This is a genomic window from Pseudonocardia lacus (genome assembly GCF_018531445.1).
GTDB classification, from domain to species: domain Bacteria; phylum Actinomycetota; class Actinomycetes; order Mycobacteriales; family Pseudonocardiaceae; genus Pseudonocardia; species Pseudonocardia lacus.
In genome coordinates, this window is the sequence record NZ_JAHDTH010000011.1 from 1 (window position 1) to 56,615 (window position 56,615).

The window sequence follows — 56,615 nt, forward strand, 5'->3', positions numbered from 1 at the left end:
TGGCGACGGGGGAGCTGCCGGCCCTCGCGCAGGTGGCGGTGGACGGTGCCGCGCTGGCAGCGGGGCGCGGGCAGCTGCGCGCGTCGGCGGTGCTGCTCGGAGCTGCGGCTCGGCTGCGCGGCGCGGACGACCGCACCGACCCGCTGGTCCGCGGGCTCACCGACCGGGCGCGGGCGGCGCTGGGGGAGGAGCGGTTCGCCGCGGCGTTCGGGCGGGGCCGGGACCCTCTGGAATAGGAGTCAATATTCGGATAGCGTCCACTATGTGAGTTCGGAGTCCGCGGAGCGGCCCCGGCGCCTGACCCGCGCCGAGGCCAAGGCACGCACCCGGGCGCTCGTGCTCGACGCCGCGGCGCGCACGTTCGCCCGCAAGGGCTTCGCCGGGGCGTCGGTCGAGGAGATCGCCGAGGCGGCCGGGTTCTCCATCGGCGCCGTGTACTCGAACTTCGGCAGCAAGGAGCGGCTGTTCGTCGAGCTGCTCTCCGACCGGGCCAGCGGGCAGGTGGCCGAGGCCGAGCGGATCCTGGCCGAGCAGGTCGAGGCCGGGCAGAGCCCGCTGCTCGCGCTCGGCCGGATGCTGACCGAGGTCGCCGACAAGGACACCGACCTCGGGCTGCTGCAGGCCGAGTTCTGGCTCTACGCCGTGCGCAACCCCGCCGCGCTGGACACCCTGGCGGCCCGGATGCGCGAGCCCCGCGACGCGCTGGCCGAGATCGTGAGCGGGGCGCTCGACCCGCGGAGCCCGGGCGCCGGGACGTCGCCCACCGCCGTCGCCACCGTCGTGATGGCCCTGTTCCACGGGCTGGTCCGGCAGCGCCGGATCGACCCGGCCAGCGTGCCCGACGACCTGTTCGGCCAGGCGCTCGGATGGCTGTTCACCGGCATCGAGGCCGACCCACCACCGAGGCCGTCACCCGGCCCGTAGCCGAGGAGCGCTCCATGACCGACACCGCAGTGCCCGACGGGACCGTGTCGTCCGGGACCGGGCCGACGATGGCCGAGCTGTTCGACCCGGCCCACCGTGCCGACCCCTACCCGGCCTACCGGCGGTGGCGCGAGCACGACCCGGTGGCCGCCGTCGACGCCGGCTTCTTCGTGCTGACCGGCCACCGCGAGTGCTCGGAGGTGCTGCGCGACCCCCGGTTCGGGCACCTCGACGCCGAGCAGCTGACCGGCCCGGCCAACCCCGTCGCGGGCGAACCCCCTGCCGAGCCGCGCAAGCCCTCGTTCCTCATGCTGAACCCGCCCGACCACACCCGGCTGCGCAGGCTGGTGTCCCGCGCGTTCACCCCGCGCATGATCGACCGGCTGGCCCCGCGCATCGAGGAGATCACCGCCGGGCTGGTCGGCGCGGCGGTCGCCGCCGGCACGACCGACCTGTTGGCCGCCCTCGCGGCGCCGCTGCCGGTCATCGTGATCAGCGAGCTGCTCGGGGTGCCGGCCGACGACCATGAGCGCTTCGTCGGCTGGTCGCACGCCATGGCCCGCGGCCTCGACCCGGACTTCCTGCTGCCCCCGCAGGTGCGCGACGAGCAGGCGCGGGCGCGCGTCGAGTTCGCGGACTACTTCCGCGAGCTCGCCGCCCGCCGCCGCGTCGAGCCCGGCGACGACCTGCTCTCGGCGCTCGTCGCGGTGACCGACGCGGGGGAGACCCTCACCGAGGACGAGTTGCTGGCCACGTGCACGCTGCTGCTGATCGCCGGCCACGAGACCACCACCAACCTCGTCGGCAACGGCGTGCTCGCGCTGTTGCGCCACCCCGAGCAGCGCGACGCGCTGGTCGCCGACCCCTCGTTGGTCGACGGCGCGGTCGAGGAGATGCTGCGCTACGACTCACCGGTCCAGCTGACCGCACGTGCCGCGTTGGAGGACGCCACGGTCGGCGACGTCGCCGCCCCGGCCGGGACGTTCGTGCTGGCCATGATCGGCGCCGCGAACCGCGACCCGGCCGCCCACGAGGCGGCGGAGAGCTTCGACATCACCCGCCCGCCGACCCGCCACCTGGCGTTCGGCCAGGGCATCCACTTCTGCCTCGGCTCCCCGCTGGCCCGGCTGGAGGGCCGGATCGCGCTGCGCGAGCTGATCACGCGGGCCCCGCGGATGCGGCTGGCCGGGGAGCCGGTCTGGAAGGAGAACGTGACGCTGCGCGGACTGGCGAGCCTGCCGGTGGCGCTGGCCTGACAACCGGGCCGGCGAGCCTGCGCGGCGGTCAGCGTTCGCGGCGGGGGCGCGGGACCGCCATCCTGGGCCGGTGGTAGCACGCACGGATACCTACAGCATCCGGTTCCCCGCGGATCCGGTGCAGGTGGCCCTGTTCCGGCACGGCCTGGACCGCTGGCTGCAGGGGTTGGAGTGGCCGGCGGAGGAGCGGGTCGACGCGCTGCTGGCGATCAGCGAGGCGTGCACCAACGTCGTCCGGCACGCCTACCCGTTCGGCGTCCCCGGCGAGGTGGAGGTCACCGGCAGGCTGGTGCTCGAACCGGAGCGGCGCCGGCTGGCGGTCACGGTGCGGGACCGGGGGGCGTGGCGGCCGGAGTCCGGCGGGGGCGGCTACGGGCTGCGGACGATGCGGGCGTGCATGGAGCGGGTGGTGATCCGCCACGACCAGGACGGCACGGTGGTGACCCTGATCAGCAACGCGGTCCCCCCGATCGAGGCGGCGGAAGCGACGGAGAGCACCCGGAGTGTGACGAGCCGACCGCCGGGGTAGAAACGGACGTGACCAGAGACCTGAAGTCGCCGGGGACCGACCGGGCCACCGAGGAGAACACCGTCGCCGAGCAGGACGGCGCCGCCGACACGAGCGGTGAGGCGCCCGGTGGCGTGGGCGGCTGGGTACTGCGCTCGGGTGTCGAGCGCGCGTTGCGCATGCAGCACCCGCTGGTCAGCGCCCACGTCGCGGCCGCCCGCCGCAAGCACCCCGACCTGGGCCCGGCCGAGATCATCGAGCGGTTGGGCCGCCAGTACCAGGTGGCGGTCGCGGTGACCGGCGGCGCAGGCGGCGCGATCGCGATCGTCCCGGCGATCGGCACGGCCGTCTCGCTGGCGACGGCGGGCGCGGAGGCGTTCGCCGCGCTGAACGCCGCCGTCCTCTACACGCTCGCGGTGGCGGAGGTGCACGCCCTGCCGACCGACGACCCGGAGCGCCGCCGCGCCCTGGTCCTCGGGGTCGTGGTGGGTGCCGGCGGGCAGGCCGTGCTGCGCAAGGTCACCGGCCGGTCCCACGACTGGGCGGGCGACGTCACCAACCACCTGCCACTGGCCCGGCTGGGCCTGCTGGACAACGGCCTGACCCGGTGGTTCGTGAAGCGATTCGTCGTGCGCCAGGGGATGCTGGCGCTGGGCCGGGCGCTGCCGCTGGGCATCGGGGTCGTCGTCGGCGCCGTCGGCAACCTGGCGACCGCCCGCGCGGTCGTGAGGTCGGCGCAGGCCGCCTTCGGCACGCCGCCCGCCACCTGGCCCGCCGGCGCGCCCGCACCCTCAGGCGGGCGCTGACCGCGGCTCCAGGACCACCACCGCGGTCTCCGACGGCCGCCGCGCCGCGTAGGCGTCGAGGTGCTTGTCGATCTCGCGCCAGCGGTCCCACAGCCGCGCGCGCTCGTCGCCGGTCGCGGCGCGAGCGCGCACCGGCCGCTGCTCGCCGCCCAGGTCGACCGTCGCGTCGGGGTCGGCGAGCAGGTTGAGCCACCAGGCCGGTTCGGCCTCGTCCCAGCCGTTCATCGCCAGCGTGACCAGCCGGGGCCCGTCCGCGAAGTAGGCGACGATGACGCTGCGCGGCTGACCGCTGCGGCGCCCGGTGGTGGTGAGCCGCAGCTTGCCCGACCTGGTGTCGCGAGGCCGCGGCAACCCGGCCCGCCCCTTGAACACCCGGTAGATGCCCCGGTCCAGCGACCACACCGCGCGTATGACCCAGCGTGGCGGCAGGTACGGGTTCTTCGCTGGTTGCTCGACCGACATCGCGACCTCCCGTGGGCCCCCCGGCTGCGGTGACGGGAGGACCCTAGCGACGACCGCTCGACGGCCGACAGGTCCGATCGGCCGCTGCTCAGCGTGCGGCCACCTCGCGGAGCGACGCGACTCCCGATCCCTCCAGACGCAGGCGAAAGCCGCTCTCGCGCCGGTCAGCCCCGGATCGCCTCCACCGCGCTGACCACCGCCATGACCACCAGCAGCCCGGCCGCCACCCGCAGGACCCAGCGCTGCGGCACCACCCGCCGCAGCCGGTTCCCCCCGAACACCGCCAGCGCCGACACCGCCCACAGCGCCAGCAGCGCTGCGACCCCGACGGCGGCGGGATCCTCGTACCGGGCCGCGAGCGTCGCCACGATGATCTGCGTCGGGTCCCCCAGCTCGGAGAGCAGGGTGACCCCGAAGCACAACGCCACCACCCGCCAGGGCGAGGTCGCGGGGGCCGTCGCCGCGACGTCGTCATCGTCGTCGTCCTCCCGCAGCAGCAGCACGGCGCTGACGAGGAAGACGACCGCGAGCACCGCGGCCACCGGCCGTTCGGGGAGCAGCGCGACGAGGCTCCCGGCCGCCACCGCGGCGACCACCTGCACGAGGAACGCCGCGAAGACGCCGACCAGCACCAGCCGGGCCGGGTACCGGCTGGCGAGGACGAGGGTCACCAGCCCGCTGGTGTCGGCGAGTTCGGCGAGGGCGACGATGCCGAAGGTGAGGGCGATGGTGACCACGGAGTCGACCACCGGTTCGACCACGGCGCGCCGTCCCCGCGGCTAGTCGTCATCGTCCGGCGCGCCGGGCACCGCGGGGGCCTCGACACCCGGCTGCTGTGCGCCCTCGTCCGCGCCGGGGGCGTCGTCGACGGGAACGAGGCCGAACACCGAGAAGCTGATCACCCAGTAGGCGACGTACCCGGCCAGCAGGACCGCCCCGTGCCAGCGCCGCAGGTGCCCGGTGAACAGCGCGTACGCGGCGAACCCGTTGATCACGACGAGGGCCGGCAGGTGCCAGCTGAAGATGTCCGGGGTGATCAGCAGCGCGCCGCCGACCAGGGCGATGATGCCGACCTTCGCGGTCACCGAGAACACGACGCTGCCGATGATGTTGCCGACGCCGATCGCGGGCGCTCCCCGCCGGGACGGCTCGACGGTCAGGAAGAGGTCCTCCAGCGACAGCACCACGGTCGCGATCGTCGCGCCGAAGACCGTGCCGCTGATCGCGAACTCCTCCAGGATGCCCTCGGTGCCCTCCGACATGGCCCAGGCGCCCACGACGAGCCCGACCAGCGCGAGCAGCGCCAGCAGGAGCAGTGCCCACCCGGGGCGGTCGGTGCCCTTCGCCCGGCCCAGGTCGCCGGTCTCGTAGAGCACCGCGCCGCCGGTGCGCCCGCCGCCGCCCGGGCCGGTGCCCGCCCCGACGAGCTCGGGGCTCTCGACCGACTCGCGCACCTCCGCGCCGCCGAACGTGGGCACCGCCCGCCGCGACTCCCGGTAGGCGACGTAGGCGATGAACAGCACGAACAGCCCGATGAGCACGATCCCGGAGACGACCCCCAGCCCGCCGAGCAGCGCCGGCCCGACCAGCACCAGGGGGGCCACGGCGAAGATCGCGATGTAGTCGTTGGGGATCTCCACCCGGCTGGGGGCGATGAGGGCGCTGAGCGCGAGGACGAGGCCGGTCAGCGAGATGACGGTGCCGAAGACGACGCCGAGGGCGACGTCCTCGAGGCCCTCCAGGTTGAGCACCACGCCGAACGCGAGGTCGTCGAACTCGATGCCGGTGAACAGGATGGCCAGCAGGAACAGCGAGACGGCCAGGCCGCGGGCCGCGCCGACCAGGTAGGCGATCAGCTTCTCCGCGCTGTAGACGAGCAGCGCCGTGCCGAGGGCGAAGACGATGATGGACGTCATCCGGGTTGCTCCCCCTTGAGCGGACGGGCGGACGGTCAGTCGGGCACCCGGACCCGGTGGGGACGGGGGACCAGCGGCGGTTCGTCGACGCGCGCGTCCGCGTTGGCGGCGTCGACCGCCCTGGCGACCAGGGCGTGGTCGGGCGAGAGGTGGCACACCGGGTCGGTGCGGGCGGCGTCGCCGGTCAGCTGGAACGCCTGGCAGCGGCAGCCGCCGAAGTCCACCTCGCGGCGGTCGCAGGTGCGGCACGGGTCGGGCATCCAGCCGGTGCCGCGGAAGGCGGTCATCACCGGGGCCCCGGTCCAGATCCGCTCCAGCGGGTCGACGCGCACGCTGGCCCGGGGCAGCGGCAGCGACTGGGCCGCCGGGCAGGGCAGCACGTCGCCGTTGGGCGCCACGGTGAGCTGGCGGGCGGCCCAGCCGCCCATGCAGGGCTTCGGGTAGCGGCTGTAGTAGTCGGGGACGACGTAGATGACGTCCATGCGGTCGCGCAGCCGCTCGCGGGCGGCCCGCACGACGGCCTCGGCCGCGACGAGCTGGGCCCGGCTGGGCAGCAGCGCGTCGCGGTTGCGCCAGGCCCAGCCGTAGTACTGGGTGTTGGCCAGCTCGACGCGGTCGGCGCCCAGGTCGTCGGCCAGCGCGAGCACGTCGGCGACGCGGTCGATGTTCTGCCGGTGCAGCACCACGTTGAGGGTGAGCGGCCAGCCCAGCTCCTTGACCACGCCGGCGGCCTCGATCTTGCGCCGGAACGACGGGGTGCCGGCGATCCGGTCGGACGCCACGGGCTCGTCGGCCTGGATGCTGACCTGCACGTGGTCCAGGCCGGCCGCGCGCAGCCGCTCGGCCCTGCTCCGGGACAGCCCGAGCGCGCTGGTCACGAGGTTGGTGTAGAGGCCGAGGTCGTGGGCGGTGGCCACGATGTCGACCAGGTCGCGGCGCAGCAGCGGCTCCCCGCCGGACAGGTGGCACTGCAGGACGCCCAGGTCGCGGGCCTCGGTCAGCACCCGCTGCCACTCGTGGGTGGCCAGCTCGTCGGTGTACTCGCCCATGGCGACCGGGTTGGAGCAGTAGGCGCAGGCCAGCGGGCAGCGGTAGGTCAGCTCGGCGAGCAGCCCGAAGGGGCTGTCCACGTTGTCCACGTTGTCCATGCTGTCCACGGGGTCAGCCATCGGCGAACTCCACGCAGCGGCGGGCGGCGAGCCGCGTCAGGAACCGCTGCACCTCGCCCTCGGGGACGCTGTCGTACCGCGCGGTCAGCGCGGTCACGATCTCGGCGACGGTGCGCCGCCCGTCGCAGAGCCCGAGGATGTCGGCGCCGGTTCCGTTGAGCACGACCACCGTCTCCGGGTGCAGCAGGACGTGGCGCTGCCGGGTGCGGTCGAAGCTGATCCGCACGTGGCGGGCCAGCCGGGGGCGCGCCGCGGCCAGGTCGACGGCCGTCACCCGGGGTACGCCCGGTCGATGGCGTCCATCAGGCTCCACAGCACGTCGCACTTGAACGAGAGCGCGTCGATGGCGCGCGCCTGCGACTCGGCGGTCAGGCAGTGCTCGGTGACGACCTCCAGGGCGTGCTCGCAGTCGCGGGGCGCCTGGTCGAGGCGGGCCCGGAAGTAGGCGAGGCCCCCGGCGTCGATCCAGGGGTACCAGCGCTCGAACGCGGCCAGCCGCTCGGCCATGAGGTCGGGGGCGAACAGCTCGGTCAGCGAGGACGCCACCGCCTCCACCCACGGCCTGGTCCGGGTGAAGGTGACGTAGGCGTCGACGGCGAACCGCACCCCGGGCACCAGGTGCCGGTGGTCGCGGACCTCCTCGCGGGTCAGCCCGGCGGCCTCGGCGAGGCGCAGCCACGCCTCGATGCCACCCTCGCCGGGCTGCTGGCCGTCGTGGTCGACGATGCGGCGGATCCAGCGGCGGCGGACGTCCGGGTCGGGGCAGTTGGACAGGATCGCCGCGTCCTTGCGGGGGATGTTCTCCTGGTAGTAGAAGCGGTTGGCGATCCAGCCCCGCAGCTGGTGCGGGCCGAGCCGGCCGGCGTTCATCCGCACGTGGAACGGGTGCTGGTCGTGGTAGCGCCGCGAATGGGCGCGCAGCGCCTCGACGAAGCCGTCGTCGGTGCGTGCGGTGGTGCTCGTTCCCGCTGTCATGCCAGCCCCTCGGTCCGTGGTGGTGGCGAAGGGGTGGGGGCGAAGGGGGGGGGCGCCGGGCCCGGGCCCGGCGCCCCCACGTCGGGCTAGTCGTCCATCTGGGCGACGTACATCGTCACCTCGGGTGCGACTGCGATCTCGTCGAACTCGGGTGTCTCCCACACCTCCAGCGGGGACTCCATCGATCCACCTCCTCTCGTCTGCGGCAGGGCTCTACGCCTCGGGCAGGGCGCTACGCCTCGGGCAGGGCGCTACGCCTCGGGAAGGGCGAAGACGATCAGGGCGCTGCCGTGGCCCGCGCCGAGCATCCCGGGCAGGAAGCCCTCGGCCCAGCCGCCCCAGCCGACCGGGACGGCGACGAACTGCCGGCCGTCGACGCTGTAGGTCGTCGGGCTGCTGTGGTGGCCGCTGCCGCACTGGAACTGCCAGAGCAGCTCGCCGGTGCGCGCGTCGAGCGCGTTGAACTCACCGGACGGTTCGCCGGCGAACACGAGGTCGCCGCCGGTGGCGAGCACCGACGCGCACATCGGCAGCTCGTTGCGCCAGCGCCACTTCTCCTCGCCCTCGGCGTCGAACGCGCTGATCGAGCCGACCATGTCCTCGATGTCGACCTGGACGCCCGCGCCCCAGTAGGGGATGGACTCCTTGAACTCGCGGCGCCGGCGCGTGGCCGTGGCCCCGACGTCCTGGACCGGCACGTAGAACAGCTCGGTCTTCGGGCTGTAGGCCGCGTGCGTCCACTCCTTGGCGCCGGCCGGGCCCGGGTAGAAGTGGACGGGCACGCCCTCCTCGTCGGGGTAGACCTTGGCCGTGACCTTGCCGTCGCGGGTGATCGCGCCCCAGGTGATCCGGTCGACGAAGGGCGTGATCCGCACCAGCGAGCCGTCGGTGCGGTCCAGGACGAAGAAGTAGCCGTTCTTGTCGAAGTGCCCCAGCAGCTTGCGCCCGTCCTTCTCGAACAGGATGCACTCGGCGATGGAGTCGTAGTCCCACACGTCGTGCGGGGTGCACTGGTAGTGCCAGCGGATCTGCCCGGAGTCGACGTCGACGGCGATGATGCTGTCGGTGTAGAGGTTGTCGCCCTCGCGCACGCCGCCGTCGAAGTCGGGCGCCGGGTTGCCGGTTCCGACGTAGAGCAGGTTGGTCTCCGCGTCGAACGTGCCGGTGAGCCAGCAGTTCGCGCCGCCGCGGGCCCAGGCCTCACCGTCGGAGGGCCAGGTCTCCGAGCCGGGTTCGCCGGGCTTGGGGACCGTGTAGCAGCGCCACTGGTGCTCGCCGCTGTCGATGTCGAACGCGTCGAGGTGCCCGCGCACCCCGAACTCCCCGCCGGAGCTGCCCACGATCACCAGGTTCTTGACCACGAGCGGCGCTACCGTGGCGCTTTCCCCGGCCCGGACGTCGCCGTAGGTCTTGTCCCAGACCCGCTTGCCGGTGGTCGCGTCGAGCGCGAGCACGTGGGCGTTGGCGGTGACGAAGAAGACGTTGTTCTGGGCCACGGCGACGCCGCGGTTGACGTTGCCGCAGCACAGCGACACGTCGAAGGGCACGGCGTGCTTGTAGCGCCAGATCTCGGTGCCGGTCTTCGCGTCCAGGGCCCACACCCAGCCGTCCCAGCCGGCGACGAACATGACGCCGTCGACGACGATGGGCGCGGCCTCGAAGGAGTAGGTCGAGGCGCCGGCGATGATGCCGCTGGAGCCTGCCTGGAAGACCCAGGCGGGCAGCAGGCGCTTGACGTTCTCGGTGTTGATCTGGTCCAGCGGGCTGTAGCGCTGCCCGTCGTAGGTGCCGTAGTAGGTGAGCCAGTTCTCCGGCTCGGACCGGGCGTTGAGGATGCGCTCGTAGTTGACGCTCTCGACCACCGGCGGGGCGAGTTCGTTGCCCGGGAGCTTGCCGCTGAGCTGTCCCTGGTCGATGGCCTCGCCTGCGTCGACGTACTCGACGGTCATCGTCTGCTCCTCCTAGGGCCGGGGCTGGTCGGGGCGGTCGAGGCGGGCCTCGGGCGGGACGTCGCCCAGCACGACGATGGCCCCGGTCAGGCCCCGGCCCTCGTCGTTGCCGGTCGGCGAGCTGAACCAGTAGTAGCCCGGGCCGTCGAGGTTGAGCGTCGCCCGCCCGCGCGAGTGGTTGACCAGCCAGATGAACTTCCGGTCGCCGTTGCTCGGCAGCAGCGCGCAGTGGGTGTTGAGGTCGTCGTTGATGAGTTCGAGGTCGACGTCGCCGCCGTGCGGCAGGACCAGGATCGCGGGATCCCAGCTCAGCTCGTCGGGCCGGATCCGGATGGTCGCCGCCATCCGGCCGTCCTCCTTCTCGGTCGCCTGGCCGATGTTGCCGGTACCCAGCATCCGGCCGATCGTGGCCTTGTTCTGCCCGTTCAAGCCGAGCTTGTCCACCAGGTCCGCCCGTTCCTGCGCGGTCGTCACAGGGCTCCACCTCCTCGTCGAGATTTCCCGGATAGTCCCTCGTCCAACTTCCGCGTCCGGTGCGATCTGGGGAACTGTGCAATCGCCATGAATGGCACGACTGATCGATCGGTCCGATCCGCCCTGATGGCGTCGTCCGATTCGTGGAAGCAGATTGTGATGCGGGACTCTACGACGGTCGATTTGGGTCGACAAGGTGCGCGTCGGGGGTGCGCCGCTCACCCGGCGGCAGCTACCGCTCGCACCCGCTACGGCACCGCTACCGGGCGCGGGGCAGGTCGTAGCGGTCGAGCTCCATCACCCTCGCCCACGCCCGCACGAAGTCGTGCACGAACTTCTCGCCCGCGTCGTCGCTCGCGTAGACCTCGGCCACGGCCCGCAGCTCGGCGTGCGAACCGAAGACGAGGTCGACGCGGCTGCCCGTCCAGCGCAGCGCCCCGGTGTCGCGGTCGCGGCCCTCGAACGTCGTCGCCTCCTTCGAGGTCGGCGTCCAGACCGTGGCCATGTCGAGCAGGTTGACGAAGAAGTCGGTGGTCAGCGTGCCGGGCGTGTCGGTGAACACGCCCAGGGGCGAACCCCCGGTGTTCGCGCCCAGCACCCGCATGCCGCCCACCAGCACGGTCATCTCGGGCACGCCCAGGCCCAGCAGGTCGGCCCGGTCGACCAGCAGCCGCTCGGACCGCTCCCCGGCGCCGTTGGCACGGTGGTTGTCGGCACAGTAGTTGCGGAACCCGTCGGCGACCGGCTCCAGCTCGGCGAAGAAGGCCGCGTCGGTCTGCTCGGCCGTGGCGTCGGTGCGCCCGGGTGTGAAGGGCACCCGGACGTGGTGACCGGCGTCGGCGGCCGCCCGTTCGACGGCGGCGCACCCGCCGAGCACGATCAGGTCGGCCAGCGAGACCCGCACGTCGTCGTCGCGGGAGCCGTTGAAGGACCGCTGGACGCCCTCCAGCGCGCCCAGCACCCTGGCCAGCGCGTCGGGGTCGTTGACCGCCCAGCCGCGCTGGGGCTCCAGGCGCACGCGGGCGCCGTTCGCCCCGCCGCGCCGGTCGCTGGTGCGGAACGTCGACGCCGACGCCCACGCGGCGCGGACGAGGTCGGGCACCGGCAGCCCGCAGTCCAGGACCCGCGCCTTCAGCTCGTCGACGTCGGCATCCCCGACGAGGTCGTGGTCCACGGCGGGGACCGGGTCCTGCCAGATCAGTGCCTCGCCGGGCACGAGCGGGCCCAGGTAGCGCGGGAGCGGGCCCATGTCGATGTGGGTGAGCTTGAACCAGGCGCGGGCGAACGCGTCGGCGAGCTGGTCGGGGTGCTCCAGGAACCGCCGGGAGACCACCTCGTAGTCGGGGTCGAACCGCAGCGCGAGGTCGGTGGTCAGGATGGTCGGGGCGTGCGTCCTGGACGGGTCGTGGGCGTCGGGCACGGTGCCGGCGCCGCCGCCGTCGGCCGGGATCCACTGCCACAGCCCGGCCGGGCTCAGCTCCAGGTCCCACTCGAAGCCGAACAGGTTCTCCAGGAAGCTGTTGTCCCAGGTCGTCGGGGTGGGCGTCCAGGTGCCCTCCAGCCCGCTGGCGATGGTGTCGCCGGCCTTGCCGGTGCCGTGGCCGCCCCGCCAGCCCAGGCCCTGCTCCTCCAGCGGGGCGCCCTCGGGCTCGGGGCCCAGGAAGCGCTCCGGGTCGGCGACGCCGTGGGTCTTGCCGAAGCTGTGCCCGCCGGCGATGAGCGCGACGGTCTCGGTGTCGTCGAACCCCATCCGCCGGAACGTCTGGCGGATGTCGCGGGCCGAGGTGAGGGGGTCGGGGACGGTGTTGGGGCCCTCCGGGTTGACGTAGATCAGGCCCATCTGGTCGGCGGCGAGCGGGCGGTGCAGCTCGCGCACGCCGCTGTGGCGCTCATCGCCGAGCCAGGCGCGCTCGGGGCCCCAGTAGAGGTCGTCGCCGCGGTAGACGTCGGCCCGGCCGCCGCCGAAGCCGAAGGTCCGCAGGCCCATGGACTCCAGGGCGCGGTTGCCGGCGAACACCATCAGGTCGGCCCAGGAGACCGTGCGGCCGTACTTGCGCTTGACCGGCCAGAGCAGCCTGCGCGCCTTGTCCAGGTTGCGGTTGTCGGGCCAGCTGTTCAGGGGGGCGAAGCGCAGCATGCCCGCGGCCGGGCCGCCGCGGCCGTCGGCGACGCGGTAGGTCCCCGCGCAATGCCACACCATCCGCACGATCAGCGGCCCGTAGTGCCCGAAGTCGGCCGGCCACCACGGCTGGGAGGTCGTCAGGACCTCGTCGACGTCGCGGGCCAGCGCGTCGAGGTCGACGGTCAGGAACTCCGCGGCGTAGTCGAAGTCCGGGCCCATCGGGTCGGCCGCGCCCGGGTCGGCGCGCAGGGCGCCCAGGTCGAGCCGGTCGGGCCACCAGTCGTGCTCGGCCGAGGCGCGGGCGGGGCGGGTGCGGGGCTGGGCCGGGGCGGGCAGGCCCAGGCCGCCCCCGCTGGCCTTGTCCGTCGCGTCAGGCACGGGACTCCTCTCTCAGATGCCCAGGGCGCGGCGCACGGCGGGCGCATTGCGCCGCGACACCGGCACCATCCCGCCCGCCGGCTCGTCCATGACCAGCGACAGCTCGCCCTTCACCCCGCGCTCGACCTCCCGGACCCGGGCCAGGTTGACCACGTACTGGCGGTGCACCCGCAGGAAGCCGGCGCCGGCCAGCTCGCCGTCGAGCTTGTCCAGGCTCGCCGACGCCGACCGCAACCGCCCCTGGTCGGTGAACAGCCACACGTCGTTGCCCTCCGCCTCGGCGTAGCAGACCTCCGGCAGGTGCAGCAGCACCATCCGGTTGTCGCGCACCGCGACCACCCGGTGCTGCGGCGACCTGGGGCTCGCCGGCGCGTCGGGCTGGGACAGCTGCGCCCCGTCGGTCGTGCCGAACCACACCAGGTTGCCGATCAGGTGCCCGGAGGAGAAGACGGGCCGGATGCTGATCGAGGTCGGTTCGGCGGCGAGGTGGGTGAAGACCTGCGTCGAGCCGACCCAGTCGGGGTCGCGGGCCGCCTGCCGGGTGGCGTAGCGGGCGGCCCCGATCAGCTCCGGCAGCCCCGCGTTCCACCGCACCGTCGGGTCGACCGCGGGGGTGGACGCCGGCACGCCCATGAGCACGCTCGCCGTGTCGTCGGCGATCACCACCTTGCCGGCGGTGTCCAGCGCGGCGACCGGGCAGCTGGAGCGCGCCCTGGCCTGGGTGAAGGACGCGACCAGCTCCGCGCCGCTGTTGCGGGCGCGCGTGCGCAGCAGGCACTGGGTCTTGGTGGCCGCGTTGGCCAGCCAGCCGACCGCGGCCGCCGGGAGCTGGCTGCGCCAGCAGGAGATGTTCAGGACCGCGATCGGCTCCTTGGTGACCACGTCGCGCACCGCGATGCCCGCGCAGGCCCAGCTGTGGAACGCCCGGCACCAGTGCTCCGCGCCCCGGATCAGCACCGGGCCGTGCGCCTCCAGCGCCGTGCCCATGCCGTTCGTCCCGGCCGCGCTCTCCGACCAGCAGAACCAGGGCGCCAGGTTCGCGCCCGACGCCTTGGCCAGGGTGGCGTCGTCGCCCCACTCGGCCAGGATGCGGCCGGTGGAGTCGGTGACGGTGACGACGCCGGCGAGGGCGCGCACCTCCTGCGCCACGGCGGCGGCGCGGTAGCCCAGCTCGGCGAAGACGACGTCGTGCTCGGGGGTGTGGTCGATCTCCGCGACGGCGATCGGGGCCCCGCTCAGGTGCGGGTCGACCCGGTAGCGCTCCCGACAGCGGTGCCAGGAGATCGCCACCACCGGCCGCACCCCCGGGACCTGGTCGTCGCCCTGCACGAACCGCTCCCACGCCGCCAGCACGGAGCTCCTGCCCCGGCCGTGGACCGCCGCCGTGGGTTCACGCCGTTGTACACCCGTCATGGTGGAGAACCGCCTCTGGCCCATCCCGAACGCCGGTCGGCGTGCGCGCGATCCGCGTCGGACGCCGCTGGTCACAGCCCGCCGGTGGGCGGGCTGGCACCGGGTCGCGTGTGTTCTGCTGCATCACCCGTACCGGGCTGTGTCTCAGTCCGGTTCCGCCACCCTAGGAAAGATCCGGCGCGCTGTGCACCCCTATCCCGGGAGGAGTGGAGTGAAGATCGAGGGGCGAACGGCGCAGTACATGCGGCGGTTTGCCGCTGAACGGGGGATCGTTCCTGCTTGTGACATGATCGGCTATTCCGGTCTCGCTGCACGGATCATGGGGAATTGATCAGTACATTGTCGATCAATTGGGTTGATGATCGGGATGGTCGTCGTTTATTACGCTTGGTCGGAGTGGTGATGTCGTCGCGTCCCGGGGATCGGGCTCTCCGGTGGTGCCTCGCGTGGGTGCCCCCGGCGGCGCAGCGCGGGCTGCGACGGCGGGGCGCGCTGCGAGGTGCGGTGGACGGGCGTGCGGGGGCGACGGAGCATGGCGGGGTGTCCGCTGCGCGCGAGTTGCCCGACCGGACCGAGGTCGTCGTGATCGGGGGTGGGGCGATCGGCACGAGCATCGCCTTCCACCTGGCCGAGGCGGGGGTGCGCGATGTCGTGCTGCTCGAACGCGACGAGCTCGGGCACGGGTCGACGTGCAAGGCGGCGGGGGGAGTGCGGGCGCAGTTCTCCGACCGGATCAACATCGAGTTGGGTGCGCGCAGCCTGGAGGCGTTCGGCCGGTTCGGTGAGCGGCCGGGCCAGGAGATCGACCTGCACCGGGTCGGGTACCTGTTCCTGCTGTCCTCGGCGCGGGACGTGGCCGCGTTCGAGGCCGACGTCGCGCTGCAGAACGACCTCGGCGTCGCCAGCCGCATGATCGACGTGGCCGAGGCGGCGGCGCTGTCGCCGCTGATCGCGACCGACGGGTTGCTGGCCGCGGCGTTCTCGCCCGACGACGGTCACTGCACGCCGGAGTCGGTGGTGCTCGGGTACGCGAGCGCCGCCCGCCGGCACGGGGCGACGCTGCTCACCGGCGTGACGGTGACCGGGATCGACGTCGAGGGCGGTGAGGCGCGGACCGTGCGCACCAACCGCGGGCCGATCACCGCGGGGACGGTGGTCTGCGCGGCCGGGGCGTGGTCGCGGGTGGTCGGCGAGATGGTCGGCACCGACCTGCCCGTGACGCCGCTGCGGCGGCAGATCCTGTTCACCGAGCCGATCCCGGACCTGCCGCCGGTGGTGCCGTTCACGATCGACTTCGCCACCACCTACTACTTCCACCGGGAGGGCCGGGGGCTGCTGCTGGGCATGTCCGACCCGGACCAGGAGCCGGGCTTCGAGCTGGCCTACTGCCCGCGGTGGCTGCCGCGCCTGGGCGCGGCGATGGGCGCGCGCACGCCCGGCCTGCTGGACGTGGGGCTCGGCAACGGCTGGGCCGGGCTCTACGAGGTCACGCCCGACCACAACGCCCTGATCGGCCGGTCGTCGACCACCCAGAACGTCCTGTACGCCACCGGCTTCTCCGGGCACGGCTTCCTGCAGGCCCCCGCGGTCGGCGAGGTGGTGCGCGACCTGCACCTCGACCGGCCGCCGTTCGTCGACGTCACCCCGCTGTCCGCGGACCGCTTCCAGGGCGCGGCCGGCGGGCGCCCCGAGGCGCGCATCGTGTGACGTGCGTGACCCGCCCGGGTGGTCAGGGCAGCGGCAGGTGGTCGCGGTAGCCGAGCAGCACGGCGGCGAGGTCGGCTGCGGCCTGGGCGTCCTGGACGGTGTCGCCCTCCACGGCGGTGCGCCGCAGCAGGTGGGCGGCGTCGAGCAGGGGGCCGACGAGCAGGGGGGCGCCGGCCCGGTCGGCGACGTGGGCGGCGCGCTGGAGGCGGTCGGCGACCAGCACCATGTCGCTGGGGGAGGCGATGACGTGGGTGGTCAGGTCGATGGCCCGCAGGTGCGCCTCGGTGGAGTCGTCCGGGCGGGTGGCGAGGCGGGCCAGTTCGTGCTCGGCGTCGGCGAGGTGCTGGCTCAGCTGCAGGTGCTCGAGGTCGAGGCGGGAGCGCGACTCCGGGTCGAGCTGGTGCAGGTCGGCGGCGTCGACGAGGAGCTGGTGGGCGTCGACGGCGAGGCGCTGGGCCTCGACCAGGCCGGCGAGGGCGGCGCGGACCGTGTCGGGGTGGCCGTCCCGCTGGGCGTTCATGACGTCGAGGAGGTGGTCCTGCGCGGCCCGGTAGGCGGCGGTGAAGCGGTCGCGGGCAGCGTCGAGTTCCACGCCCCGAGCGTACGTCGGGCCTCCACGGGGTTCCGCGCCCGCTCGGCGGTCAGGGCACCGAATTCGCTCCGCCGCCGGTCAGCGCAGGCGGCGAACTCGTCGCAGCCCGACCGCAGTCGCGTTCTCGCTGCTGGCCGTCGCCTTCGGGAACCCGGCGGCCGCCGGGAGGTCAGAGCCGGGCGGCGGGCAGCCCGTCCGGTCCGGCGGCGGGGTCGGAGTCGATCCGCAGCGCGGTCATCATCCGGGCCAGGCCGAGGTAGTGCCCGGCGGTCAGGGCGATCTCGACGACCTCGCGCTCGGAGAACTCCGCGGCCAGCGCGGCGTACTCCTCGTCGGTGACCTCGCCGTCGCGCACGAACGCCCGCGTGAACACGAGCGCGGCGCGCTGCCCCGCGTCGAACGGGTCGAGGTCGCCGCGGTCCAGTGCCTCGATCTGCCCGTCGGTGGCGCCGGCCGCCTTCGCGATGGGGACGTGCTGCTCCCACTCGTACCGGGCCGCGAGCCGCCCGACCTGCAGGATGACCAGCTCGCGCAGCAGCGGGTCGATCGCGAGGTCGGACAGGATGGCCCCGCCGAGCTTCAGCCAGGGCCGGTAGGCGGTCTCGGCGTGCACGAGCAGCTGGAACACGTGCAGCGCCGGCATCTTGGCGTGGGTCGAGGCGACGGCGGGCGGGGCGGTCTCGGCGGTGAGGTAGCTGACGCGGGCCATGCCCGTGACCCTACGGTCCGGGCGCCCCGTGACCGCGGACGAAAGCGGCTCTCGTCCAACCAGATCGCACGAGAGCCGCTCTCGTCCGCCCCGGGCGCGTTCCGGCGGGCCCGTGCACGTCACACCCGAACGCTTCCGCGGGGTGACAAGGTCGATTGACGACGGCGGGTCCGCCTCGTAGAGAGATCGGGTGGACGAGTCGCAGCACGTGGAGAACCCGGAGAGCTACTTCCGCGGCGGGAGGGACCTGTTCACCGACGGCGGCCAGCGGGACCGGCCGCGGTCGCCCGCTCCCGCCGCGCCGTCGGTCCCCACGATCGTCGAGCCCGCCCGGGAGACGCCGGTCCACGAGGAGACCGACGTGCTCGTGGTCGGCGGCGGCCCGGCGGGGACGGCGGCGGCGCTCGCGGCGCGGCGGCTCGGGCAGCGGGTGACGCTGGTCGAGCGCTACGGCGACCTGGGCGGGCTCTCGGCGGGCGGGCTGGTCATCTGGATCGACCGGATGACCGACTGGGAGGGCACGCCGGTCATCGCCGGCATCGGGGCCGAGCTGCTGGAGCGGCTGCCCGAGGGCGCGCTGGCCGGGCCGGGCCCGGAGCTGTGGGGCTCCACCGACCCCGAGCAGGTCGCGCACTGGCGCGAGCGGCTGTCGGCGTTCCGGGACACCGTGTGCCGTTCGCCGATGATCGACCCGGAATGGCTCAAGATCGTCTCCCACGAGGCGCTCGTCGGCGAGGGCGTGCGGGTGCTGCTGCACTCCTGGGTCGTCGCCGCCATCACCGACGGCGAGGGCGGCGAGGGCGGTGGAGGCACGGTGCGGGGCGCGATCTTCGAGAGCAAGCAGGGGCGGCGGGCGATCCTGGCCAAGGTGGTCGTGGACGCCACCGGCGACCTCGACGTCGTCGCCCAGGCCGGGGGCGCGTTCGTCACCGACGCGCTGAAGGACGGCACCGGCGGCAACGTGCAGCACACCATCAACACCGCCTTCACCTGGACCGGCGTGGACATGAACCGGTGGCTGGAGTTCAAGCGCGCCGACCCGGCCGGGCACCAGGCCCTGATGAACCGCGGCCGCGAGCTGCTCGGCTACCTCGACACCCCGCACGTCGGCTGGCGCGACGACGTCGTGGTGTTCATGGGGCCGCGCATGTCCGGCTACAGCGGCATCGACGTCGAGGACCTCAGCACCGTCGAGCTGGAGTCGCGCCGGCGCATGGTCGCCCACCTGGACTTCTTCCGCCGCGAGGCGCCCGGGTTCGAGGGTGCGTGGATCATGCTGGCGGCCCCGCAGATCGGGGTGCGGATGACCCGGCGCCTCGCCGGGCTGCACCCGATCACGACCGACGAGTGGCGGGCCGGGGTCCGCCACCCCGACGAGATCGGGGTGTCGCCATCGCCGTCGCAGAAGTTCGCGACGATCTCGGTGCCCTACCGGGCGCTGGTGCCGCGCCGGCTCGACGGCGTGGTCGTCGGCGGTCGGCACGTCGCCAGCGACGCCCCGACGCAGGCCTTCATGCGCGAGATCCCGCAGTGCTGGATGACCGGCCAGGCGGCCGGGACCGCCGCGGCCCTCGCGGCCGGCACCGGCACCGCGCTCCGCGCGCTCGACGTCGAGGAGGTCCGCCGGGAGCTGCGCGGCCAGGGCGCGTTCCTGCACGGGCAGCCGACGGCCGCCGCGGTGCGCTGACCGTCAGGTCTGCCCGGTCAGGCCGGCGAGCGCGAGCGCGCGGGCGACCGGTCCGGTGGTGTCGTGGTCGAGGGTCAGGGCGCGCCCGCTCTCGCGGGCGCGGGCCAGCAACTCCAGGACCAGCCCGATGCCGGCGCTGGGCAGGTAGGTGGTGGCGCGCAGGTCGAGCACGAGCGGGGTGCCCGGGTCGGCGGTGTCGACCTCGTGCAGCAGTTGCTCGCGCAGCGCGCCGATGGTGGCGAGGTCGATGCCGTCGTGCAGGGCGAGCCGCAGCCCACCGGGTTCGCGGTGCACGCGCAGGGTCGCCGCGCTGGGCTCGGCCCGCGGTGCGGGCGGGGGCACCGCGGGCCCGGCCCGGTCTAGCGGCGGCGGGCCGAGGGTGAACGCCACGGTGGTGCCGGCGTCCGGGCCGCTGTGGTCGATCGAGACGTCGCGCCCGAGCGACCGGATGACGTCGAGGCCGCGGCCCCGGTAGCCGCGGTCCGCCGGCGGGGGCCGCCAGCGGCCGTGGTCGGTGACGGTGGCCCGGACGGCGCCGTCGGCGCGGAACCGCAGCGAGAAGTCGAGGTCGCCGGGCCCGCCGTCGCGGTAGGCGTGCTCCACGGCGTTGGCGAGGGCCTCGCCCAGGGCCAGCTGCAGGTCCTCGACGTGGTCGGGGTGCAGCCCGGTGGCGCCCGCCCACTCCTCGACGGTGCGCCGGATGCCGGTGAGCAGGTCGGGCTGCGCCGGGTGGTGGGCGTGCAGGGCGGGTGGGAGGTGGCGGGCGGCGACGACGGCGATGTCGTCGTGGCCGAGCCCCTGCGGGACGAGCTGGTCGAGCACCGACGTGGCCAGCTGGTCGGGGCTGACGCCGTGCAGCGGGCGGGCGGTGCCGGCGAGGCGGGCGATGCCGTCGTCGATGACCTCGCCGCGGCGCTCGACGAGCCCGTCGGTGTAGAGCAGGACGGTGTCGCCGGGGGCGAACTCGCGCGTCGCCGACCGGTACAGCTGCGGGGTCCGCTCGGCCGTACCGCCGGGGCCCGCCGTGTAGGCGCCCAGCAGCGGGCCGGTGGTGCCCAGGACGGTGACCGCGCCGTCGTGGCCGAGCAGCAGCGGCGGCGGGTGCCCGGCGCCCGCCCACCGGATCCGCCCGGCGTCGGTGTCGATGACCAGGCAGACCGCGGTCGACCCGCGCGCCCCGGGCACCCGCGCGGTGTAGTCGTTGAGCCTGGTCAGGGCCTGGGCGGGGTCGGCGTCGGGGCCGAGCATGGTCAGGATGGCGGCCAGGCCGGAGCGCAGCTGCCCCATCACCGCCGCGGCGGGCGCGCCCTGCCCGACGACGTCGCCGACGACCACGGCCACCCGGTGCGGGGCCAGCACCAGCACGTCGTACCAGTCGCCGCCGGCCTGCACCCCGGCCACGCCGGGCAGGTAGCGGGTGGCCAGCGCGAGGTGCTCCAGCGGGGGCGGGGCGGTGGGCAGCAGGCTGCGCTGCAGGGTGTCGGCGAGCCGGGCGCGGGCGTCGGCGAGCGCGGCCCGCTCGAACGCCTGCGCGGCCTGGGCGGCCAGGGTGGCCGCGAAGCTGCGTTCGTCGTCGGGGAACTCGCGCGGGGTGGTGAACGCGAGTGCGAGCACGCCGACCGTGCGGTCGGCGTGGCGCAGCGGCACCGCGGCGCCGGCCCGGACCGGGTCGTCGCCGACGGCGACGCCGTCGGGGTGGTGGCGCAGCACCTGCGCGGGCTCGCCCCGCCACACCGGCCGCCCGGTGCGGGCCGCCTCGGCGGCGATGGTGGCGGAGTCGGTGTCCAGGACGGCGTAGCGGCCGGCGGGGAAGCCGGTGAGGCCGTCGTGGTGGACGAGCTCGAGCCGCGAGGGCTGGTCGGCGCGCGGCACGTAGATCCCGATCCCGGCCGCCTGCATGCCGTCGCGGACGGCGGCGGCCAGCGCGGCGGCGGCCTGGGGCACCGTGGCCGCGGCGGCGAGCGCCGTGGCGGCGGTGTTGAGCTGGTGCTCGCGCTGGGCGACCCGCTCGGACTCCAGCGCGACCGCGATCCGGCGGCCCAGCTCGTCGACCAGTTCGACGTCGAGCCGGTCGAACCGCCCTGTCGGCCCGTCGGCGTCCACCGCCGTGCGCGGGTGGGCGACCACGAGCGCGCCCACCAGGCGGCCCAGCACGGTCAGCGGGGCCAGCAGGGCGGCGCCCAGGTCCGGGTGCGCCCGGTCCGCCCGGTCGGCGCGGTCGTCGTCGAGCGCCGCGGGCAGCACCACGGTCGGCGCGGGATCGAGTACGAGGGCCCCGCCCCGCAGGTGGGCGTCGCGCAGGCCCGCCGGGACGAGGAACGGCGCCGGCGCCAGCATCGCCGTGGCGAGCTCCGGGCGATCGGGGTGCGCGGCGGCGAGCGGGTGCAGGTGGCCGTCCGGGCCGACGCGGGCGACCACGACGACGTCGCCGAACACCGGAGCGGCCAGGTCGACGATCTTCTGCAGCCGCGCCCGCAGCCGGGCAGCCGAGCCGTCCGGGGCGCTGAGCAGCCGGCCGGCCTCGGCCAGCAGTCGGTCGTGGCTGGCCGTGCGGTGGGCGGTGGTGACGTCGCGGGCGACGCCGATCACCATGGGCGCCGCATCGGGCCGGTCGGGGTCGGGCAGCGTGGCCGCGGAGGTCTCCACCCACAGCTGGCGGCCGTCGCGGTGGCGCATGGGGAGCACGTGCCGGCCCCGGCCGCCGGCCTGCACCTCGGCCAGCGCCGCGGCGACCCGGGCGTGGCCGTCGGGGTCGGTGGTCCGGTCCGGCCACCAGGGGTGCGGCGGCGGGTAGGGCAGGCCGTCGTGGCCGTAGCCGAGCAGGTCGTGGAATCCGTCGTTGACCTGGACGACCCGCCCGGCGCCGTCGACGACGAACAGGCCGTCCTGCAGCGCGCTCAGCAGCGTCCCGCGCCAGGCCGCCTCCCGCTGGCGCAGCCGGGACAGCGCCAGCGTCGAGCGGACCCTGGCCAGCAGCTCGGCGGCGCTGAACGGCTTGACCAGGTAGTCGTCCGCGCCCGCGGCCAGCCCCTCGACGACGGCGTCCTGCCCGGCGCGGGCGGAGAGCACGATCACCGGGACCCCGGCGGTGGCCGGCGCCGCGCGCAGCGCGGCCACCAGGGCGAACCCGTCGAGGTCCGGCATCATCACGTCCGTGATGACCAGGTCGGGCGGGTCCTCGCGGGCCGCGGCGAGCGCCGCGGCACCGTCGTTCACGACCCGCAGCGCGTAGCTGCCGGACAGCAGCCGCGCCAGGTACTCGCGCATGTCGGCGTTGTCGTCGGCGATCAGCAACCGAGGCGGGGGACCGGTCGCCCCGGCGGCCGGCTCGACCGGCAGGGCCGGGTCGGTGGGCGCGTCCATCCAGCGCAGCGCCTCGGCGACGAACGACTCGGTGACCGACGACCCGCCCGCGTCCCCGGCCCTGGCCGGCTCGGTGTTGCCGAGCTGGTCGGTGGGCAGGTGGGCGGAGCCCAGCGGGAGCCGGACGGTGAAGGTGCTGCCCACGTCGACCGCCGAGGCCGCGGTGACCGTGCCGCCGTGCAGCCCGACCAGGTCGCGCACCAGCGCCAGGCCGATGCCGGAGCCCTCGGCCGACCGGCCCCGGGCCCCGCGGACCTGGTGGAACCGGTCGAACAGCAGTTCCAGCTCGGCGGCGGGCACCCCGATGCCGGTGTCGCTGACCTGCAGCTGCACCTCCGCGCCGGTGCGGTGCAGCCGCACCCCGATCGTGCCGGTGAAGGTGAACTTGACCGCGTTCGACAGCAGGTTGGAGACGATCTTCTCCCAGGAGTCGCGGTCGACCCAGACCGGCTCGCCGGGCTCGTCGATCCGCACCTCCAGCCGCAGGCCGGCGCGCTCGATCGCGGCGCGGAACATCCCGGTCAGCTCCGCGGTGAACGCGGCGAGGTCGGTCGGGACGAACCGGGCCCGCGTCCGCCCGGCCTGCAGCCGGGAGAAGTCCAGCAGGGTGTTGACCAGCCGCCCCAGCCGCAGCCCGTTGCGGTGCGCGACGTCGATCTCGGCCCGCCAGCGCTCCGGCTCCATCCGCTCGGCGGCGCGCAGCTGCTCCAGCGGCCCCATGATCAGGGTGAGCGGGGTGCGGAACTCGTGGCTCACGCCGGTGAAGAACTCCGTCTTGGCCCGGTCCAGCTCGGCGAGGGCCTCCGCCCGGCGCCGCTCCGCCTCGTAGGCGCTCGCGGTGACCAGCGCCGAGCTGATCTGCCCGGCCAGCAGCTCGACGAACCCGCGGTAGCGCTCGTCGAACGCCCGGAACGGGTTGAGCCCGACCACCAGGAAGCCGCGGGGGCGGTCCTCGCCGGGCGCGCCGGTCAGCGGCGTGAGCACCGCCGCGGCCGGTGGCAGTGCCCACGCCCCGGTCGGCAGGTCCGCGAACCGCGCGGGCAGGTCGGCCACGACCTCCGCGCGCCCGGCCAGCACCTCGCCCAGCGGCCAGCCCCGCTCGCCGTCGCCCGCCTCGACCCGCGACGGGGCGGCGGGTGCGCCCGCCTCGATCCCGCTCGCGCACGCCAACCGCGCGCCCCCGGTCTCGTCGAACAGGTAGGTCACGCTGAACGGCAGGTCGTGGCGGTTGGCCGCCAGCCGCTGCCGCACCGCGGCGAGCACCTCGGCCTCCGTGCGCGCCGCCGCCAGCGCCGCGGCCAGGTCGCGCAGGGTGGCCATCCGCCGCTCGGACAGCACGCGGTCGGTGTTCTCGGTGACCACGCACAGCATCCCGCTGACCCGGTCGTCCTCGGCCAGCGGGCTGTAGGAGAACGTGTGGTAGGTCTCCTCGGGGTAGCCGGCGCGCTCCAGGAACAGCAGCAGGTCCTCGTCCCAGGTGGCCCGCCCGGTCGCCAGCACCGACTCGATCCGCGGACCGATGTCGCCCCAGATCTCCGCCCACACCTCGCGGGCCGACCGCCCCAGCGCCCAGGGGTGCTTCGCGCGCAGTGTGTCGCGCCGGTAGGCGTCGTTGTAGAACATCGTCAGCTGCGGGCCCCACGCCATCCACATGGGGAACCGCGAGGTCAGCAGGATCCGCACGGCCGCCGACAGGCCCGCCGGCCAGTCCGCCACCGGCCCCAGCGGGGTCGCCGCCCAGTCGAGCTCGTCGACCCGGCGCGCCAGCTCGCCGGACGGCTCAGGCATCGTCGCGCGGCGTGGCGAGGCCGGCGCAGCGGCGCCGGGTGGCCGGCTGGCGGTGCATCCTCGCTCCTCGACGTCGTGGTCGGTCGCGCGCGACGCCCGGGCGGACGTGGGACCGGGCGCCGACGATCATCGGGACCGGGCGGCGCCCAGCTTAGGGGAGACGGCGCCACCCGGCCTGCGCAGCCGGGCGCCGGGGTTCAGCCGAAGTCGGTGCTCGTGCTCAGCTCGCGCCAGGTGTCGAGCTCGGCGCGCCGGGCGTCGAGGATCGCGTCCGCGGACGCGACGGCGTCCGATCCGAGCAGCAGCAGCGCGGGCGGTTCGGGGGCCGCCACCGCGGCGATGACGGCCTCGGCCGCCTTCGCCGGGTCGCCGGGCTGGGTGCCGTGGACGGTGTCGTTCTCCTTGCGGCGCCTTCCCGCCGTGTCGGCGTAGTCGGCGATCGCCTCGGCGGACTGGGTGAGCGAGCGGCCGGCGAAGTCGGTGCGGAAGCCGCCGGGCTCGACCGACAGCGCCGTGATGCCCAGCGGCAGCAGCTCCTTGCGCAGCGACCCGGTCATCGCCTCCAGGGCGGCCTTCGTGGCGGCGTAGTAGCCCGAGCCGGGCGGGCAGGCCTGGGCGCCGATCGAGGAGATGTTGACGATCGTGCCGGCGCGGCGGGCGCGCATGTCCGGGAGCACCGCCTTGATCATGGCGACGGCGCCGTGGAAGTTGGTGGCGAACAGCCGCTGGACGTCGGTGTCGTCGGCCTCCTCGACGGCGGCGCGGTAGCCGTAGCCGGCGTTGTTGACCAGGACGTCGACGCCGCCGAAGCGCTCGCGCGTGCGGCGCACGGCGTCGTCGACCTGATCGGGGTCGGTGACGTCGAGCGCGAGCCCGAGCGCCGACTCGGGGTGGGCCTCGACCAGGTCGCGCACGGCGCCGGCGTCGCGGGCGGTGACCGCGGCCCGGTGCCCGGCGGCCAGCACGGCCTCGGCGAGCGCGCGACCGAGCCCGGTGGAGCAGCCGGTGATCAACCAGGTGGACATGCGGGGGCCTCCTCGGCGGTGGGGGAGCGGGTCGGCCCAGCATGCTCCTCGGTGGCCGCGCCGCTCACTCGATGTGGCGCAGCTCCTCGGGTTCGAACTCCTCCACCCCGCTGGCGTCGACGTCGGTGGTGCGCATGGTCCGGGCGACGGCGAGCGCCTCGAGCCTGCGCTTGACCAGTCCCCGCTGGAACTCGTCGTCGAAGCCTGCCGCCGCGCGGGCGTCGGTCTCGGCGGCGCCGTAGGCACCGGTCAGGCCGGCGGTGAGCTCCTCCCAGCGCCGCTCGACCCACGGCCACAGCTCCGGGTTCTCGGCGATGATGCGCCGGCCGAGGTAGGTGCCGTAGGCGATGTGGCGGCGCTCGTCGCGCTGGGTGAGCTTGAGCCCCGCCTCCAGGCCGGGCAGCTTCTCCAGGAACCGGAACGTCTGCTCCCAGCGGCGGTAGCCGGCGATCGCCGCGACGCCCTCGACGAGCTGGTTGTAGATGATCGTCGCGTCCAGGATCGCCCGCGGCGACCGGTCGGTGTCCAGCCGGCGCATCACCTCGGTGAGCTGGCCGTCGAAGACGCCGAGGCGGTTCGGTCCCAGCGCGGCCTGCTGCTCGCGGACGAGGTCGTCGAGGGAGGCCGGGTCCAGCCCGACGGCGTCGAACCACCGGCGGAACATCTCGGTGTGCTTGGCCTCCTCCATCGCGAACATCGACAGGTACATCGTGTCCTCGAGGCGGCCGAGGTCGGACATGCAGCGCAGCAGCGGGACGATGTCCAGCGTCACGGCCTCCTCGCCGACCATGAACCCGCGGGCGGACAGCGCGACCCGCGTGCGCTGGCCCTGCGACATCTCCTGCCAGTCGATCGCGTCCTGGGAGAAGTCGATGTCGGCCGGGTCCCAGAACAGCTTCTTGGACTTCTCCCAGAGCCGCCAGGGCACCGACGCGTAGTCGAGGCCGCGCGTGGACCGGTAGCGCCCGATCTCCGTCTCCTGGATCTTGCCGCCGGCCAGGGGTTCGGTCATCGGGTCTCCTCATGGGGCCGTGTCGCCACGCGTTGGAGCTGCGTTCTAGAACCAACCCGGCCATTAGACGTCCCCGGGCGGGCGCACGGCAACCGGCCGGCGGACCGTTGACGACTAGAACGTGTTCCACCCATCCTGTGTGCCGTCGACGACGACACCGGACCGGGGAGGGCTCGTGACCCAGGCGCCACCACCGGAGGGGATGAAGCTCCGGCGCTCCAGCCGCGACCCGCGCGAGGTCCCGGACCGGCTTGCCGCCTGGCTGGGCACCGTGCTCCCGCCCGGCGCCGACCCGGTGGTCGCGGTGCGCGGCGGCCTCGACGCCAACGGGCTGTCGTCGGAGACCCTGCTCGTCGACATCACCTGGTCCGCCGACGGCCGGCGCGAGCTCGGCCGGTACGTGGCCCGCGTCGCCCCCACCCCCGAGGACGTGCCGGTCTTCCCGACCTACGCGATGCGCGCCCAGTACGACACGATCCGGATCGTCGGCGAGCGCAGCGACGTGCCGGTGCCCGGGGTGCGCTGGCTGGAGCCGACCGGGCGGGTGCTCGGCAGCCCGTTCTTCCTGATGGACCGCGTCGAGGGCGTCGTCCCGCAGGACGTGCTGCCCTACAGCTTCGGCGACAACTGGCTGTTCGACGCCACCGCCGAGCAGCAGCGCGCCCTGCAGGACCGCACCGTCGAGGTCCTGGCGACGCTGCACGCCATCCCCGACGCCCCGACGACCTTCGCGTTCCTCGACCCCGACCACCCCGGCGGCTCGGCGCTGGCGCGCAACCTCGCCCGCACCGCCGCGTGGTACGAGTTCGCCGCGGCCGGCGTCGGCCGCTCACCGCTCGTCGAACGCGCGCTGGCCTGGCTGCGCTCGGCCCTGCCCGACCCCGACGAGACGGTGCTCAGCTGGGGCGACTCGCGGATCGGGAACGTGCTCTACCGCGACTTCGCACCGGTCGGCGTCCTGGACTGGGAGATGGCCACCGTCGGCCCGCGCGAGCTGGACGTCAGCTGGCTGGTCTTCGCGCACCGGGTGTTCGAGTCCCTCAGCGCCATGCTGGGGCTGCCCGGCATGCCCGATTTCCTGCGCGAGGACGACGTCGTGGCCGAGTACGAACGCCTCACCGGCGCCCGCCTCGACGACCTGACCTGGTACCACGTCCACAACTCGGCCCGGTGGGGCATCGTGTTCCTGCGCACCGGCGCGCGGCAGATCCACTTCGGGGAGATCGAGCGCCCGGACGACGTCGAGTCGCTGATGCACAACCGGACGCTGATGGAGGCGCTGCTGGCCGAGGTGGGCGCCTGATGGTCGGACCGCTGGACGAGTTCCCCGTCCACCAGGTCGCGCTGCCCGTCGAGTGGGCCGGCACCAGCGACCGCAACTTCTACGACCGCTGCTACCTCAACGCGCACGACCGCGGCGACGTCGTCGTGATCACCGGCGCGGGCTGGTACCCGAACCTGGGGACCAAGGACGCGTTCCTGCTGGTCCGCCGCGGCGACGTGCAGACGGCCGTGCACCTGTCCGACGCGATCGACGGCGACCGGCTGCGGCAGCGGGTCGGCGGCTACCGGATCGAGGTCGTCGAGCCGCTGCGCCGGCTGCGGGTCGTGCTGGAGGAGACCGAGGGCGTCGCCGCCGACCTCACCTGGACGGGCTCGTTCCCGGTGCTGCACGAGCCGCCGCACGTCATGCGGACCGGCAGCCGGGTGACCCTGGACGCCCAGCGGTTCGCCCAGGTCGGCGTGTGGGAGGGGGAGGTCTCGGTCGACGGTGAGCGGATCGCCGTGACCCCCGAGCGCTGGGTCGGCACGCGCGACCGGTCCTGGGGCATCCGGCCGGTCGGCGAGGCGGTGCCCGCCGGGCGCCCGACGGACCCGCCCTTCGACGGCATGTGGTGGCTGTACGTGCCGGTGCGCTTCGACGGGTTCGCCGTCGTGCTGATCCTGCAGGAGGACCCCGACGGCCGGCGCACCCTCAACGACTGCTCGCGCATCTGGCCCGACGGGCGCGTCGAGCAGCTCGGCTGGCCCCGCGTGGCGATCACCTACGCGCCCGGGACGCGCGTGCCCACCAGCGCCTCGATCGCCTGCACGACACCGGACGGCGAACCACTGGTGATCGAGGTCGAGGCGAGCATGGGGGTGCCGCTGCACATCGGCGCCGGGTACGGCGGCGACCCCGACTGGACGCACGGGACGTGGCGGGGCGAGGGCTTCGCCGAGCGCGTGACCTACGACCTCACCGACGACGCCGTCGCCGCCCGGCTGCCGTTCGGCGTCGTCGACCACGTCGCCCGGGCCACCTGCGACGGGCACGAGGGGTGGGGCCTGTTCGAGCACGCTGCGCTGGGCCGCCACGACCCCAGCGGCTTCCCCGACTGGTTCGCCGTCGCCCCGTGAGCCTCGATCCCCCGCCCGCGTTCGGCTAGTGTCATCCGTCCGCCGGTCGTCGCGCCGGCGCAGCGGGCCGGTGCGCGCTCGGGGGAGGTGCTGCGTGAAGGCGCGGTCGTTGGTCTTCGACCTGTTCGGCGACTACCTGCGCTACCGCGGCGGGGAGGTGCGGCTGCGGGCCCTGGTGTCGCTGATGGGGTGCTTCGAGGTGCCCGAGCCGACCGTGCGCGTGGCGGTGACGCGGATGCGCAAGGAGGGCTGGCTGGCCAGCAGGCGCGACGGTCGGGAGACCGTGTACGCGCTCACCGGCGCCGCGTGGGCGCTGCTCGACGAGGGGCGCGAGCGCATCTTCCACCGGGCGCAGGGCCCGTGGGACGGGCAGTGGCACATGGTGCTCTACTCCGTCCCGGAGACCGAGCGCGCGGTGCGCGAGCAGTTGCGCAAGAAGCTGGCGTGGTTCGGGTTCGGCCCGTTCTCCGCGGGGGTGTGGCTGAGCCCGCACGACCGCGCCGGGCGGGTCCGCGAGGCGTTCGCCGGCGAGCCCGCCGTCCGGCTCGACGTGTTCCGGTCGCGCTCGGAGGGCGCGCGGTCCGACCGCGACATCGCGGCCCGGGCCTGGGACCTCCCCGAGCTGGACCGGGCCTACGCCGACCTGCTCGCCACCTACCGCCCCCGCCTCGCCGACTACCGGGCCGGTGCGCTGCGGGGGGCCGACGCGCTGGTCGAGCGGATGCGGCTGGTCCACGACTACCGGCGCTTCCCGTTCCGCGACCCCGACCTCCCCCCGGAGCTGCTGCCGGCCGGGTGGGGCGGGCGGGCGGCCCACGAGGTGTTCCTGCAGGCCCACGGCCTGCTGCGGGGGCCGGCCGAGGCCTGCGTGGACGCGCTCACCCGCTCCGCCGCCGTCCCCGACCAGGAGGCAGGCTGACGCCGGAGGGACCGCGACTAGTTACGTGCGCTGGACGGTCGTTCGCGCGGCGTTGTAGCGTGATCGGGCAGATCGTGGAAGGAGCCTGGTCCCGATGCGGATCGCCGTCGTGGGGGGCGGTCCGGGTGGGCTGTTCCTCGCCCTCCTGGTCCGGCGGGCCGCCCCGGCCGTCGAGGTCACCGTGTTCGAGCGCAACCGCGCCGACGACACGTTCGGCTTCGGCGTGGTGTTCTCCGACCGCACGCTGGCCGGCATCCACGAGGCCGACCCGGTGCTGCGTCGGGCGCTGACCGAGCACGGCCGGCACTGGGACGAGATCGAGGTCCGGATCAAGGGCGAGCGCATCCGCTGCGGCGGCAACGGCATGGCCGCCGTCGTGCGCCGCACCCTGCTGTCGCTGCTGCAGGCCCGCGCCCACGAGGTCGGCGCCGACCTGCGCTTCGCCACCGAGGTCACCCTGGACGACCTCACCGGCTACGACCTGGTCGTCGCCGCCGACGGCACCGGGTCGACGATCCGCGAGCAGGTCGGGGTCGACCTGGGCACCGAGGTCGACACGGCGACGGCGAAGTTCATCTGGTTCGGCACCGACCACCTGTTCGACGGGCTGACGTTCGTGCACGAGCGCAGCCCGGACGGCGTGTTCGCGGTGCACGGCTACCCGATCTCCGGCCCCGGCGACGGCCCGGTGTCCACGTTCATCGTGGAGACCGACGAGGCGACCTGGCGCCGCGCCGGCCTCGACGGGTTCGACGCCTCCCAGCCGCCCGGCACCAGCGACCAGGTGACGAAGGACTACCTGGAGCAGCTGTTCGCCGACCAGATCGACGGCCGGCGGCTGCTGGTCAACAACAGCCGCTGGGGCAGCTTCCGCACCCGCCGCACCCGCCGCTGGCACACCACCGTCCCGCGCCCCGTCGCGTTCCTGGGCGACGCCGTGCACACCGCGCACTTCTCGGTCGGGTCGGGCACGAAGATGGCGATGGAGGACGCCGTCGCGCTGGCCCGCGCGATCACCGCGACGCCGGACGACCTCCCCGCCGCGCTGGAGGCGTACGAGCGGGCCGCGCAGCCGTCCGTGCGCAGGATCCAGGACTCGGCCCGGCCGAGCCTGGCCTGGTGGGAGCACTTCGGCCGCTACCACGACGAGTTCGAGCCCTGGCAGTTCGCCTACCACTTCCTCTCCCGCAGCATCACCGACTCCCGGCTCGCCCGGCGCGACCCGGCGTTCGTCGCGGCCAGCCACCGCGGCTGGGTCGCCGCGCACGGGGCCGAGCCGCTGGACACGCCGTTCGCCCGGGGCGGCTGGTCCGCGCCCGGCCGGCTGGTGGACCTGCAGGCGGTCGACGGCGTGCCGACCGCGGTGGCCGGCGGCCTCCCGCTCGCGGCCGGGCCGGCACCGGGCCCGTGGGGCGCGCTGGTCGCTGCCCCGGAGACCGAGGACGGGTTGGCGGAGGTGTTCGCCCGGCTCACCGACCTCGGGGAGCGGTCACCGGTGCTGGTCGCGGTGCACGGCGGCACCCCGCTCACCCGGACCCTGGTGTGCGAGCGGGCCCGCCTGCACGACCGGCTGCCCGCGCTGCTGGTCGACACCGGCGACGGGGAGGGCCTGCGCGACCGCGCCCTCACCACGGTGCTGTCCGGGCGGGCCGACCTCGTCGGAGCACCCGCATGAGAACCGCACCAAGGACCCGCACGAGGAACAGTGAGGTCGGTTGAGGATGGCGACCCGGACCACTGCGATCAGCGACCACACGGTGCCCTGGCCCGACGACGTCGCCGCCGACTACGTCGCGAAGGGCTACTGGGCCGGGGTGGCGCTGGGCAGCCTGCTGCGCGAGGTCGCCGACGGCCGGCCGGACTCGCCCGCACTGGTCGACGCGGCCGACGGGCTGCGGCTCAGCCACGCCGAGCTGGTCGAGCGCGCCGACGCCGCGGCCGCCCGGCTGCTCGAGCTGGGCATGGCGCCGGGGGAGCGGATCGTCGTGCAGCTGGGCAACGGGTGGGAGTTCGTGGTGCTCACCCTGGCCTGCCTGCGGGCCGGGATCGTGCCGGTGATGGCGCTGCCCGCGCACCGGCGCACCGAGCTGGCCCACCTCGCCCGCCACGCCGAGGCCACCGCCATCGCCGTGCCCGACGTGCTGCGCGACTTCGACCACCAGGCGTTGGCCCACGACCTCGCCGACGACGTCCGCGCCGTCACCGGCGGGCCGTGGCACGTCCTCGTCGCGGGTGGGGCCGTCGCGGCCGGGAGCGTCGACCTGCGCGCGCTCTGCGGCCCGGGGCAGGACCCCGCCGCCGACCGCGCCCGGCTCGACGCGCTCGTGCCGGGCAGCCGCGAGGTGGCGGTCTTCCTGCTGTCGGGCGGCACGACCGGGCTGCCGAAGCTGATCGCGCGCACCCACGACGACTACGCCTACAACGCCCGGCGCAGCGCCGAGGTGGCCGGCGTCGACGCCGACACGGCCTACCTGGTCAGCCTGCCGGCCGGGCACAACTTCCCGCTGGCCTGCCCGGGCATCCTGGGGACGCTGCTGGCCGGCGGCCGGGTCGTGCTGCTGCCCTCGCCGGAGCCGGCCCGGGCGTTCGCGACGATCGCGGCCGAGGGCGTCACGCACACCGCCGTGGTGCCGGCGGTGGCCGCGCGGTGGCTCGACCACGCGACCGAGCACGGCGCCGCCGACCTCGCCTCGCTGCGGGTGCTGCAGGTCGGCGGCGCCCGGCTGGCCGACGAGCTGGCCCGCAAGGTGCGCCCGGTGCTCGGCACCGCGCTGCAGCAGGTGTTCGGGATGGCCGAGGGCCTGCTCAACTACACCCGCCTCGACGACCCCGACGACGTCGTGTGCACCACCCAGGGCCGGCCGATGTCCCCCGCCGACGAGGTCCGCCTCGTCGACGAGCTCGACCGCGACGTCCCCGACGGCGAGCCGGGCTCGCTGCTGACCCGCGGCCCCTACACCCCGCGCGGCTACTACAAGGCCGCCGAGCAGAACGCCCGCGCCTTCACCGACGGCTGGTACCGCTCGGGCGACGTCTGCCGGCGCACCCCGGAGGGCAACCTGGTCGTCGAGGGCCGCGACAAGGACATGATCAACCGCGCCGGCGAGAAGATCTCCGCCGAGGAGGTCGAGAACCTGGTCTACCAGCTGCCCGCCGTCGCCCAGGTCGCCGCCGTGGCCATGCCCGACCCGCGGCTCGGGGAGCGGGTGTGCCTCTACGTCGTCCCCCGCCCGGGCGCGACCGTCACCCTCGACGAGGTCCGGGCGGCGATGGAGGCGATCGGCGTGGCCCGGTTCAAGCTGCCCGAGCACCTCGTCGTCGTCGACGAGCTGGCCGCCACCAAGGTGGGCAAGATTGACAAGAAGGCGCTGCGCGCCGACATCGCCGCCCGCCTCGGTGCCGCCACCCGGGCCTGACCTACCCGGCGGCCAGGTCCTGCACCCCCGCCACCGGCTCCGGCCGCGCGCTCGTCGTGGTGAGCTCCACCCACGTCCGTTCCCCGGCGGCCCGCTGCACCGACTCCATGACGTCGAGCACGTGCAGCCCGAGCTCGTCGCCCGCGCGGTGGGGGCGGCCGTCGGCGAGCGCGAGGGCCAGGTCGGCGACGCCGTAGCCGCGCCCGGAGTCGCGCAGCCCGGCGGTGGTCCCGATGTCGACCCAGCCGTCCTGCGGGGCGCTCGCCGAGTGCAGCGCGACCGGGCCGGCGAAGTTGTTCGGGTCGGGCACCGAGAGCGAGCCCCCGGTGCCGTGGACCTCGATGCGCGGCAGCTCCGCCGCCCACACGTCGAAGCTCATGACCATCGTGGACAGCGCGCCGGAGGCGTGCTGCAGGATCCCGGCGATGGTGGAGTCGACCTCCACGTCGACGCTCTCCCCGGCGCGCGGGCCGGTGCCGATGGTGCGGGTCGCGGACGGGCGGGTGGAGGCGCCGGTCACGCGCACGACCGGGCCCAGCAGGTGCACCAGGGCCGAGAGGTAGTACGGGCCCATGTCGAGCAGCGGGCCGCCGCCGGGCTGGTAGTAGAAGTCGGGGGCGGGGTGCCAGCGCTCGTGGCCGGGAGTGGTCATGAACGCCGTGGCCGAGTGCGGGGTGCCGATGCGCCCGGCGTCGACGGCGGCGCGCGCGGTCTGGATCCCGGTGCCGAGCACCGTGTCGGGTGCGCAGCCCACTCGCAGCCCGGCCGCGGCGGCGGCCTTCACCACCTCGCGGCCCTCGGCCACGGTCAGGGCCAGCGGCTTCTCCACGTAGACGTGCTTGCCCGCGGCGATGGCGGCCAGCGCCAGGTCGGCGTGCGAGGCCGGCAGGGTCAGCAGCAGCACGAGGTCGACGTCGTCGGCGTCGAGCAGTTGCGGCAGCGCGAGTGCCCGGGCCCCGGGGTGCCGGGCGGCCAGCGCCGCGGCCCGCTCGCCGTCGACGTCGCAGACCGCGGTGACGCGCAGCTGCGGCAGCCGGGACAGCGACGTCGAGTACTGGCCCGAGATGAACCCGGCCCCGACGATCCCGACCCTCAGCGCGCCGCCCACAGCAACCCCCGCTCGATGATCGTGGTGACGGTGTCGTCGCGCAGGACGTCCATGTTGTGCCCCGGGGTGCAGACGAACACCCGGCCGCGCCCCCATTCGCGCGTCCAGATCGCCGGCGAGGTGACCGGCCGGTGCCACGGGTCCCACTCCCGCGCGGCCAGCGTGGTGGTGGCCAGCACGTCGTTGTAGGCGTCGGTGAGCACCCAGTACTGCTCGGTGACCAGGTCGAAGTCGGCGATCCCCGCGGTGATCGGGTGGTCGGCCGCCTCCGGGAGGACCTCGACCCGGTAGGGGATGAAGTAGTCCGACTGCTGCCCGACGCGCTCGTGCTCGGCCTTGGGCGGGTGGCAGGCGAACTGGCCGCCCACCAGGTGCAGGTAGTCGGCCGCGTTGCGGTAGGAGTCGGCGATGCCGCCGTGCCAGCCGGCCAGGCCGGTGCCGTTCGCGACCGCGGCCGTCAGCCCGGCGAGCTCGTCCTTCTCGATCGTGCTCATCGTCATGCACTGCATGACGAGGTCGACCCCGGCCATGTACTCGGCCTCGGCGTACACCTTCGGCGAACTCTCGATCCGCACCGCGAAGCCGTTCGCCTCCAGGTGCGGGACGAACCGGTCGGTGGCCTCGACCGGCTGGTGTCCCTCCCAGCCACCGCGCACCACCAACGCCGTCCGTTCCGTCACGGATGTTCCTCCCTCACTTCGTGAACCCGGCTGCCAGCCCGGACAGCAGCTGGCGCCGTCCGATGATGTAGAGCGCGAGGATGGGCAGCGTCGTGAGCACCACCGACGCGAGCACCGCGGGGATGTTGATCGTGTACTGGCCCTGGAAGGTCCACAGCGCCAGCGGCAGCACCCGCAGCTCGGGGCTCTGGGTCAGCACCAGCGGCAGCAGGAACGCGTTCCACACGGTCAGCGCCTGGTAGATGCTCACGGTGACGAGCGCCGGGCGGGTCAGCGGGAAGGCCAGCCGCCACATCGTGCCCCACTCGGTCGCGCCGTCGAGCCGCATCGACTCGAACAGCTCCTTGGGCACGTCGCGGATGAAGTTGCCCAGGATGAGCACGGTCAGCGGGATGGCGAACGCGATGGAGGGCAGGATCAGCGCGAGCAGGCTGTCGTAGAGGTGCAGCCGGATGATGATCAGGTAGACCGGGATGATGGTGGCCTGCAGCGGGATCGCCAGGCCCATCAGGAACACGCCGTTGACCACCCGCAGGAACCGCCCCTGCCCCCCGCGCACGATCGCGAACGCGGCCATGAACGAGACCAGCACGGCGGGCACGGTCGTCCCCACGGTGATGATCACCGAGTTCAGGAAGTAGCGCAGGAAGCCGGACTCGATCACCAGGCGGTAGTTCGCCAGGGTCGGCTCCGCCGGGGGCGCCATCGGGTTCGTGCGGAAGTAGCTGGACTGGGCCTTGAAGCTGGTGATGACGATCCAGTAGACCGGCACGATGATGATCGCCAGCCAGATCCAGCCGGCCACGCCGGCGAGGTAGTTCGGGCGCTCGGCCGAGACGGCGCGGCGGCGGGTCGGTGCGGGGCGGCCGGCGCCCGGGCCCGCGGTCGCGGCGGGGGCCGGCAGCTGGGTGCTGGTCGACATCTCAGGCGCCCTCCAGCTGGCTCGCCGTCGGGTCCTTGCCGCCCAGCCGGCGCAGGGCCAGCGCCAGCGCCAACCCGACCAGGACCAGGATCGTGGCGATCACGCTGGCCGGACCCATCAGGTTGCCGCGGAAGCCGCGCAGGTACATGTCGACCGCGAGCGCCCGGGTCGCGTCGGCGGGACCGCCGGCGGTGAGCACGAAGATGAGATCGAAGAACGTCAGCGACCCGACCACCATCAGCGTCGATGAGGTGATCAGCGTGTACTTGAGCTGCGGCAGCGTGATCGCGAAGAACTGGCGCACCCGGCCGGCGCCGTCGATGCGCGCGGCCTCGTAGAGCGACACCGGGATCTGGCGCACCGCGCTCTGGTAGACCAGCGAGTGGAACGGGATGAACTGCCAGGACACCACGAACACCACGGTGCCCAGCGCCAGCACCGGCTCGCCGAGCCAGTTCTGCACCAGCCACGGCACGCCCAGCCCGGCGCCGAGGCCGAAGTTCGGGTCCAGCAGGGCCTTGTAGGCGATCGCGATGGCCGCCGAGCTGAGCAGAAGCGGCAGGAAGTACAGCACCGCGAGGAACGCGCGGTAGCGGTGGCCGCGCGCCAGGAAGGTCCCGATGAGGATGCTCACCGGGGTCTGCACCAGCCAGGACAGCGCCATGATCAGGAACGTGACCCAGAGGGCGTGCGGCAGCCCGGGGTCGGCCAGCACCGACGTCCAGCTGTCCAGGCCGGCCGGCATGATCTCGCCGAGGCCGTCCCAGCTGGTGAAGCTGAGCGCGACCACGGCCAGCAGCGGCAGGATGCCGAACGCGGCGAAGAACAGCAGGGCGGGCAGCACCAGCCAACCGAGCGAACGCTGCCCGCCCCCGACCGCCGAGGTCACGACGTCTGCGTAGCGTTCATGTTCGCCACCCACTGCTCGGGGGTGATCGTCAGGCCGAAGAGCTGCTCGATGTTGGTGAGCAGGACGTCGGCGGTGGCCGGGGGCAGCGCCTGGTCCCAGGACTGCGCGAAGACCGGAGCGTTCGAGCTCAGGTCGTAGACGAACTGCAGGAACTCCTCGTCGGCCGCCCCGGCGAACTTCGCGTCGGCGCCGTTGACGATCGGCACGCTGCCGGCCTTGGTGATCCAGTTGTCGGCGTCGGCGTCGGTCAGCAGGCCGTTGGCGAAGTAGTTCTTCGCGATGGTCTTCTCCTCCTCGGTGGCCGAGGAGTTCAGCGCCAGGTAGGACGCCGGGTTGCCGACGGCGAACGCGGGGTCGCCGACCCCGCCCTCGACCTCCGGGAAGGTCGTGAACCCGAGGTGCCCGCCGGGGACGAAGTCGCCGCCGTCCTCCTTCATGCCGCCGTAGGTCCAACTGCCGTGCAGCATCATCGCGGCCTTGCCGGTGTAGAGCAGGGCCTGGTCGGCGTTGGAGTCGGCGGTGACCGACTGGAAGCCGTTGACGAAGCCGCCGGCGCGGATGAAGTCCTGGATCTTGGTGAGCGCCTCGGTGACGGCCGGGTGCGACCAGCCGTCCTTCTCGCCGCCGGCGATGGTCTCGAACACCTCGGACCCGCCGATGCGGTCGAGCAGGTACTCCAGCCACATCATGCTGGTCCAGCGCGACTGCCCGCCCAGCGACATCGGCGCGATGCCGGCGTTGTTGAACACCGGCACGAGCGCCATCAGCTCGTTCCACGTCGTCGGGGGCTGGGCGCCGACCTGGGCGAACAGGTCCTTGTTGTAGTAGAAGACGATCGGCGAGACGTTCTCGCACGGCACGGCGTAGATCCGCCCGTCGATGGTGGCGGCGCCGAACGACGGGGCGAAGCGCTTGTCCTTGACGGCGGGGTTCTCGGCGAACCAGTCGGTCAGGTCGTCGACCTGGCCGTTGCGGACGTACTCGCGCAACCCGCCACCGCCCCAGGTCCAGATCATCGTCGGGGCCTGGTCGGCGCCGATCGCCGTCTTGATCTTGGCCTTGTAGGCGTCGTTCTGGAAGAACGTCAGCGCCAGCTTCCCGTCCGGGTTCGCGGCGTTGAACGCCTCCACCCCGGCCTGGCGGATGCCTTCCTGGGGCTGGGTGGACAGGTACCAGATGCTGGCCTCGCCGGCCCTGGCCTGCCCCGGGCCCGCCGTCCCGCACGAGGCGAGCGCGCTCATCCCGAGCGGCGCGGCGAGCGCCATCGTCAGGAAGGACCGTCGGGAAACACGGTGTCGATCTACACGGTGACGATCCACGTTGATCTCCGTTACGCCCGGGCCGCACCGCTGCGGCCGCCGCTTCCGACCTGCGGGCTGTTCGCAAACAGCTCCGATACCTTTCGCAAACCGGCCTGCGTTGCGACCATAGGAGTCGGTCGGCACGGCCGTCAACGGCCAACTTCCGGTACGGAGTAGTCGAAAAGTTTCGAGAATCAGCCGTTCGGCGGGTTAGGCTGTCGACCACCGGGCCCGGGTACCGCGGTGCCCCTGTGCGAGGAGGCACCCCTGCCCAGACCGGGACGGGCCGCGGGTCACCGGCCGGCCGGACGAACCACTCTCGCCCAGGTCGCCGCGTCGGCCGGGGTGTCCGTGCCGACCGTGTCCAAGGTCGTCAACGGCCGCGACGACGTCGCCCCCGGCACCCGGGCGCTCGTCGAGGAGGCGCTGCGCCGCCACGGCTACGTGCCGCCCTCCACGCGGCGCTCCGCCGCCGTCGCGTCGACGACGGTCGAACTGCTCATCCGGGGGCCGTTCACCGGCTACGTCGCCGAGGTGATCGACGGGGTCGTCCGGGCCGGCGTCGAGACCGGCACGGCGATCGTCGTCGGCTCGCTCGACGACCACCGCCGGCCCGCGGTCGGGCCGCGGGAGTGGGCCCGGCGCCTGGTCGCCGACGGCCGGGCCGGCGTCATCGTCGTGACCGGCTCGCTCACCCCGGCGCACATCGACGCCCTCGCCGCGGCCGCCGTGCCGCTGGTCGTGATCGACCCGCTGGACGCGCCGAGCGTCGAGGTGACCAGCGTGGGCTCGACGAACTTCGCCGGCGGGCTGAGCGCCTGCCGGCACCTGACCGACCTCGGGCACACCCGCATCGCCTACGTCGGCGGCCCCCCGAACTCCGGCTGCAACCAGGCCCGCCTGCACGGCTACCGGGCCGCGCTGGAGGCGGCCGGCGTCGCGGCCCGTCCCGAGCTCGTGCTCCACGAGGAGTTCGGCTACGAGGCCGGCCGCCGCGCCGGCGGCCGGCTGCTCGACCTGCCCGAGCCACCCACCGCGGTGGTCGGCGGCAGTGACACGATCGCGATCGGCGTCATCGAGGCCGCCCGCGTGCGGGGCCTGCGGGTGCCCGACGACCTCAGCGTCACCGGCTTCGACGACACCGAGCTGGCCACGGTCGCCTCGCCCCCGCTCACCGCGATCCGCCAGCCGCTGCGGGAGATGGGCCGCGTCGCGCTGAAGTCGGTCCTGCAGATGGCGGCGGGAACCGCGCTCGACTCCCACCACGTCGAGCTGGCCACGGAGCTGATCGTGCGGGGCACGACGGCCCCGCCGCCCGGCCCGGGGTGACCACGGCCGCTGATCGGGCGCGCCCGTCCGCGGGCAGGGGACTCGCGCACCGCTCAAGCGGCCAGGTTCAGCAGCAGCCCGGTCAGCTCGACCGGCATGGTGATCATGCAGTCGTGCCCGGTCGGTAGCTCCCGCACGTCGGACGGCTCACCGTTGGGCTGCAGGGGCGGGACCGGGCGGCGCACGAGGCCCTCCGGCGCGACGGTGTTGTGGATGTGCGTGCGGGGGATCTTGCGCGCGGCCGGGTGGTCCAGGTGGACCCGCTGCTGCAGGCACAGCACCGGCATGTCCGACAGGATCGTGCGCAGCCACGCGACGTCGGCGGGGTCGGTGACGCCGAACAGGCCGTGCGGGGCGGGCAGCTCGGGCATCGGCGGCACCCGCCAGCCGTCGGCCGAGCTGCGGGCCAGGTCGATCGCGTGCTGGTTCACCGGCATCACGTCGACCGCCGTCTCGCCGTCCTCGGGCACCATCGCGTCGAGGTAGACCAGGCGCGCGATCCGGTCCGGGACCGTGTCGGCCACCGAGGACACGACCAGCCCCGCGTAGCTGTGGCCGACCAGGACCACCTCGGTGAGGTCCAGGTACTCGATCAGCGACACGACGTCGGCGACGTGCGTGTCCAGCCCGACGTCGGGCCCCAGCAGGTGCCGACGGTCGCCGTAGCCGGTCAGCGACGGGGCGAGCACCCGGTGCCCGGCCGCCTCCAGCGGCGGGACCACCCGGTCCCAGGCCCGGCCGTCGTGCCAGGCGCCGTGCACCAGCAGGTAAGTCGTCATCGTGGGTGGACCTTCGTTCGTCGGCGGTTACGATCCGTGTGTCGGTTCCCTTCCGGAACCGGCTCCGATCGTGATCGTCCGACGTGCCCCAGGCAATAAGGCACATTCCCGTGCCCCGGTTCCGCGGAGGTAACCGTGCAGGTCCAGTGCGACCAGCCCCGTGCGCGCGAAGTGCTCGGCCTCGTCGGCGACAAGTGGTCGCTGCTGGTCGTGCGCAGCCTGCGGGACGGGCCGCGCCGCTTCACCGAGATCAAGCGCGAGATCGACGGCGTCAGCCAGCGGATGCTCACCGTCACGCTGCGCGGCCTGGAGCGCGACGGCATCCTCACCCGCACCGTGGTCGCCGTCATGCCGCCCCACGTCAGCTACGAGCTCACGGCGATGGGCACGGCGCTGCGCGAGGCCGCGGCGCCGCTGCTGGAGTGGAGCGTCGCGCACCTGGCCCGGATCGACGCCGCCCGCGCCGACTACGACGCGCGCCCGTGAGTGCGCAAGAACGGTCGGGCGCCGGGGCCCGGCGGTCCGCCACGCTGGTCCCATGACCGGGACGACACCCAAGACCGTCTACTACACCGCGACCACCCTGGACGGCTACATCGCCGACGCCGAGGACTCGTTGGACTGGTTGTTCGTGCAGGACATCGACCAGGACGGCCCGATGAACTACAACGCGTTCATCGCCGACGTCGGAGCACTGGTCATGGGCGCGACGACCTACGAGTGGATCCGCGCGCGGATCGCCGAGGGCCGGGAGAAGTGGAGCTACAGCGTGCCGACCACCGTCGTCACCCACCGCGACCTGCCGGCGGTCGAGGGCGCCGACCTGCGCTTCGCCTCCGGCGACGTCGCCGCCGTGCACGCCGACCTGGTGGCCGCCGCGGGCGGGCGCGACGTGTGGGTCGTCGGCGGCGGCGACCTGGCCGGGCAGTTCGCCGACGCCGGGTTGCTCGACGAGATCGTCGCGGCGATCGCCCCGGTCACGCTGGGGGAGGGGCGGGCGATCTTCCCGCGGCGGTACGCGCTGCGCCTGCTCGACGTGGCCCGCAACGGCGACTTCGCGTGCGCCCGCTACGCGGTGGTCGGCCCCCGCACCACGGACTGGTCGGGGTGACCGGCCGCGACCGCCTCCGCGAGCTCCTCGACGCCGTCCTCGACGAGGAGCACCGGTCGCTGGCCGCGATGGCCGACGGCGCGTACTCCTCGCCGTTCCACTTCAGCCGCAGGCTGACCCGCGACACCGGCGAGCCGCCCGTGCAGATGCGCCGGCGCGTGGCGCTCGAACGCGCCGCGTGGCAGCTCGCCCACGGCGCCACCGTCACCGACGCCGCGTTCGCCGCCGGCTACGGCTCGGTCGAGGGCTTCGCGCGCGCGTTCGCCCGGGCGTACGGCTACCCGCCCAGCGCGACCCCCACCGGGCCGGCACCCGGCTCGGCGCACTGGCTGCCGGCCCCGAACGGCATCCACTTCCACGCCCCCGACGGGCTGTGGATCGAGGGACCCGTCCAGGCGTCGTCGGGTGAGGTCACCGTGCTGCTGGTGCACCACGACGTGCAGGACGTGCGCGCGCTCGTCGAACTGGCCAAGGGCCTGGACCCGGCCGAGTACCTGCGCGAGCGCATGCCGGGGCTGGTGCTGCTGGAGTGGGCGGGGCCGGAGGGGTCGATCGCGGCGCTGCTCAACCGGGCGGTGGGCACCTACGAGATCTGGTTGGCCTCGGTCGAGGGGGCCGACCACCCGGGGCGGCTGCGCGACGACGACGATCCGGTCGGGTTGAGCGCCCGGCTCGATGCCGTCGTGCCGCGCTGGTTGGCGTTCGTGAGCGACGTCGAGCGGCGGCGGGCGTGGGGGGACCGGGTGGTCGACGCGTTGTGCGATCCCCCGGAGAGCTTCGTGCTCGGGAGCGTGCTGGCGCACGTGCTCACGTACTCGGCGCAGCGGAGGGGGCTGGCGCGGACGTTGTTGCGGGAGGCCGGGGTCGGGGTCGATGACGGGGACCCCATCGAGTGGTTGCGGCGGCACGCGCCGTGAGCTGAGCCTGCCGAAGGTGTGCGACAGTGACTCTCGTTGCGCCTGGTTGGACGAGAGTCACCGTCGCTCGGCCCGGACCGGGCACCACCTACGTCAGGAGCTTGGGGCCGGCGCCCTGGCCCGTCGGCGTGCCGACCGGGATGGCGGCGAGCAGTTCCTTCGTGTACTCGTGCTGCGGGTCGCGGAACAGCGCGTCCGGTGACCCGCTCTCCACGATCCGACCCGCCTTCATGACGTGCACGTGGTGGCACAGGATGCGGACGACGGCGAGGTCGTGGCTGATGAAGACGTAGCTGAGGCCCAGCCGGCGCTGCAGCTCGACGAGCAGGTCGAGGATCTGGGCCTGGACGAGCACGTCGAGGGCCGAGACCGCCTCGTCGAGGATCACGACCTCGGGGTCGAGGGCCAGTGCCCGGGCGATCGCGACGCGCTGGCGCTGGCCGCCGGAGAGTTCGTGGGGGTAGCGGTCGGCGAGGTCGGGGTCCAGGGCGACCTGGGTCAGCAGCTCGGACACCCGGGCGTCCTGCTCCGCGCGGGTGCCGATCCGGTGCACCTCCAGCGGCTCGCGGACGGTGTCGCCGACCGTGTAGCGGGGGTCGAGCGCGGCGTAGGGGTTCTGGAAGACCGGCTGGACCCGGCGGCGGAACGCGAACAGGTCGCGCCCGGCCAGGCCGGTGACCTCGCGGTCGTCGAAGACGATGTCGCCGGAGGTGCTCGGTTCGAGCATCAGCAGCATCTTCGCGGTGGTGGACTTGCCCGAGCCGCTCTCGCCGACGATGCCGACGGTGCGCCCGCGCGGCACCGAGAACGAGACGTCGTCGACCGCGGCGAAGCGCGAGCGGCGGCCGAACGCGCCGTTGCGCACGGCGTACTCCTTGCGCAGGCCCGTCACCTCGATGACCGGCGCAGCGTCGGTGAGCGTCTCGGCGCCGACCAGCGACTCGGTGGCCATGCCGGGGGCGGCGTCGAGGAGCCTGCGCGTGTAGTCGTTGCGCGGGTCGTTGAGCACCTCCGCCGTCGGGCCGCTCTCGACGACGGCGCCGCGGTGCATCACCACGACGCGGTCGGCGCGCTCGGCGGCGAGCGCGAGGTCGTGGGTGACGAGCAGGACGGCCGTGCCCATCGAGGTGGTCAGCTCGTCGAGCAGGTCGAGGACGATCTTCTGCACGGTCACGTCGAGGGCCGAGGTGGGCTCGTCGGCGATGAGCAACTGGGGCCGGCAGGCCAGGCCCATCGCGATCAGCACCCGCTGGCGCATGCCGCCGGAGAACTCGTGCGGGTACTGCCGGTAGCGCTGGCGGGGGTCGGGGATGCCGACCGCGTCGAGCAGTTCGACGGCGCGGTCGCGGGCCGCGCGGCCGCCGGCCACGCCGTGGATCCGGAAGATCTCCGAGATCTGCTTGCCGACGGGCAGCAGCGGGTTGAGGTTGGACATCGGGTCCTGCGGGACCAGGCCGATCCGCCTGCCCCGCACGGCGTTCATCCGCCGCTCGGGCAGGGCGAGCAGGTCGGTGCCGTCGAAGTCGATCGAGCCGGCGGTCACGTGGCCGTTCGCGGCCAGCAGCCCGTTGATCGCCGAGGCCAGCGTCGACTTGCCGGACCCGCTCTCGCCGACGATGGCGACGGTCTCGCCGCGGCGGACCGCGAGGTCCGCGCCGCGCACCGCCTCGACGGGTCCGCGGTCGGTGGTGAACGCGACGGTCAGGCCGGCGATCGCCAGCAGGGGGCGGTCGTCGTCGGGCGTGGCGGTCATCGGGCCGGCTTTCTGGTCGGGGGCGCGCTCACCGGACGCGGGTCCGGACGTTGAGGACGTCGCGCAGGCTGTCGCCGAGGAAGTTCACCGCGAGGACGATGGTGACCATGGCCAGGCCGGGCCCGGCGGCGATCCACCACTGGTAGAAGTTCGCCGAGCCCTCGGTGATCATCGCGCCCCACTCGGGGGAGGGCGGCAGCGCGCCGAGGCCGAGGAAGCTCAGCGAGGCGACCAGGATGATGATCATGCCGAGGTCCATGGTCGCGGAGACCAGCACCGGGGTCATGGCGTGCGGGAGCACGTGCTTGCGCAGGGTGGTGAGGCGGCTCATCCCGATCGCGCGCGCGGACATGACGTACTCCCGCTCCTTGATCGAGAGGATCTGACCGCGGATGAGCCGGGCGTAGATGGGCCACCAGACCACGACGATCGCCAGGAACGAGTTGGTCAGGCCGGGCCCGAGCGCGGCGGCCACCGCCATCGCCAGCAGGATGCTGGGGAAGGCCATGGTGATGTCGGCCAGGCGCATCAGCACGGAGTCGACGATGCCGCCGTAGAAGCCGGCGACGGCCCCGATGACGCAGCCGACGAGCGCGGCGATGCTGATCGTGGCCAGGGCGATCGGCAGCGACAGCCGCGCCCCGTGCAGCACCCGGGACAGGACGTCGCGGCCCAGGGTGTCGGTGCCCAGCAGGAACTCGCCCGACGGTGGGCTGAGCCGGGGCCCGGCCACCGCGTACGGGTCGTAGGGCGCGATCACACCGGCGAACGCGATCACCAGGACCCACAGCGCGACCACCGCGGCGCCGAGGACGATCGAGGGCGTGCGGAACCGGCGCAGCCGCAGGCGCACCGGGACGCTCGCGCCCGGCGGTGTCCCGCCGGGCCCGTCCGGTCCCACGGCCGGGGTGCCCGTCGGGGCGGCGGCCAGCGTCATGAGAGCCTCACTCGGGGGTCGACGACGGCGTAGGCGATGTCGGTGACCAGGTTGGCGACCAGGAAGATGCAGCCGCCGACGAGGCAGACCCCGGTGATCGCGGGGAAGTCCAGCGCCCGGGACGACTCGACGGCGTAGGTCCCGATGCCGTTCCAGGAGAAGATCGTCTCGATCAGCACCGCGCCCATGATCAGCAGGCCGACCGAGACGCCGACGATCGTGATGACGGGTGTGATCGCGTTGCGCAGGACGTGCCGGTTCAGCACCTGGCCGCGGGTCATGCCCTTGGCCCGGGCGGTGCGGGCGTAGTCCGAGCCCTGCTCCTCCAGCATCTGCGAGCGCACGATGCGGATCACCGTGCCCAGCAGCGCCAGGCTCATGATCAGCGCGGGCATGAGCAGGTGCCCGAACGCGTCGACGAACAGCGGCCAGTCGCCGGCCAGCAGGGCGTCGACGGTGTAGAAGCCGGTGGCGTCCGGCGGCGGGATGACGCGCGCGGACAGCCGCCCCGGTCCGGCGGCGACCCCGAGGCTGGCGTAGAAGATGAACAGGAAGATCAGCCCGACCCAGAACACCGGCAGCGACGACCCGAGCAGCGCCAGCACCCGCACCACGCTGTCGACGATCCGGCCCCGCATGCGGGCGGCCAGCACCCCGAGCAGGGTCCCGATGACGATCGCGAACACCAGGGCCATGGCCGCGAGCTCGAGCGTGGCCGGGAGGCGGTCGGCGAGGTCCGAGCCGACCGGCGCCTTCGTGCGGAACGACGTGCCCATGTCGCCCTGCAGCAGGTTCGCGATGTAGAGGAAGTACTGCTCGGGCAGGCTCTTGTCGAGCCCCCACCGCTCGGTGGCCGCGCGGACGATGTCGGGGTTGCCGAGGTTGCGCTCGCCGACGATCGAGGCGAGCGGGTTGTCGGCGACGGCGTGCGAGAGCAGGAACGCGATGGTCACGATCCCCCACAGCAGCAGGGGCATCAGGGCCAGGCGCTTGGCGACGAATCGGATCATCAGCTCAGGTCCACGGGGTCGGGTGGTGGTGGGCCGGGGGGTGGTGCGGGGGTGGCCGGGCCACCCCCGCACCGCGGGTCACCCCGCGTTGAACTTGATGCGGGTCAGGTCCAGGTTGCGGGTGATGTCCAGGTTGTTGCCGGTCACGTCGGCCGAGCTGGCCAACAGGTACTGCGGGTTCACCACGGGCAGGATGATGGCGTCGTTGTACATCAGCTTCGCCAGCTCGGTGTAGGAGGCGGTGCGCTCCGCGCCGGTCTGCGACAGCGCCGCCACCGCCAGCTGCTGCTGCTGGGGGTTGACCGGCACGCCGGCCCGCTCGGCCCAGACCGAGCCCTCGATGAGCCCGAAGTACTGGAAGTACTGGATCGAGTCCGGGTGGTCCGGGGCGAAGTAGACGGCCGTCACCGGGATGCCCTCACCGAGGCGGTCGGCCCAGGCCTGGTACTCCAGGGGCTGCAGGTCGAGCTGGATCCCGACGCCGCCCAGCGACTGCTGGATCGACTGCATCATGGTGGCGAAGTTGACGCCGTAGATCGTGAAGGTCGGGAAGACGGCCTGCAGGGTGAGCCCGCCGCCGTGGCCGGCCTCGGCGAGCAGCGCCTTGGCGCCCTCCGGGTCGTACTCGGGCAGGGGCAGGCCCTCGGTGCCCTCGAAGCCGTTGGGCACGCCGGTGGCCTGCTTCTCGCCGTTGCCGGCCACGGTCGCGTCGATCACCGACGTGTAGTCGATCGCTTTGCGGACCGCCTCGCGCACCCGCGGGTCCTGCAGCGCCTCGCCGCCGGCCTTGCCGGGGGACAGCGCGATGTAGACGAAGTTCGGCGAGGGCACGACCTCGGTGGTGAGGTTCGGGGCGTTCTCGATCTGGCCCAGCGCGTCGAAGCTCAGCTGCATGGCCACGTCGATGTCGCCCTGCTGGAGCTGCTGGAGCTGGGCGGAGGAGTCCGTCACCTCCTTGATGGTGACGTCGGTGAAGTTCGGCTTCTCGCCCCAGTACTTGTCGTTGGCCTTCAGCACCAGCTGCGAGCCCTCGGCGTAGGAGTCGAGCACGTACTGCCCGCTGCCCGCCGAGTTGCTCAGGAACCACTGCTCGGCCTGGTCGGAGGAGGCCGCGTTCGCGTCCGCGGTGGCGCCGTTCTCGGCGGCGACGTCGGAGTTGATGATGCCGGTGTAGCCGGCGGAGACGATGTTGAAGAACGCCGAGTTCGGCAGTTCCGAGGTCGCCACCACGGTGCGGGCGTCGGGGGCCTCGACCTTGGTGATGCCGGCCATGAAGTAGCTGGGCGAGCCGGCCAGGTTCTTCAGCCGCTCCCACGACCACACGACGTCCTTGGCCTCCACGGGCGAGCCGTCGGAGAACACGGCGTCGGCGCGCAGCGTGAAGGTGAACTGGGTGTTGTCCGCGTTCGCCTCCCACTTCTCGGCCAGCAGCGGCTCGAGCTCCCCCTCGGGCGTGGCGTGCAGCAGCGACTCGTAGACCGCCGCGTTGTAGATCTGGCAGGTGTCGCACAGCGAGCGCGAGATGTCGAGCGTGGTGACGTCCATGGCCCGGCCGAGGATGATCCCGGTGCGTTCCTGGGTGGCCGGCGCGGCGCTCGAACAGGCGGCCAGCCCGATCGCGACCGCCATGGCGGCGGCGGCTCGTGCGACGACCCGGGACTTCCTGGCTCTGCGCAGGGGGATGGGGCTCATCGGGGTGTCTCCTCTGTCGTACCGGGGTCGGGGGGAGTGGGGGTCACGAGCCGGCCCGGAGGGCGGCCGCGGTCTCGGCGAGGGCGCTGTCGGTCAGCTCCAGCACCTCGTCGATCACCTCGACGGTGTGCGCGGTCGACAGGAACATGTTGTGCCAGGGGTGCAGCAGGACCCCGCGCCGCACGGCGGCGTCGGTGAACGCGAACGCCGTCTTCTTGTCGGGGTCGTCGGCGAAGACCAGCAGCGGCATCTGCACCGGGCCGGTCAGGCTCAGCGCCAGCCCGTGCCGGCGGCCCTGGGCCTCCAGCCCGGCCTTGAACCGCTCGCCCGGCACCCGCATCACGGCGGGCGCGTCGATCTCGACGGCCTGGCGCACCGTGGCGATCGCGGCGGCCATCGGCACCGCCGAGTACCAGAACGAGCCGGTCACGTAGACCTCGGAGGCGGCATCGGCCAGCGCGTCGGTCCCGACCAGCGCGGAGATCGCGTAGCCGTTGCCCAGCGCCTTGGAGAAGGCGGTCATGTCGGGCCGCACGCCGAGGCCCTCCCAGGCCCCGTGCACGTCGAGCCGGAAGCCGCTGCGGACCTCGTCGAGGATGAGCACGGCGCCGATGCGGGTGGCCAGCTCGCGGACCGCCCGGGCGAACGCCGGGTCGACGTCCTCCTGGGCGACGAACGAGTCGTGCCGGAACGGGGCGACGATGATCGCGGCGACGTCGCCGTCGTGGGCAGCGGCCGCGGCCTCCAGCGAGGCGACGTCGTTGTACTCGAACTCGACGATGTTGGCCCGGTCCTGCGGGGTCACCCCGGCCGACCGGGGGGTGAACCAGTCGTTCGCGCCGTGGTAGGCGACGGCGGCCTTGAGCAGCTTCGTGCGGCCGGTGGCCACGCGCGCGACGCGCACCGCCGTCGACGTGGCGTCGGTGCCGTTCTTGGCGAACATCGCCCAGTCGGCGTGGTGGATCGTCGAGGTCAGCAGCTCGGCCAGCTCGACCATCCGCGGGCTCGGGCCCGACAGCGTGTCGCCCAGCGCGAGCTGGCGGGCGGCGGCCTCGTCGACGACCGGGTTGCGGTGGCCCAGCAGCATCGGGCCGAAGGCGCAGAGGAAGTCGACGTAGCGGTTGTCGTCCGCGTCCCAGGCGTGTGCGCCCTCGCCGCGGGCCCAGAACTGCGGGAACGACGGCGGCATCGTCCGGTCGTTGACGAGCATGTGGCCGTACATGCCGCCGGGGATGACCTTCGCCGCCCTGTCGCGCAGCTCCCGGTCGAGGCGGGTCAGCCGCACAGGGGGGTCGGCAGCCAGAGTCACGGGGTCTCCTCGGGACGGGGGATGGTGCAGGAGCATAGGATTTAGTTCGAATGTTCGATATACCTTAAGGTCAGATTATCTCCGTGTGAAGTGCCACCGGGGCGGCTTGCGCGACCGCGCCGCCGTCGCGACAGACTCACTCCGAGTGGTCACTGCGTGTGCTCACTCCGACCGCACACACCCCACCCGGGGCCAAGCCGAGGAGACCCATGCCGAAGATCGTCGACCACGACCAGCGCAGGCAAGAGGTGCTCGCGGCGACGTGGCGGGTGATCGCCCGGGTCGGGCTGGACGCGACGACGATCCGCCGCATCGCCGACGAGGCCGGCCACTCGGTCGGGGTGCTCACGCACTACTTCAGGGACAAGGCCGACATCCTCAGCTCGGCCCACCTGCTGGCCTTCGCCAGGGCCCGCGCCCGCATCGCCGAGGCGACCGAGGGGCGCTCCAGCATGGAGGCGCTGCGGCTGGCCCTGCTGGAGGCGCTCCCGCTCGACGACGAGCGGCTGCTGGAGGCCCACGTCGACGTCAGCTTCCTCGGTCACACGGTCGGCAACGCCCACCTGCGCCAGATCCGCAGCGCGTCCAACGCCAGCTCGCGCGCGATGTGGGGCTCGTTCGTGGCCCGGGCCCAGGACTGCGGCGAGATGCGCCGCGACGAGGACGCCGGCTTCATCGTCGACGAGATCCAGGCGCTGATCGAGTCGCTGTCGATCCAGGCGATCATCGACCCGGAGCGGATGACCCCGGAGCACCAGTCCGCGCTGGTGTCGAGGTTCCTGTCGCGGCTGTCGGCCACGTAGGGGCGCCGCGTCGCAGGTCGAGCGCGTCGGCCACCGCGATCGCCAGTACCAGCTCGGGCAGGCGGGCCCGGAAGCCGGCGCCGAGCAGCTCGTCGAGCCGGTCGAGCCGGTAGCGCACGGTGCGTTCGGAGACGCCGAGCGCCTTCGCCGTCAACCGCGTGTTGAGACCCGACCGGGAGTACGCCACCAGCGTCCGGCCCAGCTCGCCCGAGCGCGCTCCCGCGGCGAGCAGCGGGCGCAGCTCGTGCTCGGCGAACAGCCGGGCCGTCGTCTCGTCATCGAGCGCGACGGCCAGGAAGGCGACCTCGGCGTAGCCGAGCGCCGAGCCGGCCGGGACCGTCAGCCGGCGCGCCCACACCGACGCCGCCTGCCGGGCCTGCCGGTGGCTGGTCGCGAAACCCGGGGCGCCCACCGCGGGCGAGCCCAGCGCGAACCGCCCCGCCGGGGCGGCGTCCAGCGCCGAGCGGAGCGCGTCGCCGCCCGCCCGGTCGCCGACCGCGAACCACGCCCACGTCTGGTCCTCCCCGGCCGGGACGACCAGCACCTCGGCGTCCAGGGCGCGCGCGGTGGCGCCCAGCGTGGGCCGGACGTCGTCGGACCCCCAGGCGACCACGGCGACGTGCGTGCGCCCGAGCCGGTAGCCGAGCTCCACCTCCGGCACCGACCCGCCGTCGAGGACCTGCCCCACCAGCCCGCGCAGCCGGTCGTCGCGCCGGCCGCGCTGCTCGCGCTCGGCCCGCGCGTACACCCGCCCGGCGGTGGAGGACAGGTGGTCGAAGTAGGAGAACAGCCGCTCGGACACGGCGCGCAGCAGCGCGGCCTGTTCGGCGCGCGGGCGGCGCAGCCCGGTCAGCACGCCGATCACCGACTCCCACACGGCCTGGTGGGTGAGGTGGTAGCTGCGGTCGAGCACCTCCCACGGCAGGCCGTTGCGCCCCGCGGCCACCGACTCCGCGACCAGTTCCACCGGGAACCCGGCGTGACTGCCCTCGTCGACGGCGAGCAGCGCCCCGTCGACCACCACCGACAGCGCCGCCCACCCGGCGTCCTGGAAGTCGCTGGCGTCGATCGCGTAGTACTCCGGGGCGGCGGTGCGCAGCAGCTGGGCGAAGCGGCGGGCGATCGACTCGCGCTCGGCGTGCAGGACGGCGACGAGCGCGGTCAGCGAGGGGTGCGCGTCCGTTCGGCGGTCCCTCTGCATCTGGGCAGCCTAAGGCGGCGAGATGCCGATCTCCTCGGTCCGGTCGGCCCAGTAGGCGATCGTGGTGGGCAGGTCGACGATGCCGGCGTCCGAGCCGAGGCCGGTGGCGACCAGGCCCGCGGCGGCCGTGCCGAGCGCGGCGGCGACGCGGACCTCCCAGCCCTGGTGCAGGCCGACCAGCAGGCCGGCGACGAACGCGTCGCCGCAACCGGTGGTGTCGACGACGTCGCAGGCGAACGCGGGCAGCTGTTCGGCCCCGCCCTCGCCGACGATGAGCGAGCCCTCGCCGCCCATGGTCGCGATGACGGTGTCGACGCCGCGCTCGCGCACGGCCCTGGCGGCCTTCTCCAGGTCGTCGGTCCCGGCCAGGCCGCGGAGCTGGTCGTCGTTGGGCAGGAAGTAGTCGACCCAGGGCAGCAGGTCGGAGAGCCGGTCGAGCACGGCCGGGTCGGTGGCCGACCCGAGCACGTCGACCGACGTGGTCGTGCCGTGCTCGCGGGCGTGGCGCAGCAGCGCGACCCCCGCCTCCGCTGCGAACGGGCCGAGCGCCTCGGGGGCGCCGAGGTGCACGAAGTCGGCGTCCGCGACCAGGTCGAGGTCGACGTCGGCGGCGGTCAGCGTCGCGGTGGCGCCGGGCAGGTGCAGGGCGGGGCGCTCGCCGTTGGGGCGGATCGGCAGCACGGTCGCCGAGGTCGCCAGGCCCGGGCGCACGACCAGCCGCGACGCGTCGACGCCGTGCTGGTCGAGCAGCATGCGCAGCAGTTGCCCGTTCGTGTCGTCGCCGACCGCCCCGATCGAGGTGACCCGGGCGCCGAGCTTGGCCAGGTCGACGGCCGTGCCCGCGGCGGTCCCGGCGGCGGTGATCCGCAGCTGCTCGACGAGGGCGCCGCCCTGGCCGGGCGGGATGGTGGTGACCGGGCGCACCAGCACGTCGACGATGTGCGGGCCGACGCAGACGACCCGGGGACCCAGCGGTGCGATCACGACGACGTCCTCTCGTAGGCGGCCGAGGCGACCTCGGCCAGGTCCGAATCGGACAGCGCCCGCGGCCTGCCCATCGATGCGGCGGTGACCTGCAGGCGGCACAACCACTCCAGCAGCAGCGCCCGGTCGAAGGCCTGCTCCAGCGAGGCGCCGTAGGTGATCGCGCCGTGGTTCTGCATCAGCGCGGCGTTGCGGCCCTCCAGGGCGGCCAGCACGTTGCGGGCGAGCTGGTCGGTGCCGTAGCGGGCGTAGGCGGCCACCCGGACGGGGCCGCCGAGCCGGACGATGTAGTAGTGCAGCGCGGGCAGCACGTCGACGACCGTCGACACCGCCACGCTGGCCAGGCCGTGGTGGTGCACCACGGCCCGCGCCCCGGTCTCGCGGTAGATCCGCAGGTGCATGCCGGTCTCGGTGGACGGTCGGGGCCCGTCGGGCCGGCTGACGATCGTCCCGTCGAGGTCCAGGACGCACACGTCCTCGGGGCGGATGCGGTCGTAGTCGATCGAGGAGGGCGAGACCGCGACCAGGTCGCCGTGCCGGACGCTGATGTTGCCGGCGGTGCCCTCCACCAGCCCGTCGCTGATGAGCCGCAGCCCCCCGTCGATCACCGCCCGGACCGCGCTGTCCATGGATGGATCCATAGTGCTCACCCCTGCGACTCGGGAACGTGGACGGTGATGCCGTCGAGATCGTCTGCCATCGTGATCTGGCAGGCGAGCCTGCTGCCAGCGGTCACCGGCGTGAGAAGTCCCTCCAACATGATCTCCTCGTCTTCCGACGGGGTAGGCAGGCGCGCCCGGAAGGGCTCGTCTACGACGACGTGGCAGGTGCCGCAGGTGGCGTAGCCGCCGCAGTCGCCGATGATCCCCGGCACGAGGTTGTCGACCGCGGCCTGCTTGAGCGTCTGCCCGTTGGGCACGTCGAGGACCGTCTCGGCGCTCCCGGCGCCGACGAACCGTGCCTCGGGCACTCAGACCACCACCACGATGGTCACGGTCGCGCTCATGCGGCCGCCACCTGCCGCACCACCACGGGGATCGCCGCGCGCCGGCGGATGCCGGAGCCCGGCACCCAGCCGGTGTCCGTGGTGGCCACGTGCACCTCCACGGTCGCCGCGGTCAGCGCCCGCAGGGCGACCTCGCCCAGCATCCGGGCCGCGTTGCGCCCCGGGCAGATGCGCGCGCCGCCGCCGAACGCGGTCCCGAGCCGCGGCGCGCGGTCGAGCCGGTAGCGGCCGGGGTCGTCGTGGACCTCGGGGTCGCGGTTGCCGGCGATCCAGACCATCGTGATCGGCGTGCCCGCCGGGATGCGCAGGCCCGCGTGCTCCACGTCGGCGTGCGCCATGCGGGTGGTCAGCATGAGCGGCGCGGACAGGCGCACGCCCTCGGTGAACGCCGCCGGCACCAGCGACGGGTCCCGTCGCACGCGCTCGACGTCGGCGGGGTCGGCGTACAGGTGGTGGACCGCGTTGGCCAGCGCCACCCCGACGGTGTGGAAGCCGTCGAAGAAGTTGGCCGCGACGAACGCGCCCAGCTCCGCGGGGCCGCCGGGGAGGTCGACGCCGTCGAGGCCGCGGGCGAGGTCGGCGAGCAGGGCGTTGTCGCCGTGCTCCCAGGCCCGCGCCACGGTCCGCCCGACGAGGTCCATGTACTCCGCGGTCGCCGCGAGCATCCGCGCCCGGTCGTCGACGGTGGGCGCGAACAGGAACATCCGGTTCATCTCGTGCATCAGGTGCTGCACGCGCGCGGCCGTCCCGACGGGGATGCCCAGCTGCCCGGTCCAGAACCGCGTGACGTACGGCCCGGCGACGTCCCGGGCCAGGTCGACCGGCCCACCGGCCGCCACCACCTCGGCGAGCACCTCGGCGATCACCCGCTCGGCGCGTCCCGCCGCCCCCATCACCGCCCGCGGCACCAGGTGCCGGCCCACGACCCGGCGGACGCCGGCGTGCAGCGGCGGGTTCATGGTGAAGACCTGGTTGCGCAGGAAGGCGTCGAACGCCCCCGCCCCGCCCGGTTCCGCCCCGGTCGCGCGCCGCACGCGCTCGCCCGACCGCCCGGTCAGGAACTCGACCGGCGTCGCGCCGACCTCGGCGTGCTGGGCCAGCGCCCGCATCGCCGCGTGCCCGACGACGACGAGCCCGCCGCCGTCGCTGTCGCGGAGCACGCGGACATCGCGCTCGAACAATCCCTCCGAAGCGGCGACCAGGTCGGCCGCCCACACGTCGGGGGGTACGAGGTCGGACAGGGCCGGGAGGTCGCTGATCGAGGGGGGCAGGTCAGTTGCCCCGGGGGACCTGCGCATGCGTCACCGCTTTCGTGATGTTGACGTGGGATGAGCCTCGTTGGCCGCGGGGGGTGCGTGGGTGCCGTGATCCGGCAGGGGGGTGCGGGTGCGTTGCCGGATGCGGCAGTGGGGGCGCGCCGCAATGCGCGATCAGGGCGTCCTCCGCAGCGCGGGGTGGGTGCGGGTGGGTGTCCTCGCAGCGCTGAGTGGGCGCTGCAGCCCTGGCGGGGTGCTCGCAGCGCGCCGGCGCGCTGCGACGCCCCACCCCACGCTGCGACGCCCCACCCACCGCCGCGCCGCGGGGGTATGGGATCTCCGGCGCCCTGCTCGTACGGTCGGGGGCGTGGACCCCGCCGAAGCCGTGCCCGCCCCGCCGAGCGCCGTGATCCCCCGGGACGGGCTGCGCGGTGTCCTGCCGGTGGCGCCCACCGTGTTCGCCGACGACGAGTCGCTCGACCTGGACGGGCAGCGCCGGGTCGCGGAGTTCCTGGTCGACGCGGGCGCGGCGGCGATCTGCGTGCTGGCCAACTTCTCCGAGCAGTTCTCGCTGACCGACGCCGAGCGCGTGCAGGTGCTCGACGCCACGCTGGAGCAGGTCGCCGGCCGCGTCCCGGTGATCGTGACGACCAGCTCCTACAGCGCGCGCGTCGCCCGCGACCGCACCCGGGACGCGCTGGAGCGCGGGGCGGGGATGGTCATGCTGATGCCGCCGTTCTTCGGCGCGACGATGGCCGTGGGCGAGGACGGCGTGCTCGACTTCTTCCGCCGCGTCGCCGACGGGCTCGAGATCGAGGTCATGGTCCAGGACGCGCCGATGAGCCCCACCGCGCTCCCGGTGCCGCTGCTCGCCCGGCTGGCCAGGGAGGTGCCGCAGGTCCGGCACGCCAAGATCGAGGTGGCGCGCGCGGCCGGCAAGGTCAGGGCCCTGCGCGAGGCCGCGGGCGCCGACCTGCCCGGGCTCTACGACGGCGAGGAGGCCGTCACGTTGGTCCCCGACCTCGACGCCGGCGTCCTGGCCACCATGTCCTCGGCGACCATCCCGGAGGTGCTGGCCGGCGTCGTCGCCGACTACCACGCCGGCGACCGCGACAGTGCGGTCGCCGGGTGGGAGCGGGTCCTGCCGTTGATCCACTACGAGAACCGGCAGTGCGGCCTGGCCGCGGCCAAGATCGTGCTCGCGGAGGGCGGTGTCATCGCCTCGGCGCGCACGCGGGCCCCGTTCCCGCAGGTCGGGCCGGCGACGCGCGCCGAGCTGCTGGAGCTGGCCCGCAGCCGCGACGCGCTCGCCCTGCGCTGGGCCTGACCGGGGGGAGTGGCATGGACCTGCGGGGACGGCTCGCCGAGCACCCGGTGCTGGCGATCGTGCGCGGCGACGACGCCGACGCGGCGCTGCGCACGGTGCTGGCGCTGGCCGAGGAGGGCATCGGGCTGGTCGAGGTGTCGCTGACCACGGCCGGGGCGTTCGGGGTGATCGAGCGCGCGGTGGCCGAGCTGGGCGAGCGGGTGGGCGCCGGCACCGTGCTCACCCGCGACGACGCCGTCCGCGCCCGCGACGCCGGGGCCGCGTTCGCGCTCACCCCGGCGCTCGGGCCCGGCGTGGACGCGGCGCTGGAGCTGGGGCTGCCGGTGGTGGCCGGGGCGTTCACCCCGACCGAGGTGCTGGCCGCGGTGCGCGCGGGTGCCGCGGCCGTGAAGGTCTTCCCGGCCAGCGTGCACGGCCCGGCGTACCTGCGCGCGCTGCGCGACCCGTTCCCGGGCGTCGACCTGGTCCCGGTCGGCGGGGTCGGCGTCGGGGACGTGCGCCCCTACCTCGACGCCGGGGCGCTGGCCGTCGGGGCGGGCGGTCCGCTGGTGGGCGACGCCGCCCGCGGCGGCGACCTGGCCGCGCTGCGCGAGCGGGCGCGCGCCTTCCTGGCGGCCGCCGGATGACCCCGGTCGACGTCCTGACGTTCGGCGAGGCGATGGTGGCGGTGCGCGCCGACGGGCCGGTGCGCCTGGGCGGCGCGGCCCGGCTCTCGATCGCCGGCGCCGAGTCGAACGTCGCGATCGGGTTGGCCCGGCTCGGGCACGCGGTGCGCTTCGCCGGGCGGGTCGGGTCGGACGAGAGCGGGGCGCTGGTCGAGCGCACCCTGCGGGCCGAGGGCGTCGCGCTGGCGCTGCGCCCCGATCCGGACGCGGCCACCGGGCTGGTGCTGTTCGAGCAGCGCCTGCCCGACCTGACCCGGGTGGAGTACCACCGCGCCGGCTCGGCCGGTTCCCGGCTGGAACCCGACGACCTGACCGCCGCGCTGGCCGCGGGGGCCCGGCTGCTGCACGTCACGGGGGTGACCGCGGCGCTCGGTCCGGGGCCGCTCGACGCCGTGCGCCGCGCCGTGGCCCACTCCGGCTGGCGGGTCTGCCTGGACGTCAACCACCGGGCCCGGCTGTGGTCGGCGGCCGCGGCCGCGGCGGCGCTGGGCCCGCTGGCCCGGCGGGTCGACGTCGTGGTCGGCTCGCCGGAGGAGTTGGAGCTGGTGGGCGGGGTGGGCGCGCTGCGCGACGCCGGGTGCGAGGTCGTGGTCAAGCTGGGGGCCGAGGGCGCCCGCGCGCTCACCGCCGACGGCGAGCACGCCG

52 protein-coding genes (1 of these 52 running past the window's edge) are annotated in these 56,615 nt (G+C 74.1%); 20 read left to right on the forward strand and 32 right to left on the reverse strand.

Translation table 11 applies throughout. The features are described 5' to 3' along the window. From KIK08_RS04025 to KIK08_RS04045, 5 genes are all read left to right on the forward strand, one after another. Nucleotides 1-236 (forward strand): hypothetical protein (locus KIK08_RS04025; protein ID WP_214401608.1); only part of this gene is annotated, 236 nt, incomplete at its 5' end. A 28-nt stretch (nucleotides 237-264) separates the two neighbouring features. Next, nucleotides 265-924 carry a TetR/AcrR family transcriptional regulator gene (locus KIK08_RS04030; RefSeq protein ID WP_308257380.1) on the forward strand — a complete coding sequence of 220 codons (660 nt, stop codon included), beginning with the start codon at nucleotides 265-267 and terminating at the stop codon, nucleotides 922-924. A gap of 14 nt (nucleotides 925-938) precedes the next feature. After that, the gene (locus tag KIK08_RS04035) at nucleotides 939-2,180 is read left to right on the forward strand and encodes a cytochrome P450 (RefSeq protein WP_250556269.1); all 1,242 of its coding nucleotides are present in this window, start codon (nucleotides 939-941) and stop codon (nucleotides 2,178-2,180) included. Nucleotides 2,181-2,250: 70 nt separating this feature from the next. Further along, nucleotides 2,251-2,709 carry an ATP-binding protein gene (locus KIK08_RS04040; RefSeq protein ID WP_214401609.1) on the forward strand — a complete coding sequence of 153 codons (459 nt, stop codon included), beginning with the start codon at nucleotides 2,251-2,253 and terminating at the stop codon, nucleotides 2,707-2,709. Between the two features lie 8 nt (nucleotides 2,710-2,717). Continuing rightward, complete coding sequence (locus KIK08_RS04045; RefSeq protein WP_214401610.1) at nucleotides 2,718-3,494, forward strand: hypothetical protein; 777 nt, start codon at nucleotides 2,718-2,720, stop codon at nucleotides 3,492-3,494. On the opposite strand, the gene KIK08_RS04050 is transcribed toward KIK08_RS04045, so the two are convergent. The 11 genes from KIK08_RS04050 to KIK08_RS04100 form a co-directional block, all read right to left on the reverse strand. Further along, nucleotides 3,480-3,956, reverse strand: coding sequence for a nitroreductase/quinone reductase family protein (locus tag KIK08_RS04050; RefSeq protein ID WP_214401611.1), 477 nt, complete (start codon nucleotides 3,954-3,956; stop codon nucleotides 3,480-3,482). The genes KIK08_RS04045 and KIK08_RS04050 overlap by 15 nt on opposite strands. 164 nt (nucleotides 3,957-4,120) lie before the next feature. Further along, entirely contained in the window at nucleotides 4,121-4,717 is a 597-nt protein-coding gene (locus tag KIK08_RS41490; RefSeq protein ID WP_308257381.1) for a TMEM165/GDT1 family protein, read from the reverse strand. An 18-nt stretch (nucleotides 4,718-4,735) separates the two neighbouring features. Then, a complete protein-coding gene (locus tag KIK08_RS04060; protein ID WP_214401612.1) occupies nucleotides 4,736-5,872 on the reverse strand; it encodes a sodium:calcium antiporter in 1,137 nt (378 codons plus the stop codon). 35 nt (nucleotides 5,873-5,907) lie between these two features. Then, nucleotides 5,908-7,041, reverse strand: a complete 1,134-nt coding sequence (gene pqqE / locus KIK08_RS04065; protein ID WP_250556270.1) for a pyrroloquinoline quinone biosynthesis protein PqqE — start codon at nucleotides 7,039-7,041, stop codon at nucleotides 5,908-5,910. Next, the gene (gene pqqD, locus KIK08_RS04070) at nucleotides 7,034-7,315 is read right to left on the reverse strand and encodes a pyrroloquinoline quinone biosynthesis peptide chaperone PqqD (RefSeq protein WP_214401613.1); all 282 of its coding nucleotides are present in this window, start codon (nucleotides 7,313-7,315) and stop codon (nucleotides 7,034-7,036) included. The genes pqqE and pqqD overlap by 8 nt, the downstream gene beginning before the upstream one ends. Beyond that, entirely contained in the window at nucleotides 7,312-8,016 is a 705-nt protein-coding gene (gene pqqC, locus KIK08_RS04075; RefSeq protein ID WP_214401614.1) for a pyrroloquinoline-quinone synthase PqqC, read from the reverse strand. Before pqqC ends, pqqD begins: the two co-directional genes overlap by 4 nt. A gap of 86 nt (nucleotides 8,017-8,102) precedes the next feature. Further along, nucleotides 8,103-8,198: a pyrroloquinoline quinone precursor peptide PqqA gene (pqqA, locus tag KIK08_RS04080; RefSeq protein ID WP_214401615.1), complete on the reverse strand. Its 96-nt coding sequence runs from the start codon at nucleotides 8,196-8,198 to the stop codon at nucleotides 8,103-8,105. Nucleotides 8,199-8,267: 69 nt separating this feature from the next. After that, nucleotides 8,268-9,965 carry a PQQ-dependent dehydrogenase, methanol/ethanol family gene (locus KIK08_RS04085; RefSeq protein WP_214401616.1) on the reverse strand — a complete coding sequence of 566 codons (1,698 nt, stop codon included), beginning with the start codon at nucleotides 9,963-9,965 and terminating at the stop codon, nucleotides 8,268-8,270. A gap of 12 nt (nucleotides 9,966-9,977) precedes the next feature. Next, on the reverse strand, nucleotides 9,978-10,439 hold the full coding sequence (locus tag KIK08_RS04090) for an MSMEG_3727 family PQQ-associated protein (protein ID WP_214401617.1): 462 nt from the start codon (nucleotides 10,437-10,439) through the stop codon (nucleotides 9,978-9,980). A gap of 259 nt (nucleotides 10,440-10,698) precedes the next feature. Further along, nucleotides 10,699-12,939, reverse strand: a complete 2,241-nt coding sequence (gene katG, locus KIK08_RS04095) for a catalase/peroxidase HPI (protein ID WP_214401618.1) — start codon at nucleotides 12,937-12,939, stop codon at nucleotides 10,699-10,701. Nucleotides 12,940-12,951: 12 nt separating this feature from the next. Next, a complete protein-coding gene (locus KIK08_RS04100; RefSeq protein WP_308257382.1) occupies nucleotides 12,952-14,292 on the reverse strand; it encodes a DNA-binding protein in 1,341 nt (446 codons plus the stop codon). Between the two features lie 600 nt (nucleotides 14,293-14,892). Here KIK08_RS04100 and KIK08_RS04105 point away from each other — a divergent pair. Continuing rightward, nucleotides 14,893-16,059 carry an NAD(P)/FAD-dependent oxidoreductase gene (locus KIK08_RS04105; RefSeq protein ID WP_308257383.1) on the forward strand — a complete coding sequence of 389 codons (1,167 nt, stop codon included), beginning with the start codon at nucleotides 14,893-14,895 and terminating at the stop codon, nucleotides 16,057-16,059. Between the two features lie 22 nt (nucleotides 16,060-16,081). Here KIK08_RS04105 and KIK08_RS04110 read toward each other — a convergent pair whose 3' ends face one another. Beyond that, entirely contained in the window at nucleotides 16,082-16,651 is a 570-nt protein-coding gene (locus KIK08_RS04110) for a hypothetical protein (RefSeq protein ID WP_214401621.1), read from the reverse strand. Nucleotides 16,652-16,820: 169 nt separating this feature from the next. Beyond that, nucleotides 16,821-17,360: a carboxymuconolactone decarboxylase family protein gene (locus tag KIK08_RS04115; RefSeq protein ID WP_214401622.1), complete on the reverse strand. Its 540-nt coding sequence runs from the start codon at nucleotides 17,358-17,360 to the stop codon at nucleotides 16,821-16,823. 190 nt (nucleotides 17,361-17,550) lie between these two features. On the opposite strand from KIK08_RS04115, the gene KIK08_RS04120 reads away from it, so the two are divergent. Further along, nucleotides 17,551-19,047, forward strand: coding sequence for an FAD-dependent oxidoreductase (locus tag KIK08_RS04120; RefSeq protein ID WP_214401623.1), 1,497 nt, complete (start codon nucleotides 17,551-17,553; stop codon nucleotides 19,045-19,047). 3 nt (nucleotides 19,048-19,050) lie between these two features. Here KIK08_RS04120 and KIK08_RS04125 read toward each other — a convergent pair whose 3' ends face one another. The 3 genes from KIK08_RS04125 to KIK08_RS04135 form a co-directional block, all read right to left on the reverse strand. Then, nucleotides 19,051-24,198 carry a SpoIIE family protein phosphatase gene (locus KIK08_RS04125; protein WP_214401624.1) on the reverse strand — a complete coding sequence of 1,716 codons (5,148 nt, stop codon included), beginning with the start codon at nucleotides 24,196-24,198 and terminating at the stop codon, nucleotides 19,051-19,053. A 197-nt stretch (nucleotides 24,199-24,395) separates the two neighbouring features. Then, a complete protein-coding gene (locus KIK08_RS04130; protein WP_214401625.1) occupies nucleotides 24,396-25,223 on the reverse strand; it encodes an oxidoreductase in 828 nt (275 codons plus the stop codon). A 64-nt stretch (nucleotides 25,224-25,287) separates the two neighbouring features. After that, nucleotides 25,288-26,235, reverse strand: a complete 948-nt coding sequence (locus KIK08_RS04135) for a R2-like ligand-binding oxidase (protein ID WP_214401626.1) — start codon at nucleotides 26,233-26,235, stop codon at nucleotides 25,288-25,290. 175 nt (nucleotides 26,236-26,410) lie between these two features. Between KIK08_RS04135 and KIK08_RS04140 the strand changes: the two genes are divergently transcribed. The 5 genes from KIK08_RS04140 (at nucleotide 26,411) to KIK08_RS04160 (ending at nucleotide 32,970) form a co-directional block, all read left to right on the forward strand. After that, on the forward strand, nucleotides 26,411-27,538 hold the full coding sequence (locus KIK08_RS04140) for a phosphotransferase family protein (RefSeq protein WP_214401627.1): 1,128 nt from the start codon (nucleotides 26,411-26,413) through the stop codon (nucleotides 27,536-27,538). Then, nucleotides 27,538-28,635, forward strand: a complete 1,098-nt coding sequence (locus tag KIK08_RS04145; protein WP_214401628.1) for an Rv3169 family protein — start codon at nucleotides 27,538-27,540, stop codon at nucleotides 28,633-28,635. Before KIK08_RS04140 ends, KIK08_RS04145 begins: the two co-directional genes overlap by 1 nt. 94 nt (nucleotides 28,636-28,729) lie before the next feature. Continuing rightward, the gene (locus KIK08_RS04150; protein WP_214401629.1) at nucleotides 28,730-29,554 is read left to right on the forward strand and encodes a PaaX family transcriptional regulator; all 825 of its coding nucleotides are present in this window, start codon (nucleotides 28,730-28,732) and stop codon (nucleotides 29,552-29,554) included. 94 nt (nucleotides 29,555-29,648) lie between these two features. Continuing rightward, nucleotides 29,649-31,229, forward strand: coding sequence for an FAD-dependent monooxygenase (locus KIK08_RS04155; protein ID WP_214401630.1), 1,581 nt, complete (start codon nucleotides 29,649-29,651; stop codon nucleotides 31,227-31,229). Nucleotides 31,230-31,275: 46 nt separating this feature from the next. After that, nucleotides 31,276-32,970 (forward strand): (2,3-dihydroxybenzoyl)adenylate synthase, encoded by a 1,695-nt coding sequence (locus KIK08_RS04160; protein WP_214401631.1) that lies wholly within the window; start codon nucleotides 31,276-31,278, stop codon nucleotides 32,968-32,970. Between the two features lies 1 nt (nucleotide 32,971). Here KIK08_RS04160 and KIK08_RS04165 read toward each other — a convergent pair whose 3' ends face one another. Genes KIK08_RS04165 through KIK08_RS04185 form a run of 5 tightly spaced genes read right to left on the reverse strand, consistent with a single transcriptional unit; the run spans nucleotide 32,972 to nucleotide 37,855 of the window. Then, nucleotides 32,972-34,078 carry a Gfo/Idh/MocA family protein gene (locus KIK08_RS04165; protein WP_214401632.1) on the reverse strand — a complete coding sequence of 369 codons (1,107 nt, stop codon included), beginning with the start codon at nucleotides 34,076-34,078 and terminating at the stop codon, nucleotides 32,972-32,974. Then, a complete protein-coding gene (locus tag KIK08_RS04170; protein WP_214401633.1) occupies nucleotides 34,063-34,758 on the reverse strand; it encodes a ThuA domain-containing protein in 696 nt (231 codons plus the stop codon). Before KIK08_RS04170 ends, KIK08_RS04165 begins: the two co-directional genes overlap by 16 nt. A 13-nt stretch (nucleotides 34,759-34,771) precedes the next feature. Further along, complete coding sequence (locus KIK08_RS04175; RefSeq protein ID WP_214401634.1) at nucleotides 34,772-35,680, reverse strand: carbohydrate ABC transporter permease; 909 nt, start codon at nucleotides 35,678-35,680, stop codon at nucleotides 34,772-34,774. A 1-nt stretch (nucleotide 35,681) separates the two neighbouring features. Further along, nucleotides 35,682-36,569 carry a carbohydrate ABC transporter permease gene (locus KIK08_RS04180; protein ID WP_308257384.1) on the reverse strand — a complete coding sequence of 296 codons (888 nt, stop codon included), beginning with the start codon at nucleotides 36,567-36,569 and terminating at the stop codon, nucleotides 35,682-35,684. Further along, nucleotides 36,566-37,855, reverse strand: coding sequence for an extracellular solute-binding protein (locus tag KIK08_RS04185; protein ID WP_214401635.1), 1,290 nt, complete (start codon nucleotides 37,853-37,855; stop codon nucleotides 36,566-36,568). The genes KIK08_RS04180 and KIK08_RS04185 overlap by 4 nt, the downstream gene beginning before the upstream one ends. A gap of 279 nt (nucleotides 37,856-38,134) precedes the next feature. On the opposite strand from KIK08_RS04185, the gene KIK08_RS04190 reads away from it, so the two are divergent. Continuing rightward, nucleotides 38,135-39,220: a LacI family DNA-binding transcriptional regulator gene (locus tag KIK08_RS04190; RefSeq protein WP_308257385.1), complete on the forward strand. Its 1,086-nt coding sequence runs from the start codon at nucleotides 38,135-38,137 to the stop codon at nucleotides 39,218-39,220. 53 nt (nucleotides 39,221-39,273) lie between these two features. On the opposite strand, the gene KIK08_RS04195 is transcribed toward KIK08_RS04190, so the two are convergent. Beyond that, nucleotides 39,274-39,999 (reverse strand): alpha/beta fold hydrolase, encoded by a 726-nt coding sequence (locus tag KIK08_RS04195; RefSeq protein ID WP_214401636.1) that lies wholly within the window; start codon nucleotides 39,997-39,999, stop codon nucleotides 39,274-39,276. A 135-nt stretch (nucleotides 40,000-40,134) separates the two neighbouring features. On the opposite strand from KIK08_RS04195, the gene KIK08_RS04200 reads away from it, so the two are divergent. Genes KIK08_RS04200 through KIK08_RS04210 form a run of 3 tightly spaced genes read left to right on the forward strand, consistent with a single transcriptional unit; the run spans nucleotide 40,135 to nucleotide 42,027 of the window. Next, a complete protein-coding gene (locus KIK08_RS04200; RefSeq protein ID WP_214401637.1) occupies nucleotides 40,135-40,485 on the forward strand; it encodes a winged helix-turn-helix transcriptional regulator in 351 nt (116 codons plus the stop codon). Between the two features lie 52 nt (nucleotides 40,486-40,537). Further along, nucleotides 40,538-41,110, forward strand: a complete 573-nt coding sequence (locus tag KIK08_RS04205; protein ID WP_214401638.1) for a dihydrofolate reductase family protein — start codon at nucleotides 40,538-40,540, stop codon at nucleotides 41,108-41,110. Beyond that, complete coding sequence (locus KIK08_RS04210; protein ID WP_214401639.1) at nucleotides 41,107-42,027, forward strand: helix-turn-helix transcriptional regulator; 921 nt, start codon at nucleotides 41,107-41,109, stop codon at nucleotides 42,025-42,027. The genes KIK08_RS04205 and KIK08_RS04210 overlap by 4 nt, the downstream gene beginning before the upstream one ends. An 88-nt stretch (nucleotides 42,028-42,115) precedes the next feature. Here KIK08_RS04210 and KIK08_RS04215 read toward each other — a convergent pair whose 3' ends face one another. The 5 genes from KIK08_RS04215 to KIK08_RS04235 form a co-directional block, all read right to left on the reverse strand. Continuing rightward, complete coding sequence (locus tag KIK08_RS04215; protein ID WP_214401640.1) at nucleotides 42,116-43,780, reverse strand: ABC transporter ATP-binding protein; 1,665 nt, start codon at nucleotides 43,778-43,780, stop codon at nucleotides 42,116-42,118. 28 nt (nucleotides 43,781-43,808) lie between these two features. Further along, complete coding sequence (locus KIK08_RS04220; RefSeq protein ID WP_214401641.1) at nucleotides 43,809-44,717, reverse strand: ABC transporter permease; 909 nt, start codon at nucleotides 44,715-44,717, stop codon at nucleotides 43,809-43,811. After that, the gene (locus tag KIK08_RS04225) at nucleotides 44,714-45,727 is read right to left on the reverse strand and encodes an ABC transporter permease (protein WP_214401642.1); all 1,014 of its coding nucleotides are present in this window, start codon (nucleotides 45,725-45,727) and stop codon (nucleotides 44,714-44,716) included. Before KIK08_RS04225 ends, KIK08_RS04220 begins: the two co-directional genes overlap by 4 nt. Before the next feature lie 78 nt (nucleotides 45,728-45,805). Then, nucleotides 45,806-47,419, reverse strand: coding sequence for an ABC transporter substrate-binding protein (locus KIK08_RS04230; protein WP_214401643.1), 1,614 nt, complete (start codon nucleotides 47,417-47,419; stop codon nucleotides 45,806-45,808). A gap of 43 nt (nucleotides 47,420-47,462) precedes the next feature. Then, complete coding sequence (locus KIK08_RS04235) at nucleotides 47,463-48,728, reverse strand: aminotransferase class III-fold pyridoxal phosphate-dependent enzyme (protein WP_308257387.1); 1,266 nt, start codon at nucleotides 48,726-48,728, stop codon at nucleotides 47,463-47,465. Nucleotides 48,729-48,937: 209 nt separating this feature from the next. Here KIK08_RS04235 and KIK08_RS04240 point away from each other — a divergent pair, with 209 nt between their 5' ends. Further along, complete coding sequence (locus KIK08_RS04240; protein ID WP_214401645.1) at nucleotides 48,938-49,531, forward strand: TetR/AcrR family transcriptional regulator; 594 nt, start codon at nucleotides 48,938-48,940, stop codon at nucleotides 49,529-49,531. On the opposite strand, the gene KIK08_RS04245 is transcribed toward KIK08_RS04240, so the two are convergent. The 5 genes from KIK08_RS04245 to KIK08_RS04265 are packed head-to-tail and all read right to left on the reverse strand — an operon-like array spanning nucleotide 49,452 to nucleotide 54,020. Then, entirely contained in the window at nucleotides 49,452-50,732 is a 1,281-nt protein-coding gene (locus KIK08_RS04245) for a PucR family transcriptional regulator (RefSeq protein WP_214401646.1), read from the reverse strand. The two genes, KIK08_RS04240 and KIK08_RS04245, sit on opposite strands and share 80 nt — an antisense overlap. Before the next feature lie 9 nt (nucleotides 50,733-50,741). Beyond that, entirely contained in the window at nucleotides 50,742-51,716 is a 975-nt protein-coding gene (locus KIK08_RS04250) for a carbohydrate kinase family protein (protein ID WP_308257388.1), read from the reverse strand. Beyond that, nucleotides 51,713-52,345, reverse strand: coding sequence for a class II aldolase/adducin family protein (locus KIK08_RS04255; protein ID WP_250556271.1), 633 nt, complete (start codon nucleotides 52,343-52,345; stop codon nucleotides 51,713-51,715). The genes KIK08_RS04250 and KIK08_RS04255 overlap by 4 nt, the downstream gene beginning before the upstream one ends. Before the next feature lie 17 nt (nucleotides 52,346-52,362). Next, nucleotides 52,363-52,686 (reverse strand): 2Fe-2S iron-sulfur cluster-binding protein, encoded by a 324-nt coding sequence (locus KIK08_RS04260; RefSeq protein WP_214401648.1) that lies wholly within the window; start codon nucleotides 52,684-52,686, stop codon nucleotides 52,363-52,365. A gap of 32 nt (nucleotides 52,687-52,718) precedes the next feature. Continuing rightward, nucleotides 52,719-54,020 (reverse strand): cytochrome P450, encoded by a 1,302-nt coding sequence (locus KIK08_RS04265; protein ID WP_214401649.1) that lies wholly within the window; start codon nucleotides 54,018-54,020, stop codon nucleotides 52,719-52,721. Between the two features lie 325 nt (nucleotides 54,021-54,345). On the opposite strand from KIK08_RS04265, the gene KIK08_RS04270 reads away from it, so the two are divergent. The 3 genes in view from KIK08_RS04270 to KIK08_RS04280 are tightly spaced (at most 14 nt apart) and all read left to right on the forward strand, a layout consistent with a single transcriptional unit that may run on beyond the window. Further along, nucleotides 54,346-55,305 carry a dihydrodipicolinate synthase family protein gene (locus KIK08_RS04270; RefSeq protein ID WP_214401650.1) on the forward strand — a complete coding sequence of 320 codons (960 nt, stop codon included), beginning with the start codon at nucleotides 54,346-54,348 and terminating at the stop codon, nucleotides 55,303-55,305. Between the two features lie 14 nt (nucleotides 55,306-55,319). After that, entirely contained in the window at nucleotides 55,320-55,931 is a 612-nt protein-coding gene (locus tag KIK08_RS04275) for a bifunctional 4-hydroxy-2-oxoglutarate aldolase/2-dehydro-3-deoxy-phosphogluconate aldolase (RefSeq protein WP_214401651.1), read from the forward strand. Continuing rightward, nucleotides 55,928-56,615, forward strand: partial view of a sugar kinase gene (locus KIK08_RS04280; protein ID WP_214401652.1) — the 5' portion only. It continues 224 nt past the right edge of the window; the window shows 688 of its 912 coding nt (coding positions 1-688); its start codon is at nucleotides 55,928-55,930; the stop codon falls past the right edge of the window. Before KIK08_RS04275 ends, KIK08_RS04280 begins: the two co-directional genes overlap by 4 nt.

Bases quoted from the DNA above. Each gene is read 5' to 3' on its own strand.
- KIK08_RS04220 (WP_214401641.1), bottom strand. From the start codon at position 44,717: ATGACGCTGGCCGCCGCCCCGACGGGCACCCCGGCCGTGGGACCGGAC.
- KIK08_RS04265 (WP_214401649.1), bottom strand. From the start codon at position 54,020: ATGCGCAGGTCCCCCGGGGCAACTGACCTGCCCCCCTCGATCAGCGAC.
- KIK08_RS04230 (WP_214401643.1), bottom strand. From the start codon at position 47,419: ATGAGCCCCATCCCCCTGCGCAGAGCCAGGAAGTCCCGGGTCGTCGCA.
- KIK08_RS04145 (WP_214401628.1), top strand. From the start codon at position 27,538: ATGGTCGGACCGCTGGACGAGTTCCCCGTCCACCAGGTCGCGCTGCCC.
- KIK08_RS04135 (WP_214401626.1), bottom strand. From the start codon at position 26,235: ATGACCGAACCCCTGGCCGGCGGCAAGATCCAGGAGACGGAGATCGGG.
- KIK08_RS04050 (WP_214401611.1), bottom strand. From the start codon at position 3,956: ATGTCGGTCGAGCAACCAGCGAAGAACCCGTACCTGCCGCCACGCTGG.
- KIK08_RS04185 (WP_214401635.1), bottom strand. From the start codon at position 37,855: ATGGCGCTCGCCGCGCCGCTCGGGATGAGCGCGCTCGCCTCGTGCGGG.
- KIK08_RS04175 (WP_214401634.1), bottom strand. From the start codon at position 35,680: ATGTCGACCAGCACCCAGCTGCCGGCCCCCGCCGCGACCGCGGGCCCG.
- KIK08_RS04275 (WP_214401651.1), top strand. From the start codon at position 55,320: ATGGACCTGCGGGGACGGCTCGCCGAGCACCCGGTGCTGGCGATCGTG.
- KIK08_RS04195 (WP_214401636.1), bottom strand. From the start codon at position 39,999: ATGACGACTTACCTGCTGGTGCACGGCGCCTGGCACGACGGCCGGGCC.
- KIK08_RS04085 (WP_214401616.1), bottom strand. From the start codon at position 9,965: ATGACCGTCGAGTACGTCGACGCAGGCGAGGCCATCGACCAGGGACAG.
- KIK08_RS04245 (WP_214401646.1), bottom strand. From the start codon at position 50,732: ATGCAGAGGGACCGCCGAACGGACGCGCACCCCTCGCTGACCGCGCTC.
- KIK08_RS04130 (WP_214401625.1), bottom strand. From the start codon at position 25,223: ATGTCCACCTGGTTGATCACCGGCTGCTCCACCGGGCTCGGTCGCGCG.
- KIK08_RS04215 (WP_214401640.1), bottom strand. From the start codon at position 43,780: ATGACCGCCACGCCCGACGACGACCGCCCCCTGCTGGCGATCGCCGGC.
- pqqA (WP_214401615.1), bottom strand. From the start codon at position 8,198: ATGGAGTCCCCGCTGGAGGTGTGGGAGACACCCGAGTTCGACGAGATC.
- KIK08_RS04125 (WP_214401624.1), bottom strand. From the start codon at position 24,198: ATGCCTGAGCCGTCCGGCGAGCTGGCGCGCCGGGTCGACGAGCTCGAC.
- pqqC (WP_214401614.1), bottom strand. From the start codon at position 8,016: ATGACAGCGGGAACGAGCACCACCGCACGCACCGACGACGGCTTCGTC.
- KIK08_RS04255 (WP_250556271.1), bottom strand. From the start codon at position 52,345: ATGGACAGCGCGGTCCGGGCGGTGATCGACGGGGGGCTGCGGCTCATC.
- KIK08_RS04115 (WP_214401622.1), bottom strand. From the start codon at position 17,360: ATGGCCCGCGTCAGCTACCTCACCGCCGAGACCGCCCCGCCCGCCGTC.
- KIK08_RS04205 (WP_214401638.1), top strand. From the start codon at position 40,538: ATGACCGGGACGACACCCAAGACCGTCTACTACACCGCGACCACCCTG.
- KIK08_RS04035 (WP_250556269.1), top strand. From the start codon at position 939: ATGACCGACACCGCAGTGCCCGACGGGACCGTGTCGTCCGGGACCGGG.
- KIK08_RS04225 (WP_214401642.1), bottom strand. From the start codon at position 45,727: ATGATCCGATTCGTCGCCAAGCGCCTGGCCCTGATGCCCCTGCTGCTG.
- KIK08_RS04155 (WP_214401630.1), top strand. From the start codon at position 29,649: ATGCGGATCGCCGTCGTGGGGGGCGGTCCGGGTGGGCTGTTCCTCGCC.
- KIK08_RS04160 (WP_214401631.1), top strand. From the start codon at position 31,276: ATGGCGACCCGGACCACTGCGATCAGCGACCACACGGTGCCCTGGCCC.
- KIK08_RS04240 (WP_214401645.1), top strand. From the start codon at position 48,938: ATGCCGAAGATCGTCGACCACGACCAGCGCAGGCAAGAGGTGCTCGCG.
- KIK08_RS04060 (WP_214401612.1), bottom strand. From the start codon at position 5,872: ATGACGTCCATCATCGTCTTCGCCCTCGGCACGGCGCTGCTCGTCTAC.
- pqqE (WP_250556270.1), bottom strand. From the start codon at position 7,041: ATGGCTGACCCCGTGGACAGCATGGACAACGTGGACAACGTGGACAGC.